Below are 54,104 nucleotides of genomic sequence, written 5' to 3' on the forward strand. Positions count from 1 at the left end.
GGCTTCATCACGCTGGCCGGCATCTCGGTGCGCAACGGCATCCTGAAGGTCAGCCACTACATCAACCTGATGCGCTTCGAGGGCGAGGCCTTCGACACGAAGATGATCCTGCGCGGCTCGCTCGAGCGGCTGAGCCCCGTGCTGATGACCGCGCTGGTGACGGCCTTCGCGCTGGCACCGCTGCTCTTCGAGGCCGAGCGCCCCGGCACCGAGGTGCTGCACCCGGTGGCCGTGGTGATCTTCTCCGGCCTGATCAGCTCGACCCTGCTCGATACCTTCCTCACGCCCGCGATGTTCTGGCTCTTCGGTCGGAGGAGCGCCGAAGCGCTGATGGACGACAAGGACGCCGAGGCGCTCTGACACCCGTTCCCCCACCCAACCCGCCACCCAACCCTTGAAGGGACTCCCATGAAGCTGCTCACCCTCATCGCCTCCATCGCCCTGGCTGCTGCCGGCACCGTCCATGCGGCCGGCGAGAAGCACGACCATGCCCACGAACACAAGCCGATGCACGGCGGCGTGGTCGTCGAGGTCAAGGACATGGACTACGAACTCGTCGCCAAGCCCACGGCGATCCAGCTGTACCTGCGCGACAACGGCAAGTCGGCCGACGTCTCCAAGGCCAGCGCCAAGGTGACGCTGCTGACCGGCGCCGAGAAGCAGGAGGTCGACCTGAAACCGGCCGGCGACAAGCTGGAGGCCACCGGCAGCTTCAAGGTCGGCCCGGGCACCAAGGCGGTCGCCGTGGTGACGGTGGGCGGCAAGCCGGCCACCGCGCGGTTCACCTTGAAGTGAAATCCATGAGAACCCACCGACTCCTGGTGGCTTCCGCGCTCGTCGCGGCTGGCCTGGTGGCCGGCTGCGCGACGCCACCGCCACCCAACCCGACGGCCGAAGTGCCGTACTGCCACCAGACCAACAAGGGACGGATCATCGCCTGCACCAAGGCGCCAGTTCCGAGCCTCGACGCTGACGCGGCAGCCAAGCGGTTCACGCCGGATCCCGACGCGCTGACCGTCTACGTGGTGCGGCGCAACTGGGCGGACGGTCGCAACTTCGTGACCGTTCAAGGCGACAGCGCCGCGGGTGTCGAGACGCTCCCGAACACGATGGTGCGGTTCCGGTTCAAGCCAGGGCGGCACACCGTCGCATTCGAGTTCGACAGCCAGCGCCAGACGACCACCGTCGACGGTCGGGCCGGCGAGGTGCGCTTCGTCAGGTTCGAAGGCGTGGTGTGGTCCTGGAAGAGCAGCTACAGCTGGGTGACCGAGCCCGAGAGCGCCACGCGCGAGCGGGCGCTGAAGTCGCGACTCGTGGCCGACCTGGCCGTGCGTTGACGGCGCGAGTCTGGTCGCGTGAACACACGCAACGCCGCGAAACTCCTTGCTGCGCGGCTGGTCTGGTTCGCGTTCAAGACCATGGTCGACTGGACCGTTGCTCTCGGCATGCGGCGGACGCAGCTGGTTCGGTGGTGACCAGCTGGCGCCGCGGGCGCCACACGCGGAGCGTCTGGCCCGTGCTCTCGGTTCTGGCGCGCGCACGGTCTGGTGCGTGGACCGCAGACTGAGGCGCGTACGATGCGATGGAGCATGAACCTGCGCGCCCGCGAGGCCTGGAACATGAACATCATGTGCCGGTCGCGTTGATGTCCCCGCACCCTACCTACCGCCACCGCCACCGCCGCGAGCCGATGACCCAGACACGCCCGCATCCCCTGCGAGCATCGCCTTCACTCGCATGGAGACAGGGCAGGACACCGATTCCATGAAGACGTTGGCGCTGTTCCTGGCCACCGCGCTGGCCGAGATCGTCGGCTGCTACCTGCCGTACCTGTGGCTCAAGCAGGGCCGCAGCATCTGGCTGCTGGTGCCGGCGGCCGCCAGCCTTGCGCTCTTCGCGTGGCTGCTGACGCTGCACGAGACTGCCGCCGGCCGCGTCTATGCCGCGTACGGCGGCGTCTACATCGCGGTGGCTCTTGGGTGGCTGTGGGCGGTGGACGGGATCCGGCCGACCGCGTGGGACGTCGCCGGTGTGGCGGTGGCACTGACGGGCATGGGCATCATCATGTTCCAGCCGCGCTGACGGCCTACCCTCGCCATGGAGTCGGGAACGGGGTCAGCAGGTCGTCGCGGTTGAGCCTCTGCGAGCTGGCTTGCGAATGGCCCATGTCCGCTGCCGTGATCGGCGATGAAGAACGGATCCGTGCCGTCAGGTCAGGAGGCCACTATGAAGTCGTCGATCAAGGCTTGCTGGGCGCCGGATCAGATCCTGGACTCCAGTCGCGCAGTGACCTCAGGCAGGTCTGGCATCGGAGCATCGGTTGACCACAGCCACAAACGACCCTCGGCCTGTGCGACAGCCCTGCTGCTTGCCCCGGATTCAGGCGTTGATCGGCAGCCGCCGCGTTGCCGTTCAAATCGATCCGAAAGTCTTCAATCGCTGCGGGATCACGAGGGATCCAACCTTCGTCCTGGTCATGGAAGGCACCGGGACTGCGGCTCTCCGACGCAGCTCGCGAAGGTCGCTGTAAATGTGACCTTGGACTATGCGGTGCAGCACCGAGATCGCGGCTCGCAGGGCCCAGCCTCGGTCAACTTGTCAGGACCGGCCCGATGATCAATGCGCGCCAAAAGTCGGCACCACATTGACTGCGGGCGTTCGGGCCGTGTGGGGCAGGACATGCACTCGGCTCCATGGCGACATACGTCTCGCCGGTCTCGACTCCCGGAATGAGTCGTTCGCTCTGGACTGTCAGCGCGACTGCGCATTGATCTGGTCATGCTTGGCCCGCACGTCCGATGGCCATCGCGACTTGATCCAAGACAACACGGCGACGATGTCCTCGTCGCTCATCAGACCACGGTAGACAGGCATCGCGGTACGGTAGTTGGGATCGCCGGCGACTGCCGCCACGCCGTCGCGGGTGATCCGGATCAGCACCGAATCTGGGTGGTGCCAAGTGTGGCCGCTGGCGTCGTGCGGCGGCGCGGGCAGCAGGCCGTCGGGCCCGCGCTCGCGCCAGTTCGGCTGGCCTTGAAGATTCGCACCGTGGCAGGACGCGCACTGCGCTGCGTAGATCGAAGCCCCGCGGGCGGTCAGTTGCGAATCCGCGGGTCTAAGCGTCATGCGCTCTTCGCTGCTCGCGGCCACGTTGTCGTTCTGCGCCCACCAGGCCGCGCTGCCCAGGGCCGCCAGTGCGACGGCCACCAAGACGAGCATCGTTGTCGTCTTCATCTCATGCCTCCAAGTCATGTGGGTCGGTCTTGTGCGCACCTCCGCGCGCAGCCTGTGCAGCCAACATGAACGACAACGGAGCCGGCCGCGCCACCGGCAACTGCAGCCAGAACCGGTTCATGCCGTCCGACGACGAAACTCCAACCGCGCCGCCATGCGCCTCTGCAATGGCCTTGACGATGGCCAGGCCGAGGCCGGCGCCTTCGCCCTCGCGGTGGCGGGCCGGATCGACGCGGTAGAAGCGGTCGAACAGATGCGGCAGGTGGGTTGAATCGATGGCCGCTCCCGGGTTCTCCACCTCGACCCGAACCGAACCGGCTTCGGCCAGCAGCCGGACGACCACGGTCTGGCCGCGTTCGGTGTGGCGAAGCGCGTTGCCGACCAGATTGCTGATCGCGCGCTGCAGCATGCCGCGGTCGCCGGCCGCGGCCGGCACGCCACCCTGCGTCGAGTCCAGCCGAAGGCCCACGCCGGCCTCCTCGCTCAAGGCCTCGAAATAGTCGAACACGGCCTGAACCTCGGCTTCGAGCCGGACTTCCGCCGTCTGCAGCCGCCGTCGCGGGTTCTCGGTCTGTGCCAGGAACAGCATGTCGCCGATCATCTTTCGCATGCGGTCCAGCTCGTCCAGCCCGGTGTAGAGCACCTCCCGATACGCCACCGGGGAACGTTCCTTCGACAGCGCGACCTGGGTCTGCGTCATCAGGTTGGTCACCGGTGTGCGCAACTCGTGGGCGATGTCGGCCGAGAAGTGCGACAGGCGCTCGAAGCTCGCCTGCAGCTGGTCCAGCATGGCGTTGAACGACGTCACCAGGGTAGTCAGTTCGGCGGGAACGGACTGGGGTTCCAGCCGCAGGTCGAGGTTGTCGGACGTCACGCCGCGCATGCTGGCCCCGATGCGCCGGATCGGCGCGTGGCCCCAGCGCACGGCGATGCACACGGCGAGCACCGCCAGCGCGGTGGCGGCCAGCGCCCCCCGCCACAGGCCCTGCCGCAGCCGGGCCAGGTAGTGCTCGTGTGCATCGGTCGACACCGCCACCAGCACCCGATGGCCGCTGACCGTGAGCACGCCGCCGCGATAGGTGTCGGCGCCTACCGACCAGGCGGCCAGGCGCTCAGGCGCAAGGCGCCGCACAGGCTCCGCACGCCGGGCAGCGTCCAGCAGCGCATCCGGCGCCCGCGCATAGATCGGCTGATCGCGGCCGTCGAGGACCGCGAAGTACACCCCGTGGTGACCGGCCACCGCCTGGGCCACCCGTTCGCGCAGCGCCAACGCGCTGCCATTCGGCTCCACAGCCAGCGCCTGACCGAGCGAGTCCGTCACGGCCTGCAGTTCCCCGAAATCGAGTTCCTCGAAGTGTCCCTCGATCGATCGGGACACCAGCCATGCGCTGGCGGCGAACACGACCGACATCGTCAGGCTGACCACCAGCGTGATGCGCAATGCCAGCGACCACGGCCGCAAGCGCGCCGACTCATTCGGCATCGGGCAGGTCCAGCATGTAGCCCATGCCGCGCACGGTCTGGATCAGCTTGGGCTCGAAGTCGTCGTCGACCTTGGCGCGCAGGCGCCGGATCGCGACGTCGATGGCGTTGGAGTCGCTGTCGAAGTTCATGTCCCAGACCTGCGACGCGATCAGCGAGCGTGGCAGCACCTCGCCGCGGCGGCGCATCAGCAGTTCCAGCAGCGCGAATTCCTTGGCCGTCAGCACCAGGCGCTTGCCCGCGCGGGTGGCTCGGCGCCGCGGCACGTCCAGCACCAGATCCGCCGCCTCCATGCGCTCGGCGACGGGGGCCGCGTTGCCGCGCCGCAGCAGCGTGCGCACGCGGGCCAGCAGTTCGGAGAAGGCGAAGGGCTTGACCAGGTAGTCGTCGGCCCCGGCCTCCAGACCCCGGACACGGTCCTCGACACCATCGCGCGCGGTCAGGAAGAGAACCGGCGTCTCGCGGCCGGCGTCGCGCAAGGATTTCAGGATCCGCCATCCGTCGACGTCCGGCAGCATCACGTCCAGGATCAGCAGGTCGTGGTCGCCGGTCATGGCCTGGTGGTGGCCGTCCAGACCGTTGCGGGCCAGGTCGACGACGAATCCTGCCTCGCCGAGCCCCTGGCGCAGGTAATCCGCGGTGATGGCTTCGTCCTCGATGACCAGCAGCTTCATGGTCGTTCGTCCTCCTCGTGCAGACCGAGGCTAGTCGGGCGCGGCTTTCCAGCACATGACAAACACATGACGTGATCGTAATGAAGGCGTCATGGCTTCGTTCGTTGCGGATTTGCAGACTCCGGCCCGTTGATGACCACCCGCAGAAGAACCGCATGACCACTCGATCGTCCCTCGCTGCACTGCCGCGCCGCCGTTTCGTCCAGGGTCTGGCCGCCGGCGGCGTGCTGGCCGGGCTGTCGCCGCTGCTGACGCCGGCCCGTGCCGCCGCCGACGCCGCCGCGCGCCGTGCCACCCCCGTGCTGTCCGGCACCGAATTCAATCTGGAAATCGCCGAACTGCCGGTGAATTTCACTGGCACTCCGCGCCTGGCCACCGCCATCAACGGCTCGATCCCGGCGCCGACCTTGCGCTGGCGCGAGGGCGACGAGGTCACGATCCGCGTCACCAACCGCCTGCGCGAGGCGACTTCGATCCACTGGCACGGGATCATCCTGCCCTACCAGATGGACGGCGTGCCCGGCATCAGCTTCGCCGGCATCCCGCCGGGGGCGACCTTCACCTACCGCTTCAAGGTCGAGCAGAGCGGCACCTACTGGTACCACTCGCACTCCGGCATGCAGGAGCAGACCGGCATGTACGGCGCGATCGTCATCGACCCGCGCGACGGTGGCGCGGCGCGGGCGCAGCGTGACCACGTCGTGCTGCTGTCGGACTGGACCGACGAGCCGCTGGGCGTGCTGCACAAGCTCAAGGCCCAGGGCGACTACTACAACCTCAACGAGCCGACGGCGATGGATTTCTTCCGCGACGTCTCGGCCAACGGCCTGGGTGCCGCGCTCGACAAGCGCCGCATGTGGAACCAGATGCGCATGAGCCCGACCGACCTGGGCGACCTGTCGGCACGCACGCTCACCTACCTGACCAACGGCACCACGCCGGCTGGCAACTGGACCGGCCTTTTCAAGCCCGGCGAGCGCGTGCGGCTGCGCTTCATCAACGGCGCGGCCAACACCTTCTACGACGTGCGCATCCCGGGCCTGAAGCTCAGCGTCGTGCAGGCCGACGGCGTCGACGTCGAGCCGGTGACGGTGGACGAGTTCCGCTTCGGTCCCGGCGAGACCTACGACGTGATCGTGCAGCCGAAGGACGAGGCGTACACGATCTTCGCGCAGTCGATGGAGCGCACCGGCTATGCGCGCGGCACGCTGGCCGTGCGCGACGGTCTGCAGGCCCCCGTGCCCCAGCCGGATCCGGTGACCTGGCTGACCATGGGCGACATGATGGGATCCATGGACCACGGTGCCATGGCTGGCATGGGCCACGGCGCGATGTCCGGGATGAACCATGGCGGCATGGCCGGCATGGATCACTCGAAGATGCCAGGCATGTCGGGCATGAACCACGGTGGCATGGCCGGGATGGACCACTCGAAGATGTCCGGCATGGACCATGCCGCCATGGGGCACGGCGCCGCACCGGCCAACCCGCTGGCGCGCCCGAGCACCACCGCGCGCCACGCGCGCACCGAGTACGGCCCCAGTGTCGACATGCGCGTGGACATGGCGCGTACCAACCTCGACGACCCGGGCATCGGCCTGCGCGACAACGGCCGGCGCGTGCTGACGCTGGCGGACCTGCACACCGTCGGCGGGCCGCTGGACCCGCGCGGCGCCGAGCGCGAGATCGAACTGCACCTCACCGGCAACATGGAGCGCTACACCTGGTCCATCGACGGGCTGGCCTTCGGTTCGTCGACGCCGGTGAGCATGAGCTACGGCGAGCGCGTGCGGATCATCCTGCACAACGACACGATGATGACCCACCCGATGCACCTGCACGGCGTGTGGAGCGAGCTGGAGACGCCGGATGGTGCCTTCCAGGCCCGCCGGCACACGATCCCGGTGCAACCGGCGCAGCGCGTGAGCTTCCTCGTCACCGCCGACGCGATGGGCCGCTGGGCCTGGCACTGCCACCTGATGCTGCACATGCACGAGGGTATGTTCCGCGAGGTGGTCATCTCGTGAACCAGGCCATGTACCGCCCCCTCACCGGCTCCCAACGAACACCAGGACGAACCTTGACCCTTCCCACGACACTGAAGATCGCCGCGCTGACCGCGGCGCTGACCGCCGGACCCGTGCTGGCGCAATCGGCGGGTCACGCCGGTCACGGCAGCAGCGCGCCGCCCGCCGCATCGGCGAGCGCGGACAACGCCGCCAAGCCCAAGCCGCCTGCGCCGATGGCGGCCATGGACCATGGGGACATGCAGATGCAGGGCGGCTCGGCGCCGCCCGATGCGCGCGACCCGCATGCCTACGCCGGCGGCCACACCCTCACCACCGGGCCCTACCTGATCTCGAAGGAACGGCTGCTGCGCCTGGGCGACGAGCAGAGCACGGGCTTCTTCCTGGCCGACAAGTTCGAGGCGCAGCGCAGCGATGGCCAGACGACCGGCGCCTACGACCTGATGGCCCGCTACGGGCGCGACTACAACCGCCTGGTCATCAAGGCCGAGGGCGAGATCGCCGGCGGGAAGCTCGAGGAGTCCCGCACCGAAGCGCTCTGGAGCCGCGCGATCGCCGGCTACTGGGACGGCCAGCTCGGCCTGCGCCACGACACCGGCCCCGGCCCGGCACGCAACTGGCTGGCGTTCGGCATCGAGGGCCTGGCGCCCTACTGGTTCGAGGTCGACGCCACCGCCTACGTCGGTGACGGTGGCCGGACCGCGCTGCGTCTGAGCGCCGAGTACGAGCTCCTGCTGACCCAGAAGCTGATCCTGCAGCCGAGCGTGGAACTGGCCGCCTACGGCAAGAGCGACCCGGCCAACGAGATCGGCAAGGGCCTGTCCAGCGTCAGCGCCGGCCTGCGCCTGCGCTACGAGTTCACGCGCCAGTTCGCGCCCTACGTGGGCGTCGAATGGGCCGGCCGCTTCGGCGAGACCGCCGACATCGCACGGGCCGACGGCCGCCCCACGCGCGACACCCGCGTCGTGGCCGGCGTTCGCTTTTGGTTCTGACACGTTTCGACCCCCCTCACCCCACCCAACCCCATCGACCAGGACACGAACATGAAGACACGCACGATCAAACGCCTGCTGACCGCCACCCTGGCCGCGCCGCTGGTGGCGCTGGCCGCCGGTGAACATGGCGGCGGCCATGGCAAGGACATGGCCGACATGCACAAGGGCATGCAGGGCATGCACGGCGGCGGCGCCATGGGCGGCCACGACTCGGCCGCCGGCAAGCCCGGCGACCCGGCCCAGGTGACCCGCACGGTGCCGGTGGAGATGGACGACAACATGCGCTTCACGCCGTCGGAGATCAGCGTCAAGGCCGGCGAGACGATCCGCTTCTTCGTCGTCAACAAGGGCAAGGTCCCGCACGAGATGGTCATCGGCAGCCAGGCCGAGCTCGACGAGCACGCCGAGATGATGAAGAAGATGCCCGGCATGAAGCACGCCGAGCCGAACCAGATCAACCTGGAACCCGGCAAGCGCGGCGGCATCGTCTGGACCTTCGACAAGGCCGGCACCTTCGCCTTCGCCTGCCTGGTGCCCGGCCACAAGGAAGCCGGCATGGTCGGCAAGATCGCCGTCAACTGACCGCCCATCGCCGTCGCCGGTCACGGGCCTGAGAACGCGCTGCCGTGCGCATCCTGGTCGTCGAGGACGAGCGCCGCCTGGGCGCCTACCTGCGGAAGGGCCTCACCGAGAGCGGGTACACCGTCGACGTCGCCGACAACGGCGTCGATGGCGCCCACCTGGCCAGCGAAGGCACGTACGACCTCGTCGTGCTGGACGTGATGCTCCCCGGCAAGGATGGCTTCGAGGTCCTGGCGGACCTGCGTGCGCAGCGGTCGGTGCCGGTCCTGATGTTGACCGCGCGCGACGCTGTCGAGGACCGGATCCGCGGCCTGACGGCGGGCGCCGACGACTACCTCGGCAAGCCCTTCTCCTTCGGGGAGTTGCTGGCCCGGGTCCAGGCCCTGCTGCGCCGCGGGACCAAGCGGCGCGACATCGAGCCGACCGTCCTGCGCATGGCCGACCTGGAGCTCGACCTGCCGCGCAGGCGCGCCACGCGCAGCGGTCGGACCCTGCCACTGACGGCCAAGGAGTTCAATCTGCTGGTCCTTTTCCTGCGCCGCCGCGGCGAGGTGCTGTCGCGCACGGAACTGGCCGAGCAGGTGTGGGACATCAACTTCGACAGCGACACCAATGTCGTAGACGTCGCCGTGAGGCGCCTGCGGATCAAGCTCGACGACCCGTTCCAGCGGCGGCTGCTGCACACCGTGCGCGGCATGGGCTACGTGCTGGAGGAGCGAACGGAGTGAGCGCCGCTGCACCCCGGCCAAGGGCCCCGCCGTCACCTTCGCTCGGGGGGACGCTCTCGCTTTGGCTGGGGCTGCAGGGGCTGGTGGGCGCCCTCGCAGTGGCGGCCGCTGTCGTGGCCGTCAACGCATGGACGCTGGAGGCGCGCCAGGCAGACCTGCTGCAGGTCAAGAGTGCGATCGTCCGCCAGGAGCTCGCGCGGCCCGCGCCGGCCGGCGCGGCCCACGACCTGCAACAGCACCTCGCCGCCTTCCTGGCCGGACACGAGGCGATGTCGCTTTCCGTGCGAACGGTGGCGGGTGATCTGTTGTTCGACTCCATCACCGCCGCGGCAGCATCGTCCAATGCACGTCCCGTGCGGACCATCGCGTGGCGCGACCGCTGGCCGGGCGCCGGCGGTCAGCCGGTCGACGTCGTGCTCGGGCTGGACATCGGAGCCGACATCGCCCTGCTGCAGCGGGTGGCCTGGATCGTCATCGCGGCCTCGGTCGCCGCGGCGATGCTGTCGAGCCTCACCGGCTATGCGCTCGTTCGCCGAGGGCTGCGGCCGATCCGCGCGCTGTCCGCGGCACTCGACGAGATGACGCCCTCCCAGCCCGGTGCGCGCCTGCCTGACAGGGGGCAACCGGCAGAACTGGTGCCGCTGATCCAGCACTTCAACGCGCTGCTGGCGCGCACCGAAGAGGCCTACCGCCAGCTGGAGAGCTTCAACGCCGACGTCGCGCACGAGTTGCGCACGCCGCTGACGACGCTGATCGGCAGCAGCGAAGTGGCGCTGCGCCGCAGCCGGAGCCTGGACGAGCTGCGCGACGTGATCGCGGGCAACCTCGAGGACCTGCGCCGGCTCGCCTTCGTCGTCAAGGACATGCTGTTCCTGTCGCGCGCAGACCGCGGCGCCCGTGCGCGACGAACGCCTGTGCCCAGCCTCGCGGCGGCGCTCTCCGACATCGTGCAGTTCCACGAACCTGGCCTGGACGAACGGCAGGTCGCGCTCGTGGTCGAGGGCGATGCACGCGGCGACTTCGACGTGGCCCTGCTGCAGCGCGCCGTCGCCAACCTGCTGGGCAACGCATCGCGTCATGCGCTGCCGGGGACGACGGTTCGCGTCTGCATCGAGCCGACGACGGACCGCGTGCGGCTGTCCGTCGTCAATCGGGGCGCGCCGATCGACGAAGCCTGCCTCCCCAGGCTGTTCACGCGCTTCTATCGCGATGACCCGGCGCGCGAGCGCGCCGATGCTGCGCATCACGGCCTGGGTCTGGCCATCGTCGCGGCCATCGCGCGCATGCATGGCGGCACCGCATTTGCCAGGTCACGCGACGGCCACAATGCGTTCGGCATCGAGTTGCCGACCAGCGAACACGTCGCAAGCGCCGCGGCGGTCGGCACGCGCCGGTGACCCGAGCGCACCGATACGCGCACCACCTTCAACCACCTGGGAGAGATCGTTGTTCGAGCGTCCACATCGTCTGATCCTGCTGGCCCTGGCCATGGGTGCCGGAACCGCGAGCGCCCACGACTTCCTCCTGCTGCCGTCGGCGTTCCGTGTCGATGGCACGCAGCCGATCACGCTGCAGGCCACGGTCGCGTCGAGCTTCCCCACACCGGAGATCGTCGTGCCCGCCGATCGGACCGAGCGCCTGGCGGCCTTCGGACCTGGCCAGCCGCAGCTGCGCATCACCGGGCCTGTCGACAAGGGGCTGCAGCTGGAGGTGCGCGGCGCCCAGGCCGGCATCCTGGTGGCCACCGCGGCCATCAAGCCGCGCGACGTCGACTATGCCGAGGACCGCATTCCGCTGATTCTGGGCGAGTACCGCGTCGCACCTGCGGCCGCTGCCGCGGTCGAGGCTCTGCCGAGGCCCCGCACATGGCAGGTGGTGTCGCGCCGCTTTGCCAAGGCCACGGTATGCGTGGCCGACTGCCGCGACCGGTCTGCAGCCGAGCGCCCGACGGGTGTTGCACTGGAATTCGTCGCGGCCGCCGGTGTCAGCGCGACCTACATCCTGCTGGCCGATGGCCTGCCGCTGGTGAACCACCCCGTGGACCTGGTGGACCGGCAAGGCCATCGCGCGCATCTCGCCACCGACGAGAAGGGCAAGGTGGATCTGGGTGAGGCCCCGCGCGGCCCGTCGATGCTGTTTGCGGCCCGTCTGCAGCCGCCGGCCGGGTCCGGGCGGTTTCTGCTAGACCTCTCCACCTTCGTGCTGGATCGTTGACGAGCGCCTGAGGCCCGCAGCAATGGACCGGACCGGTCCTGCGCGTTCGCAGGACACTCGGTCCCCGACCGAGTTTCCGTGCGTCGCATCAAGCAGGTATCCGGCACCTCGCAGCGTTCTCACGAGCTTTCTGGTGTAGGGCCGGTCGACCTTGGCCCTGAGACGGCAGATTGCGACTTCGACCACGCGAGGATCCACGTCGTCCACGTCGCCCCAGACGGCGTCGACGAGGTCCGCGCGCGACAGGACGTATCCCGGATTGCGCATCAGGGCGGCCAGCAGCTTGAACTCGAGCGCACTCAGATGCAGACGTACACCGCCTCGCGAAGCCGTTCGCCTTGTCGTGTCGACGACCAGATCATCCAACACGACACGATCGCCTGTCACCGTTCCGGCGGCAAGCCCACGGCGAAGGACGACTCGCATGCGCGCGACCAGTTCTTCACAGGCGACCGACCCGGCCACGCAATCGTCGGCACCAGCTCGAAGGGCTGCCAGCCGTTCGTCGAGCGCGCACGTGCCCGTCATCGCCAACACCGGCACCGTGAACCGGCGCTTCAGTCGTTCAAGGGCTCGAACGCCGTCACGACCGATTGGGGTCAGGTTGAGCAGCACAAGGGCAGCCCCCCGCCCAGCCAGCCGTTGTTCGGCACGATGAACGTCGCCTTCGATGTCCACTTGAAATCCCCTCGCCTCCAGACGTCGAGCAAGTCCCGAGGCCGAACGCGTGTCGGCGTCGACGATCAAGATGCGCTGCGCCTCGTCGTCCACGATGCCATCGACAGGAGAACGGGGGAGCGTCATGCCGCCAGCGCTTGTCGTAGCGTGTCGCGTTCGTGAAAAGCCCACTTCGCGCCGCCCCGCAGGCGATCCAGCGTGCTCGCGCTGCCCTGTGCAAAGAAGAGGTCGTCGGCGCCCGCATGGTGTGCGAGCCTTCGCCGCAGTCGCACCGACCGTTGTCGCAGATCGCCCTCGAACGCGCCACCGATCGGTCGCGTCTGGCGCAACACGTGCGCAGCCTCATGAAGTCGCGACAACGCACGGACCGTCAACGCCGGGATCGCCCGCGGCGCAGCCAGCTTCGGCTGAACTACAAACGGATTCGGTCCGACCAGCAGTCCCCATCCGCGCACGCCCGAAGCAATGTCGGCGCTCAGCGCCTCCAGACGCGTCAGGCCGAATTCGCGCGCGACTCGAAGCCTCCACGCCAGCCACGGATCGTCCCGATGGATGGCGTCGATCACCTCCTCGGCCAACGATTCGGGTCCTGACACTGGCAGAACCAGCGAGCACAGGATGCTGCGTGCATGCCCGTCACCCTCGCCCGCGGCCTCGTGCAGCCAGTGAATGGCCCTTTCGGTGTCTTCAATCGTCGAAGCCGAGCGCAGCAGGAGGGCCCCCAGAAGGCGTTGGGCCGTCGGATCGCCGATGGCCGCCGATTTCTCCAGGCAGAACCGAGCCATCTGAGGATTCGCGACTGAAGCGCTGGAGTCGGAGTGCACTCGATACAACAGCATCCAGGCCTCCCCGTAGCCTGCATCGGCCGCGCGCAGCAAGAGCGCAGCCCCCTTGCGCATGTTGGCGTGTTCGGTCAGCGACGAAGGCCGATCGGCAACGACCTCCAGGCCGCATAGTGCGCGTCCCAGAAGTAATGCAGCGCGGGGATTGCCGCGGTGGGCGCAGGTGTCGAGAACGCGCTCGATGTCGGTTGGACCGCTGGTCAGGTCGAATCCAGCGAGCGCTTGCGCCCGCCACAGTGCATCGCACATAGTTGCCAACAGCGGTGAGGTGGCCGGCAGCGGCAGTTGCGCTGCAGCGCCCAGCAGCTGCCCGACCAGCGGACCCTGCCCGTTCTCCAGCGCCAAACCGATGGCCTGCTGCAGCAAGGCCTCGAGATCGAAGGCGGTGTTTCCCCGGAGACATGCCAAGAAGACGCCGAAACCGGCCCGGGGTCCGCGATCTGCAGCCCGGAGAAGGAGCCGCGCCAGTGGATCGCCCAACTCGTCGGCTTTCGTGAGCCAAGATATCGCCGGCGCGGAGCAGGTATCGGTCAGCCAGCTCCAGACCCCGAGCTTGATCCAAGCTGGCACGCTGCCGACGGCCGCCGCCCGCTTCAGAGTTGTCACGTGTCCCAAGCGCACGATCTCGTGCAATGGCAAGTGCTCGGCGACGATCGATGCAGCCAGCGGCGAATCCGCCAAGGCCGGGCGCTCGAGATGTTCGAGTCCTTGTGCCAGATGCAAGGGGAATCCGTCGGTGCCCGTCAGGTATCTGCGGCCGACTTCGCAACGGGCCGCGATGTCCCCCTGCCTTGCTGCAGCAAGCAGCTGGATGTCTTTCTTGCGCATGCGGTCAGTCCTTTGGTGATGCGCGACCGCAACGAACCGTCCAAACTCTCAGCGGTCGAAGTTCGCGATGGCCTCACGTTCTTGTCCCCCGGCAAGGTATTGACCTGATACCAACGGAACCCTTGCTCGCAAATGACGAGTTCGTCATCTCGATCGAGATCGCCGTCAAGGCGCATCTGAGGGCTGTCGACCCATTCGTGGTGCTGCCTTGTCGAAGCCGCCCGGTCGCGCACCTGCCGCACGTCAGCACCGACGTCGTGTCGGTCGCGGACCACGCGATGCGCACAGGTTTGGGAGGCCACCGCTAGCACTGGCGCCCTGATCTGGCGCCTTGTTCTCGCCTCTGCGGGCTCGGTCGTCCAATCTGATTCCAGCGCATTCCAGGTAACGTCTCGAACCACAGCGGCTGCATCGTGGACACTCGGCTCGAGAGGTCGTCGCTGAGGTGTCGGCACGAAAATCACCCGGCACTACCAGGGCCGGGAACTGCTGCCTGTACCCGCCTCGACGGAGGGAAGTAGACACTTCGCCGCAGGTCGAGTCGATCGCATTGGGTTCATCAAGCGGGCACCGGGATTGGGCTACGCCCCGAATCAGATTGCGACGCTGGTGGACACCGCCGACGGTCGCATTCGTCGTGCCGAGTGCGCGGTGTCGCCCGCGCGGTTCGAACTGACTCGCGCCAAGCTGAGCGATCTACCGCGCATGCAGTGAACGCTGGACGAACTGCTGGCCCACAGCATCGCCAGCGGAGGAGTTCATCGTTGCCCGATCACCGAGGTGCTGATGGGCGATGGCGGCAAGGCCCGACGGGGCGCAGCCTGGCTGATGATGCCGCTTATGGCCCACCCACCCGACGTTTCGGGCGTGGCTGGTCGCGCGAGATGGCGGGTTGCGGCCCCTGACCACTCCCGCAGACTACTGGCCGTGCAACTCGACCGCACCAACCTCGCTGCCGCCATTGAGCCAGCCGCTCGCTGAGACCGTATCGCGCCGGCCCTGCATCATCTCTTCGAAGCCCGCTGCGCGCGTCTTGTCGGCGCTGTCAGTGCCGACGAACACACTGCCGGCTGCACCGCCGACTTCGCGCCAACCGTCCGCAGTGACCGGATTGCGCCGCTACGCTGCATTCTCCTGGAGTGCGCCGAAACGCGCCTTCGCTGCCGGCATGGCATGGGTGCTGAACCCGGAAGCGCCGCGAAGCTGCGTGAAACCGGATGTGGCTGCGGCAGGCAGCGCGACGGCACCGGCGAGCGCGAGCAGCCGTACGAGATGGATACGGGTCTTCGTGGTGGACGCCTTGGTGCTAGGGAGTCCACTGAGTAGTCCGCCCGTTTCGGTGCCAATGTGCACCGTGCACGCACTGAAGAAGTCGCCGCCCGACAACAACGTTGCCGCTCGACGAAAGGGTTGTCATCGGCGCAATGTCGACGGACCTGAAGGCGTGGAGGACGAGAGCAGGCGCGGGCACTCGCGGGCCCGCGCCTGCAATGCGATCGACGTCGGGGGGTCGGGGCGGGCCAGCTGGAAGCACTGGATCTGCGCCCGACCCGATCAGGGTCTGTCAGAACACATGACGGACGCCGAGCTCCAGGCCCGACGATGTTTCGCCGCCGAGCATGCCGGCGGGTGCGGAATACAGCACCGAACTGCGAGCAGCCCCCTTGTTGGTGACCCGGCCGTAGGTCGTGTACATCGAAGTCCGCTTCGACAGGTTGTGCACGTAGCCGATACCCAGTCGCGTGCTGTCGTCCGCGTCGCCGAAGCCGGAACCGACGGCGCCACCGGAACGGTCAGCACGCGTGTAGCCCAGTTTCACGGCGCCGGCCCCCATCGGGATCGTCGCACCGATCGACAGATCCTTTGTCTCGCGCGGGCTCCACTGTTTCACGTCGTAGAGCGTGTGCAGCGTCACGTCGCCCAGCATGTAGTTGAACTGGATGTTGTAGTTCTTGAAGTCGGGCGTGGCAGCGCCCGTCTCCGTCTTGCCATAAGCCACGGCAATGTCGACCGGCCCGCCCTTGTAGCCCAGCCGCCCGCCGATGTACTTGTTGCCAACGACGCCTTCGCCGGCGGCGACCTGGAAGTGCCCGTAGACGCCCCCCATGGCAGGCAGGAAATAGCCCACCGTATTGTCGGCGCGCAGAACTGTCGTGGCCGTGCTCCCGAGGTTGGAGCCGCCGCCGTAGCTGAAGATGCCGCGCGAGCCCACGCCGACGACGCCGAACTCGTCGGCGAAGGTGTTGTAGGCGGTTGGCGTGTAGTCCCGTCCGAGGCGCACCTCGCCAAAACCTCCCAACAGGCTGACGGTGGAGCGGCGCTGCCAGAACTTGGCATCGGCGGTGCCGGTGTCCACGCCAATCCCGGCCTCCAGATGGAAGCCAGCCTTAAGGCCGCCCCCGAGATCTTCGACGCCGCGCAGGCCCCAACGGCTCGTGGATGCGGATCCAGAAGCCACGCGCTTCACGGAGCCGGCGCTCCCGTTCTTCACCTGGCCCACGGCGACGTCCATGATGCCGAACATCGTGACCGATGATTGCGCCAGGGCGCCCGTGGATAGTGTGGCCAGCGCCGTCGATGCGGCCAGTGCGAGCAGTGTCTTCTTCATGTGTTGAATCTCCGATAAGTGACAAGGGAACACCTTTCTGCTTCGATGGGCCTCCGACTCCGCCCTCCGTCGGCGGCATCCGGCAACCTCTGTCAGGAGAAGGCGCTGGATGCAGACTAGGTGGCGCAAGCGCTACTGGCGAGAAGCTCGTTCAGGAGTGCTGGGGTTGCGCCAAGGCTCCCCCCTGCGTTCGAACGCAACCTGTCGCAGCAGCCCGACATGGGTGGCCAGTTCTGTTCGCCGACCTCTTGTGCTGGGCGCGGTCCTGCGACTGCTTGCGGCCCATCGAGGTGACCAGATGAGATTGCGTCTGTCAGAGAAGCACGATCAAGCCTCTTTGGCGCCTTGATCGTGAGATGACGCAGATGTCATGAACGGGCCATCTTTCTGTGGGTGAGCGGTTTCTACATTGGCCGCACGGTGCACCGAGACACCGCGACACATGGGGGACGAGATGTCGCCCCGCCACTCAGCAAGGAGTTCGTCATGAAGACCCGTTTCAACCTGATCGCCATCGCGCTGCTTGCCGCCGCGACCACCACGTCCGCCTTCGCCACCACCGGCACCACGTTCGTCGGTGGCGAGGCAGGCTTCAAGTCCCACCCCATGCCAACGGTCAAGACCCGCGCCCAGGTGCAGCAGGAACTGGCCGCTTGGCGCGCGAACCCGGTCGCCGCCGACGGCTGGCGCGATGTGGGCGGCGAGGCTGGCGCGGTCTACGTCGGAACCGGCGCCAGCGGCAGGTCACGTGCCGAGGTGGTGAGTGAAATGCTGCAGGCCAAGCGCAATCCAGTCGGCAGCGACGGGTGGATGAATGTCGGCGGCGAGGCCGGCGCGGTGTTCGTCGGCACCCGCGCGCCAGAATCGAGCACGCTGCGCATGGCGCACCCGAGTGGCCAAGCCTGCCACCGCATCGTCGGTGGATTGAGCCGCAGCGGTCACATGGCCGCGGCTGCAGGCCGCAACTGCTGATCCCTGGTGGGCCTCACGGCCGCGGCGCCTCGTCCGCATCCGTGAGCGCGTCGATGATCGGGCAAGGGTGGACCTCGCCCGTGGTCAGGCACTGGTGAAGGAGGTGGGCCAGTGCCGCCTGCATCCGCGCCAGATCGGCCAGTTTGCCGTTGATCTGCGCCAGCCTTGCGGCGGTCACCGCCTGTACCCGGCGCCGGTTGCGGCCGTCGGCGAGGTCGAGCAGCGTGCCGATCTCCTCCAGCGTGAACCCAACCGACTGCGCCTTCTTGATGAAACGGATGCGCTGTACCAGCGCGGTCGGATAGAGGCGCACCGCCCCACTCGACGGCGGCACGGGCAAGAAACCACGGCGCTGGTAGTAGCGGATGGTCTCGACCCCGACGTCCGACATCCGGGCCAGTTGCCCGATCGTGAGCGGGGGCGCACCCGTGTCGGTTCGACGTGGCTGGCGTCCCCTTCGAGGCGGCACGGCGTCATGGTTCATGGCGTCATGGTCCGTAGTCGGATACGCCGTAGTGTTGACTTGCGTCAAATGCCCTGCGGAACCCGCGCCTACGATCGGAGTCACTCCCTGTGCCCACCATGACACCGATCCGCCGACCCAGAACCCTGCGCCGCATCGCCACCGCGATGCTGCTGTTCTGGCTGTTTGCCATCGGCGCGTCATGGGCCAACGCCTGTGTCCTGCAGAACCAGCAGACCCATGCTCACGCCGATGCGGTCGAGGGTGATCACGCCTTCAGCACCGTGACGGCCGGGCATGGTGGCGCCGTGCCATCGCACGCTGACGATGGGGATGCCGGCGACCTGGTCTGCCTGGACCTCTGCGACGCAGCGTCGCAGTCCTGTGTGCAGCCTGACGGCGCACCAGGGGCGGTCGATCTCACCGACGGGCCTCCGCTGCTGCTGGCAGCGGCCTGGGCCCCAGTCGCCGCGCGCGTGGCCGACGTCCCCGTCGTCGCCACGGCGCCGCTTCCTGACGCGGTTCCGCCGCGCACCCGGCTTTCCCGCCTGGCGCTCTAGCGCCTCATCCTCGCGCCCGGCCCGGACTAAGGGCGGCGTGCGCACGCGTTCGCACGTCCCGTCGCCATGAGCACCCGGCCGGCGCCATCCGTCGTTCGGCCGCTTGACTCCGTACCCAGGTACGGCCATCAGACTGAGGCCGGTCAGCGGTCCTCGCCCTTCACGATCCACTCGCAATTCGCAGGAGCTTGATATGACATCCGTTCGCACGATCTCGATCCTCACCACGACCACGCTGGCCTTGCTGGCCGCCCCGGCCTTCGCCGCCGGCAACGACGAGCACGACGCCCATCACCCGGCCGCAGCGGCCGAACAGCGCGTGGCCCAGGCGCCGCAGGCCGCTCAAGGCATGGGCATGGGCAACACCATCGCAGCGCCCTCCGGTTCGGCCGCGGCGCCGGCTGGCTACGCCGAGCAGATGAAGGCCATGCAGGCGATGCACGACAAGATGCTCGCGGCCAAGACGCCGGAGGAGCGCAACGCGCTGATGGCCGAGCAGATGAAGCTCATGCAGGACGGCATGACCATGATGGGCCGCATGGGCGGCGGCATGGGCATGGGTGGCGGCGCGATGATGGGTGGCAACCGCCCCGGTGCCGCGCCCGCCCAGCCCGGCGACATGGCGTCGCGCCAGCAGATGATGGAGCAGCGCATGGACATGATGCAGTCCATGATGCAGATGATGATGGACCGCATGGCGCCAGCCCCGGCCAGGAAGTGAGGGGCGGCGCATGAGCTACGGATTCCACTGCGATCTGCCCGGCCGCGACTTCGGCGCTGCCGTGGCGCACGTCACCGACGCGCTCAAGGCCGAGGGCTTCGGCGTGCTGACCGAGATCGACGTCCAGGCGACGATGAAGGCCAAGCTCGGCGTCGATGGCCGGCCCTACCGCATCCTCGGCGCCTGCAACCCGCCGCTGGCGCACCGCGTGCTGAGCGCCGAGCCCGACATCGGCCTGCTGCTGCCCTGCAACGTGGTCGTGCGCGAGGAGGCCGACGGTCGCCTCGTCGCCGCCTTCATGGACCCGGTGGCGGTGCTGCAGCTCACCGACGACGGCGAGGTGGCCACGGTGGCCCAAGAGGTGCGCACGCGGCTGCAGCGCGTGCGTGACGCGATCGCGGCGCCGGCGCGGGGCTGAAGGAGATGCACATGTTCTACGACGGTGGATGGTTCATGGGCGGCATGCACTTCCTGTGGTGGATCTTCTGGGTCGCGATCGTCGTTGGCTTCGCCTGGGCGCTCTGGGGCCGACCCGGCGATGCACGCGGCGGAACGGCAGCGCGAGAGACGCCGCTCGAACTGCTCCGGCGACGCCTGGCCAGCGGCGAGTGCACGCCCGAGGAGTACGAGAAGCGCAAGGCACTGCTGGAACGCGACCGCACGGCAGGCCCTTGACCTTGACACGGGGTCAGGGTCGAAGCTGACCTCGTGCGCTCGACGTCGACGCCGCATCACGAAAGGAGGACACCATGAGCACCCACGACCACACGCACGATCACCTGCAGGGCCCGGCTTCAAGGCCGCAGGACACGACCAGGCCCTCTGCGCTGCTGGGCAGGCCGCTGAAGACCGCGCTGCTGATGGTGGCGCTGGTGGGCGGCTTCTACCTGCTGCGCGAGCACTGGAATCACGTTGCCGGCAACTGGATCTACCTGCTGCTGCTGGCCTGCCCGCTGATGCACCTGTTCCACGGCCATGGGGGCCATGGCGGGCACGGCGGGCACGGGGGCCAGGGCTCCGGACCTCGCAACGACAACGACAAGGTTTGAAACCATGGACATGCCCCAACAACGCCACCGTGACCACGACAAGCGCTCCACCGGAAATGGCGCGACCGATGCCGTGACGATCTACACCTGCCCGATGCACCCGGAGGTCGAGCAGGATGCCCCTGGCAAGTGTCCGAAGTGCGGCATGTTCCTCGTGCCGAAGGATCAGGCCTCGGCCGACGCCCACGCCGGTCATGGACATGCCGGCCATGCGCACCATGACCACGCAGGTCATGCGCACCATGACCACGCAGCTCATGGGCACCCTGGCCACGCGGGACACGAGCACCACGCACCGGCGGCGTCCATGCCTGCGAAGGCTGCCAAGGCCGGCGCCTACGACCAGGTGCCGGCCGACTGGCGCGGCGGCGTCTACACCTGCCCGATGCACCCCGAGGTGCGCCAGACCGGGCCCGGGGCCTGCCCGCTGTGCGGCATGGGGCTGCAGCTCGAAGCGGGCTCGGTCGCGGGCGACGAAGGCCCGAACCCGGAGCTGGTCGACTTCACGCGCCGCCTGTGGGCGGCCACCGCGCTGACGGTGCCGCTGCTGGTACTGACGATGGCGCCGTTCCTGGGCATCACCGCCGTGCGCGACTTCTTCGGCGAGCACGCCTCGATGTGGATCGAGCTCGCGCTCGCCACGCCGGTCATCCTGTGGTCCGGCTGGCCGTTCTTCGATCGCGGCTGGACCTCGTTCCGCACCTGGAACCTGAACATGTTCAGCCTGATCGGCATGGGGGTGGCGGCGGCCTTCGTCTACTCGGTGGTGGCGCTGGTCGCGCCGGGCATCTTCCCGGCCGGCTTCCGTGATCCGACCACCGGCGTCGTCGGCGTCTATTTCGAGGCGGCAGCCGTCATCGTGACGCTGGTGTTGCTGGGCCAAGTGATGGAACTGCGCGCCCGCGAAGGCACCGGCAAGGCGATCCGCGCCCTGCTCGACCTCGCGGCCAAGACCGCGCGCGTGATCCGGCCCGACGGCACGGAAGAAGAGATCCCGCTCGAGCAGGTGCAGGTCGGTGACCGGTTGCGCGTGCGCCCGGGCGACAAGGTGCCGGTGGACGGCACGGTCGTCGACGGCCGCTCCTCGATCGACGAGAGCATGATCACCGGCGAGCCGGTGCCGGTCGAGAAGGTGGCCGGCGACAAGCTCACCGGCGCCACGATCAACGGCACGGGCAGCCTGGTGATGGAAGCCACGCGCGTCGGTGCCGATACCCTGCTGGCGCAGATCGTCGACATGGTGGCCAGCGCGCAGAAGAGCCGCGCGCCGATCCAGAAGTGGGCCGACATGGTGGCCGGGCGCTTCGTGCCGGCCGTGATCGGCATCGCGGTGGCCTCGTTCATCGCCTGGGCGATCTGGGGCCCGGCGCCGGCGCTGGCCTACGCGCTGGTGTCGGCGGTGGCGGTGCTGATCATCGCCTGCCCCTGCGCGCTGGGCCTGGCGACGCCGATGTCGATCATGACCGCCACCGGCCGTGGCGCGCAGATGGGCGTGCTGATCAAGAACGCCGAGGCCCTTGAACGCTTCGAGAAGGTCGACACGCTGATCGTCGACAAGACCGGCACGCTCACCGAGGGCAAGCCGAAGCTGGTGGCCGTGATGCCCGAGCCCGGGCACGACGAGGCCGAGGTGCTGCGCCTGGCCGCAACGCTGGAGAAGGGTTCGGAGCACCCGCTGGCGGAAGCCATCGTGCGTGGCGCCGAGGAACGTGGCGTCAAGCTGGCCGAGGCGCAGGACTTCGAGGCCGTCACCGGCAAGGGCGTCAAGGGCCGTGTCGACGGCAAGGCCGTCGCGCTGGGCAACCTCAAGCTCGTCAAGGATCTCGGCCTGGACGGCGCCGGGCTGTCTGCGAAGGCCGACGCCGCACGCGACGAAGGCCAGACGGTCATGTTCGTGATGCTCGACGGCACGGTGGCCGGCCTGGTGGCGGTGGCCGACCCGGTCAAGGCCAGCACGCCCGAGGCCATCAAGTCGCTGCACGAACTGGGCTTCCGCGTCGTGATGGCCACCGGCGACAACGAGCGCACGGCCAAGGCCGTCGCCGCGCGCCTGGGCATCGACGAGATCCGCGCCGACGTGCTGCCGGCCGACAAGGCGCGCATCATCCAGGAGCTGCAGTCCCAGGGCCGCAAGGTGGCGATGGCCGGCGACGGCGTCAACGACGCACCGGCGCTGGCGCAGGCCGATGTCGGCATCGCGATGGGCACCGGCGCCGACGTCGCGATCGAGAGCGCCGGCTTCACGCTCGTCAAGGGTGACCTGACCGGCATCGTGCGTGCGCGGCGCCTGGCCACCGCGACGATGCGCAACATCCGCCAGAACCTGTTCTTCGCGCTGATCTACAACGCGGCCGGCGTGCCGGTGGCCGCCGGCGTGCTCTACCCTTTCATCGGCCTGCTGATCGGACCGATCTTCGCCGCCTTCGCGATGAGTGCGTCATCGCTGTCGGTGGTGCTGAACGCGCTGCGGCTGCGCACGGCGCGGGTCTGAGGCGGGGCGCGCCGATGGACATCCTCGCGCACACGCTCTGGGCCGGGCTCGGCACCGCCTGGCTGGCGCGCCGGCGACGGGACGTCACACGCAGGACCGTGGCGGCCACGATGGCCCTCGCAGCGCTGCCCGACGTGATCCAGATGCTGCCGGTGCTCGCGTGGTGGGCGGTCGGCGGCGGCACCTGGGCCGCAGTGCAGGCCTTCGCCATCGCGATGCCGGGCCAGGAACCGGTCATGCCCGTTTGGGTGACAGCCTGGTCGCACACCATCCATTGCATCGCCCACAGCGCCGTGATCGCGGCGGGCGTGACGCTGCTGCGCTGGGCCTGGCGGCGCGCGCTGTGGCTGCCGCTGCTGGGCTGGTGGTCGCACATCGTGATCGACGTCTTCACGCATTCGGCGGACTACTACGCCTCGCCGGTGCTCTACCCCTTCACGCAGCGCGGCTTCGACGGCATTGCCTGGATCACGCCGTGGTTCATGGCGCTGAACTACCTGGCGCTGGCGACGGCAGGCATCGCGCTGCTCGTGAGCGCGCGCAGACGGTCCCGATCCGGCGCTTTGCGTCCACCCATCGATCCGACGGGGAACTCGACATGAGCCCGACCGCGTTGAACTGGACGATCTTCGCGCTGTCGTTCGCCGTCTTCGGCATCTGGCTTGCCGCGTGGCTGCGCAGACGCAACGGTGGTGGCCATGACGATGATCGTGCGCGCCCACGCCGTGCAGGCTCGCCCGGCGGGCATCCGCGATCGACACCTCCCGCCCCCACGCCGGGCGTCGAGCCGGTGTCGGGCGTGCCGCTGGACATGACCACCGCGCTGCCCTGGTTCCATCGCGGAACGGTGTACTTCTTCGCGACCGAGGCATCGCGCGCGCGCTTCACGGCGCGGACGTCGGCCTCTCCTTCTTCGAGTCAACTCGAAGACTGTCCATGACGCACACCGCTGCCACGAGCCACCGCTCGTCCACCGCAAGACTCGCTCTGGCCTTGCTGGCGATGGCCGCTGCGTGGCCCAGCTGGGGCCAGCGCATCCGCGACCTGCCGCCCTCGGCGCTGGGCATTTCGGTACCCGGCCTGTCGGCGCAGGCGGCCGCGGGCGAGAAGGCCTTCGACGCCAATTGCGCGTCGTGCCATGGGCGTTTTGGCACCGGTTCCGACAAGGGGCCGCCGCTGATGCACGACATCTACAACCCGGGCCATCACGCCGACGAGGCCTTCCTGCGCGCCGCGCGCAACGGGGTGCAGCAGCACCACTGGCGCTTCGGCGACATGCCGCCGCAGCCCCAGGTCAGCGACGAGCAGCTGGTGCAGATCGTGCGCTACGTGCGCGAGCTGCAGCAGGCCAACGGCATCCGGTTCAAGCCGCACCGGATGTAGCCTTGTCGACGGGCTTCGTCGCCTTCTCAAGCGGCTTCCAGGCCTGTGGGTCGACGCTGGTATCCCTCGGCGGCCTGACATTGCCGGTGGCTGACGGCTCGCCCGCCGCTTGCCCGGATCTTCAGGCCACCATAGGACAGGGTAGTCACACCGCGGAGCAATCCTCCTTCGGCGCATGCGCTCGCGTCACTCCGGCGTCAAACTACATCTGGCGGTGCAGGGCTATCGTCAGCTCGCTTGCCATCCAGATCTATTGACCCCATACCATTGGCACGGACTTTGGACTGCCCGACATCGAAGAGGTCTATCGAGCAGATGGCTGTGTTCAGAGGCAGGGGGTCATTGGTCGTCGGCGCGCTGGCGGCCATCGGTGCGTCGGTGTGCTGCGTCGGGCCACTGGTGCTGCTGATGATGGGCATCAGCGGCGCCTGGATCGCCAACCTGACCGCGCCGGAGCCGCTCAGGCCGTGGTTCATCGCCGTGACGCTGCTGTTCCTCGGCCTGGCGTTCTGGCGCCTGTACCTGCAGCCGCAGGTCTGCGAGCCTGGCGCTGCGTGTGCCGAGCCGAACGTCCTCAAGCGGCAGCGGCTGATCTTCTGGGTCGTCGCGCTGGCGATCCTCGCGCTCCTGTCGGTGCCCTGGCTGGCGCCCTACGTCCTGTGAAGGATTTCTCCATGCGCAAGCTCGTTGCCACCGCGCTCGTCGCACTGATGCCGTGGGCCGCATGGGCTGCCCCACCACAGACCGCGGTGCTCGACGTCCAGAACATGACTTGCGCGCTCTGCCCGATCACGGTCAAGAAGTCCCTGGAGAAAGTGCCGGGCGTCAGCCGGGTCCACGTCGACTACGACAAGAAGACGGCCACCGTGATCTTCGATGCCGACAAGACCACGGCCATGGCGCTCGTCAAGGCCACGACGGACGCCGGTTTCCCCTCGACGGTTCACCAGTGAGCGGGACCGCTGTTCCCGAGTTGGAGTCGGTGCTGACCTGCCCCTCGTGTGGCCACGCCAAGCGCGAGCCCATGCCGACCGACGCCTGCCAGTTCTTCTACGAGTGCGGGCGATGCCACGCCGTGCTGAGGCCCAAGCCCGGCGACTGCTGCGTGTTCTGCTCGTACGGCTCGGTCAAGTGTCCTCCGGTCCAGCAAGGCCAACGGTGTGGCGACTGCGGGCGATGACAGCGGGTCTCGCCCGTAGACGTAGCACCTGCGTGTGGCCAGGCGCGCCACGACCCTGCCTTCGACGGGGCGGGGCCTTCAGCGACACGCGTCAGGTCACCGCGAAGACGCCGCCCATGCCGCCCGCATGGTGCTCCAGCACATGGCAGTGGATCAGCCAGCGACCGGGGTTGTCTGCCACGAACGCCAGCTCGACGCGGTCCCGCGGCGCCAGCAGCACGGAGTCGCGCCAGGGCTGGACCGGTAGCGGCTCGCCGTTGCGCGACACGATGCGCACATGGTGGCCGTGCAGGTGGATGGGATGCCACCACGCGGTGCGGTTGTCCAGCGTCAGCCGCACGCCGCGACCCGTGGGCACCGAGAACAGCGGCGCATGGCCGTCGTGGCGACCCATGTGGGCCCGGCCGTTGACGGACCACACCGGGTCGGCCTCCCTGCTGCCTCCCATCCGGCGCAGCCGGCGTGCCACGCGCTCGGTCCACGGGTCGTCGGGCCATCCGCCCATGCTCATCATGCCGCCGCCAAACACCAGCGTGTGCGACTCGGCCGCCGCCAGGTCCGGCATCGGCAACGGGGCCGCCTCGGCGGGACGCGGCGGGGGGCGGCGTATCGTGCCGACGCCGTCGCGACCGCTGACGGCCACCGTGCCGATCAGGCGTTCCCCTCGACCGAACCGGTCGACGATTGCGTGCTGCCCGGCCACGTCGGCGTCGATCACCACGTCGGCGCGCATCCCGGGGCCAAGCAGAAGGGGGCCGTCCCATTCAACCGACGCGTCAGCCGGCACGCCGTCGCGGGCAATCAGCCAGCCGCGCAGGCCGCGCAGTTCCAGCGCGAAGATGCGCGCGTTCGCGGCGTTGATCAGCCGAAGCCGCAGACGCTGGCCGGCCTGCAGCGGCAGCACCGGCTCCAGCTGCCCATTGACGGTGAGCCGCTGGCCCATCCGGCCGGCATGCGACACGTCCATGTAGTCGTAGAAGTCACCGGCGATGCGGCCGCCGGCATCGAGCCGCCAGTCGTCGAGCAGCCAGACGTGGTCGACATCGACCGGTGGCGGCGCATCGTCCTCGACCACCAGCGCGCCGGCCAGTCCGCGCTCGACCTGCTCAGGCGTGCCCAGGTGCGGGTGATACCAGAAGGTCCCCGCATCGGGCAGCGCGAAGCGGTAGCGGAAGCGCTCGCCGGGTGCGACCGGCGGCTGCGTCAGGTGCGGCACGCCGTCCATCGCGTTGGGCAGGCGGATACCGTGCCAGTGGATGGTGGTGGGGTCCGGCAGGTCGTTGACCAGTTCGACGTCGAGCACGTCACCGCGCCGGTATCGCAGCGTGGGTCCCGGCACCTGCCCGTCGTAGGCCCACACCGGGAGCGCCGGCTGCCCGGCCGCCGAGACGGCGCCCTCGGCCGCGCGGATCGGCCGAGGAGCGGACTCGGCGCGGGCGCCGCCCCAGGCGGCCAGCGGGGCGAGCGCGGCAGCTCGCATCAGGTCACGTCGTTGCATGAGCAGGGTCTCCCGAAGAAAGGGCAACGGCGGGTGCACGCCGGCGCCGCATCAGCACATAGGCCGCAGGAATCACGAACATCGACAGCAGCGGCGCGCTGACCATGCCGCCGACCATCGGCGCGGCGATGCGCTGCATCACCTCGCTGCCGGTGCCCGAACCCCAGAACAGCGGCAGCAGCCCCGCGACGATGGTGGCCACGGTCATCGCCTTCGGGCGCACCCGCAGCACGGCACCCTCACGCACGGCCTCCAGCAGGTCCGCTTCGCCAGTGCGACCCGTGGCTACCCGTTCGGCCCAGGCCTGCTTCAGGTACAGCAGCATGATGACGCCGAACTCCGCGGCCACCCCGGCCAGCGCGATGAACCCCACGGCTCCGGCCACCGAGAGGTTGTGCCCCAGCGCCCACAGCAGCCACACGCCGCCCACCAGGGCCAGCGGCAGGGTGGCCATGATCAGCAGGGCTTCACCGACGCTGCGGAAAGTCATGGCCAGCAGCACGAAGATGATCAGCAGCGTGAACGGCAACACCAGCTTGAGCTTGGCAACCGCACGCTGCAGGTGCTCGAACTGGCCCGACCAGCTGACCGAGTACCCCGGCGGCAGCGCCACCTTCTCGGCCACGGCGCTCTGCATGTCTCGCACCGTGCCGCGCAGGTCGCGGCCGCGGATGTCGACGTAGACGTAGCCCGCCAGCCGCGCGTTCTCACTGCGCAGCATCGGCGGGCCGTCGGTGATGCGGATCTCGGCGACGTCGGCCAGCACCAGACGCTGCCCGCTCGGCGTGACGATCGGCAGCGTGCGCAGCGCCGCCAGCGAGTCGCGCCACTCGCGCGGGTAGCGCAGGTTGATCGGGAAGCGCTGCAGCCCCTCGACCGTCTCGCCGATGTTCATGCCGCCCACCGCCCCGGCCACGATCTCCTGCACGTCGACGATGTTCAGCCCGAAGCGCGCCGCGGCGTCGCGTCGGATGTCGACGTCGATGTAGCGCCCGCCGGTCAGCCGCTCGGCCAGCGCACTGCTGATGCCGGGCACCGGCTTCACCGCGCCCTCGATCTGTGCCGTCAGGCGGTCGATCGTCGCGAGATCGGGGCCGGCCACCTTGACGCCCACCGGACTCTTGATGCCGGTGGCCAGCATGTCGATTCGGTTGCGTATCGGCGGCACCCAGATGTTGGCCAGGCCCGGCACGCGCACGATGCGGTCCAACTCCTCGACGAGGGCGTCCGGCGTCATGCCGGGCCGCCATTGGTCGCGGGGCTTGAACTGGATCGTGGTTTCGAACATTTCCAGTGGCGCCGGATCAGTGGCGGTCTCGGCACGGCCGGCCTTGCCGTAGACGCTCTGCACCTCGGGCACGGTCTTGATCAGGCGGTCGGTCTGCTGCAGCAGCTCGGCCGCCTTGGCCACCGACAGGCCGGGCAGCGCGGTCGGCATGTACAGCAGGTCGCCCTCGTCGAGCGGCGGCATGAATTCGCTGCCGATGTGCTGCAGCGGCCACAGGCTGGCCACCAGCACTGCCGCGGCCGCCGCCAGCGTGAGCTTCGGGAAGCGGATCACGCCCTCGAGCAGCGGCCGGTAAACGGCGATCAGGCCGCGGTTGAGCGGGTTGGCCGTCTCCGGCGGGATGCGGCCACGGATCAGGTAGCCCATCAGTACCGGAACCAGAGTCACCGCCAGGCCAGCGGCAGCGGCCATCGCGTAGGTCTTGGTGTAGGCCAGCGGCGCGAACAGCCGGCCTTCCTGCGCCTCGAGCGCGAACACCGGCACGAAGCTGAGCGTGATGACGAGCAACGAGAAGAACAGCGCCGGGCCGACCTCCTCGGCGGCGCGGCCGATGACGCGCCAGCGCTCGTCGTCGGCCAGCGTCTGCCCTGGGTGCCGGTGCTGCCAGCGTTCAAGGTGCTTGTGCGCGTTCTCGATCATCACGATCGCAGCGTCGACCATCGCGCCGATCGCGATCGCGATGCCGCCGAGCGACATCACGTTGGCGTTGATGCCCTGTTGCTGCATCACGACGAAGGCGGCCAGGACCCCCAGCGGCAGCGAGACCACGGCAACGAAGGCGCTGCGCAGGTGGAACAGGAAGGCCAGGCACACCAGCGCGACGACGACGAACTCCTCGACCAGCTTGCCGGCCAGGTTGTCCACCGCCCGCTCGATCAGGCCGGAGCGGTCGTAGACCGGCACGATCTCGACGCCTTCGGGCAGTCCGCGCTGCAACTCGGCCAGCCTCGCCTTGACGGCGGAGATCGTCGACAGCGCGTTCTTGCCAGAGCGCATGACGATGACGCCGCCGACGGCCTCGCCCTCGCCGTCGAGTTCGCCGATGCCGCGCCGCATCTCGGGCCCGAGCCGGATGCGCGCCACGTCGCCCAGGCGCACGGAGATGCCGGCGTCGGAGGTGCGCAGCGGGATGGCCCGGAAGTCGTCGAGCGACCTCAGGTAGCCGCGGGCGCGCACCGCGTACTCGGCCTCGCCGATCTCGATCACCGAGCCGCCGGCCTCCTGGTTGGCGCGCGCCACCGCGTCGGCGACCATGGCCTGCGTGATGCGGTGAGCGGCGAGCCGGCCGGGGTCGAGCACGATCTGGTACTGGCGCACCATGCCGCCCACGGTGGCGACCTCCGCCACGTCCGGCACGGTCTTCAACTCGAAGCGCAGAAACCAGTCCTGCAACGCGCGCAGGTCGGCCAGGTCGTGCCGGCCGCTGCGGTCCACCAGGGCGTACTGGTAGACCCAGCCGACGCCGGTGGCGTCCGGCCCGATCGACGAGCGCGCCGTCGCCGGCAGCCGTGACTGCGCCTGGTTCAGGTACTCCAGCACCCGCGAGCGGGCCCAGTACAGGTCGACGCCGTCGTCGAAGATCACGTAGACGAAGCTGTCGCCGAACATCGAGAAGCCGCGCACCGCCTTGGCACCCGGCACCGACAGCATGGTCGTCGTCAGCGGGTAGGTGACCTGGTTCTCGACCAGCTGCGGCGCCTGGCCGGGCCAGGTCGTGCGGATGATGACCTGGGTGTCCGACAGGTCGGGCAGCGCGTCCAGCGGCGTGCGCGACAGCGCGACCAGGCCCCAGGCGGTGAGCAGCACGCTGGCGACCAGCACCAGGAAGCGGTTGGCCAGGCTCCAGCGGATCAGCGCGGCGATCATCGCGTGCCCCCGGTTCTGCCGGACGGCGTGTTCAACCGCTCGATCGCCGTGATCTGCGGCACGTCGCCTTCCTGCATGCGGAACTCGACCCGCACGCGGTCGCCGGGCGACAGCCCGGCGGGCGGCTGTGGCGGAAGCCGGAAGTCCATCACCATCTGCGGCCACTTCAGCGACGCGATCGGCGGGTGGTCCAGCGTCACGGTGTCGCCGTCGACGGCCTGGACGCGGGCATCGGTGTAGTGGGTCGGCATGGACCCGGACGCTGACTCAGCCGCAGGCGACGGCGCCGCACCCGGCTCTGCCGCGTTCAGGCGAACCTCCAGCCCTCTCAGGCTGGCCTCCGAGTCGACCAGGAACTGCCCCGACAGCACCACCTGCTGACCGGCCTGCAGGCCCGCGAGGATCTCGACCTGGTCGGCGGTCTCGCGGCCGGTGCGCACCTCCACCGGCCGGAACCGCCCGCCGTCCTCGGCCAGCATCACCACGCTGCGGCGCCCGGTGTGGATCACGGCATCGACGGGAACGACCAGGGCCTTCGAGCGGGCGTGCGCGGCAAAGCGCATCTCGACGAACATGCCGGGCACCAGTTGTCCGCCGGCGTTGGCGATTTCGAGCCTTGTGCGGCGGGTGCGCGTGGCCGGGTCGACCTGGGGCAGCAGTGACTGCACGCGGCCTTCGAAGGTCCGCCCCGGAAGCGCCGGGCTCGTCGCCGTCACCGCCATGCCCGGCGCCAGCGCCGCCGCCTGGCTCTCCGGCACCTCGCCCTCGGCCCACACGGTGGCGGTGCCCTGCAGCCTCAGCAGCGGCATGCCCGCCATCACCGTCGTGCCCTCACGCACCGGCAGCTCCGTCACGACGCCGTCGATCGGCGCCTGTATCGTCACCTGCGCCAACACCCGGCGCTCGAGCGCCACGCGCCCGATCAGTGCTTCGCTCATGCCCGCCTGCCGCATGCGGGCCAGCGCTGCATCGCGCAAGGGATCGAGGCCATCGCCGCGCATGGCGGTCAAGGCCAGGTACTCCTCCTGCGCCGCGACCCAGTCGGGCACGTACAGCTCGACCAGCGGCGCGCCGGCGCGGACCTTGTCGAAGAGCGCCCGGACATGCAGCTTCTCGACGAAGCCCATCGCGCGTGCGGCCACGACCTGCTGCAGGCGTTCGTTCCAAGCCACGTTGCCGACCGCGGCCACCTCGGGTGCGAGCGTGCCCTCGACCACCGGCGCGGCGCGCAGCCCGAGGTTGCGCTGCATGCGCGGGCTGACGCTGACGGTCGACGCATCGGCCTGGTCGCCACCGGCGTAGCGCGGCACCAGCATCATGTCCATGAACGGCGACTTGCCCGGCGCCCCGAAGTTGCGGCCAGGCACCATCGGGTCGTGATAGTTCAGGATCCGCAACCCGGTGACCGGGTCTGTGTCGCCGGCCTTCAGTCCGTCGCGGACGTGGCGCCGCGTGGCCTCCTCGCCTTGTGGGATGGTCCACTGCGAAGGGTCGGCCGGCGCCGCAGCGATCGCCGCCGGCGACGCCATCATCGCCATGCCCTGGTGCATGCCCAGCCACCAGGCGGCCACGGCGAGACCGGCCGCGGCGGCCAGCGCCGCGGCGGCAACGACGAGGGTTCTGTGCTTCATCGTGCGTCTCCGGCCGCGGGGATCAAGGTGTCCAGACCGGCCCAGAGTCGGGCCGCGTCGAGCTCGACGTCGATGCGCTCCATGCGCAGCGCCAGCGCGGCGCGGCGCGCGTCGAGCACGGCGCCGAGCGGGGCCGCGCCACCGCGGTAGGCGGCCAGCGCTGCCTCCACGCGCTGCTGCGCCAACGGCTCGCGCTCGCGGTCGATCAGGGCCCGTCGCGCCAGCGCGGCACGCCAGCCGTCGATCCAGCCTTCGACCATCGCCAGGACCTCGCGCTCGAGTTCCACGCGCTCCTCGCGCAGGGCGTCGGCCTGCGCCAGGCGGGCGCCGAGCTCGCGATCCTGGCGCTGCGGCCGGTCCCACGGCAGCGGCACTGACACACCGATCGACACCATGTTCGAGTAGCGGCTGCCGCGCTGGCTGAACATCAGCTCGGCGCTCCAGTCGGGCTCGCGCTCGGCTCGGGCAACCGCGACGGCGGAAACCGCCACGGCCTCGCGGGCCGCCAGTTGCGCCAGGCCGGGATGTTGCGCCAGCTGCTCCGCCAAGGGTCGATCGACGAGCCCGTGCCGGTCCATGGTGGGCGGGTCGCCCAGCGGCCGTTCGACCGGTTCATCCGTCCACCGGGCCAGGTCTCTCCGTGCCGTGGCAACTGCCGCCTCGGCCGCGAGCAACGCCTGATCGATCTGCGCGACCGCGTCGCGCGCCATCAGCACGTCGGTGCTGCCACCTCGGCCCGCGCGCTGCGCCGCCACCGCGGCATCGACCTGGAGCCGCGCTTCGGTGCGTTGGGCCTGCAGCAGCGCCAGGCGCTGCTCGGCCGCCCGCCGCTGGAACCAGGCCAGCGACACCTCGCGCCGCACGTCTGTCGACCGCAAGGTGTACTCGGCCTGCTCGGCCTCGGCCTCGCGCAGGTAGCGGTCGGCCCGGGCCTGACGCTTGTCATCGCGCGTGAAGGTCTGCATCAGCGACACCGAGCGCATGGTCATGAAGTCGCGTGTCGTGCTGAAGCGGTCGGGGCCGTCTGCGGGCAGGTTGACGAGCGAAAGGCCCAGCACAGGGTCGGGACGCTGAGCGGCAGCCACGGCCATCTCGCGGGCTGCGCGTGCACGCAGGTCCGCGGCGGTCGGCGCCGCCGCCCGGGCGACGGCGCGCTGCTGGGCTTCGGCCAGCGAGAGCGGAGACAAGGAAGCGCTCGACGCGGGCCAGGCGACGAGAAGCAGGACCAGCGCCGAGAGAGGCGCGCGGGCATCGCCTGACAAGCGAAACAACCAGGACATGAAAGAACTCCAGGGCGCGTGGCCGCAGGCAGGTGCGGGCCGGGGCGCATGGGCAGACCGACCCGCTGCCGTGGGCAGCGGGTCACCATTGCACGGCAAGGCGTGCGAACGGGGGTCAGCGTTGGGCTGGAGGTCGCCAGGGCCCGCCAACGGGCGCAGGGCGGAGCGAAGGCCCCGACGCAAGCAGTGGAGCCGACGCGCCGGGCGTTCCGGCGCCGACCGGCTCGGCACCGAGGATCGCTACCGTGAACCCGCAGTCCAGTTGTGCCTTGCAGGCCTTGCCGGTCGTTGCGTAGCTCTGGAGATCCTGACAGCAGTCAGGCAGTTCGCCGGTCAGGGCATCGCCCGCCGCCAGCGCCGCCTGCATCTGCTCTTCCATCGGGCACGGCGCCGGCTGAAAGGTCGGCGCCGCCACGGCCTGCAGCCCGAGGCCGAGGCACAGGAGGATGGCGAGCAGCCTTGTCAGCATGAACCGAAGTCTATGCGGTACGGCATTTCGTTGCTCGAGCTCTGCGGCGTGTCTGCCAAAGGTTGAACGATCGTCGAGGTCTGACAGAGCATCAACCACGCTGAATTCCTGCAAGGTCTGGTCCTCGCAGATTGGAGTGCAGTATCGGATGCCTGACGCGTAGCTGTCGCTTGAACCGACACCGGCTACGAAGCCGGACGACTTCTGGCTGACGACGAGCGGGAATACGTCTGGCGAGAGCCAGCGGCAGCTCACGTTGCAAAGCCGATGTGGGATTCCATCGATCCAACGGCCGAGATGGGTCGGGATCGACCTGACGCCAGCGGCGTGACGAGTCGCTCAAGCCCCTCAAGCGTTCAGCCAGGCTCGAAAGGCTGGTGACAATGGTGCAGTGGTCATCCGACACACGGGCCCGCCAAGGGCCGGTTCCGTTCGCGCCTGCCGCTCGACTTCGAAGCCTGGCAGGCGGCAACCAGTCTCGAACGGTCGCTGGCTTGCCCGCACTCGCCCCAAGGAGGGATCCCCACCCACCACTACCGGGTGATCCCGCGCATGACGAATGGACTTCACACTTCAAACGAGGGCCACGACAGTGGGAGCCAGCGGGCGAGCCGGACGCACGCAGTGCACATGCGGAGCGATCGTCGCGGCCCCTCATCGACGGGTCGAGCACGGCTTCGAACACCGCTGCGGTCAATCGAGTTCCAGAAGGTCACTGGCGAGTCCTCAGCGGCATCTCGGGCATGGCCCCATCCGTCACCCACCCTCCTCCACCGGCTACTCGAACCGCTTTCAGTTTGGTCTCCCTGTCGGCCGGCGTCATGAACGGGCTCAGGACATGCATCGGAGCCGGGTCAGCCCCCACGTCCAGCAGGATCGCGTTCGCGAACCCCGCCGCCGTTCTTGCGTCATAGCGCAGCGGCTTCACGAATCTCCGCCCCTGCGCCACCAGCGCCCGGATCAGCGGCGCCTCGTGCACCCCCTCCAGCGGAATCCACTCCTCGCTGGTCAGCATCAGGCTGGCGAGGTCGATCTCGTAGGTGTCCTCCCGGCGGGCCCGGATCAGCGCCGCCAGCATGAGGCGCAGCCCTCGCCCTCCATCCGAGTCGAGCGCCTCGAAGAGCTGCGCGAAGCCGCGCTGCACGCGCGCCCAGGTCCGCGCGTCGGCCAGCAAAGGGGCGTCCGGCATGTGGCGGATCCAGATGCGCGCGCCCGCGGGTGCCGACTCCCAGCCCTTGAACTCGCCCAGAACCACCGCGAGCGGCTGCCGCCCGTCATGCGGCTGCAGCACCGACAACCGGGCACGGCGCCGTTCGGCCTGCTCGGCCTTCGCGGTCTCGCTGAAGGCTTCCGGCACGTACAGCCGGTTCGACAGCGGCTCGCCCTTCACCTGGATCGCCTCGGCGGCCTGCATCAGGTACTTGTGAAGTACCGCCTGGTTGCGCTTCCCGGCCATGGCCGGCGACCAGAGGTTGAAGCCGGCCCGCTCGAACAGGAAGTGCATCAGCGCCCTCAGGCTCATCCGGCGACGGGTGCGGCCGACCTCCGCCGGCTCGGCAGGCTCGCGGCTCACCGCCGCCCGCCCGGGCACCCGCGCCCACGGGAAGTCCACGTGCAGTTCCACCCGTGCCGGATCCAGCTGGACGACGGCCTCTCCGACCAGTTCGCCCAGGCCCGACATCGCAGGCCCCGGCTCGTAGCTCGGGCAGGCGGGGTGGTGCCGGTCCCCGGTCTCGGGCATGCGCTTGATCTGGAAGTGGCGATGAAAGGCGACGTACATCTCGACGCCGCCGGCCACGCACAGGCAGCGCGGCCGGCCCGGCGCCTCGTAGGCCCGAGCCAGCAGGTCCTGCAGCTGCGGGTCGTCGGCGTCGACCACGCGCCCACCGATCGCAAAGCGCTGCCCGTCCACCCCCAACTCCATCCCCGACTCCATCGCCGTCGCAGCCGTTCAGCGGGCGCGCCGTGTCATGCCAGCTCCTCGAGCACCTTGGCCAGCTCGGGTCGCGGCCTCGGCAACTGCTCGCGCACGGCGCTTCGATCGGCGATGCCCAGCACCAGCCCGACCTGATCCTCGTCGGCGCCACGCTCGTACATCCGCGACATCAGGGTCAGCCGCGCCGACTGCGTGCTCAGTCCCGGGATGTCCGCCAGCCGGAAGATCCGCCGGTAGCTGTCGAGGATCGGACGGCACACATGCCGCTGCCCCACGCCTGGGCTGGCCGTGATCGGGTAGGGCAGTCCCCGGGCATCCAGCATCAGCCTGCTGCGCGGGTCCAGGCCTCTCCACGCGCCAGATCGGCCGACACCGTGACCGCCGTGCAGTCGCTCATCGAGATAGGCCGCCAGCGCACGATCCAGCGCCCGGTGTCTGAAGTGCAGCGGCCGGCTTCGGCCGTTGATGGCCACATCGTCCCGTACGATGGATGCCTGCCTGACATCGCCCGCCTCGTCCAGGTAGTCGCGCACCTCGAGCCGCGCCACCTCCAGGGGCCGCAGCCCGGTCGCGAACGAGAGGTGGTACAGGGCCAGGTCGTGCCGAGGCCTGGGCGCGCGTGCCTGTACGCGCATGGCGCCGAGCGTCACCTCCTCCCGGGTCAGCACGCGCGCTGCGCGCGTCGATGGCCGAGGCGCCGGTTCGAAGCGCTCGAGCGCCTCGAGTACCGCCACGCGGCGCTGGCGAAGCCGCTCCACGAACGCGGTGCCTTCCTGCATCAGCCCGTCGACGCCGACCGAACGGGTCAGTTGCAGGGCCAGATGCTTGACGCGCCTGTCCACGGTGGACCGCGAGACGCCCAGCTTCGCGGACACGACGCCCAGGGGCTCGCCTTCCAGCACCCGTTCGAGCATGTGGACCGACTGGCGGAACCGGTCGTCGCGCGCTGTTTCATCGCTCATGGGTTCTCCTTGTCCAGCTTGCCGCGACGTCCAGGCACGCCACCCGAGCGGCGGGCCGCGGTCCCGACACCGGGAGCATCCAGGCCCGACGTCAGCAGGCGCTCCAGCGGCATCTCCAGGATCGCCCGGTCCTCGGCCCGGGAACGGCAGGCCGCCATCTGTTCGCACAGCGTCGCCTTGGCCTTGCCGTAGTGCCGGGCCACCGCGGCTGCCGCACACACGCCATGTCGAACCGCGAGGCAGGCGACGAGCGCCCTCGCGCGCGAACGCAGGGCGTCCGAACCCTCGTAGCTGGACAGCAGCGTCGGCTTCCCGAGACAGAGCGCCACCCACTTCTCCAGCAGCCCCAGCACAGCGTCGAGTCCGCCAGCGCCTGCGGCGGCAAACAGATCCGCTGCCGCATGATCCACCGCACCCCGTCCCGGCAGGCCTCCAGTGCGGGTGCGGCCGTGCGGAACGCCATGGACCAGGGCCCAGCGCATCAGATCCCGGTCACCTGGCCGGCGGGCGATCCACGATCGCAACGACGCCCGCGCGCCGATGACAGACTCGCCGAAGTGATTCAGCAGCGGCCGCGCGTTGAAGCCGGACGCGGGTGACAGCCCGAGGGTGATGCGCAATGCACCCTGCGCATGGTGCGTCGGCGTGACACAAGCGCCCTGAGCCACGGGACGCCATGCCAGGATGCGCACGAGCACTCGCAGGTCGGCATCGGATTCGACAGGGAACGCCCGATAAGGCTCGGCGAACACCGGGCCCCGCACCCTCTGGACCTGGCGGACCCAGCGCGCGACCACGTGGCCGAAGGCTCTCGCCACCCGCTCTGGCGCATCGCCGGCCTCCAGGCGACACACCACATGAATCTCGCCCGGCAGAACGAGGTAGTCGAGCAGCTGCCGGCCCCTGCTCCGGTGTGCGTCGATCAGTCGGTCGCGGATGCGTGCGAACAGCGCGGGGTGCGTGAAGCAGTCGCGGCCGAACGCCGCCTGCCAGAGCAGGTGCCATGTGGCCGCCTCATCTTCGCCGGAGTCGTCGTCAGCGTCTTGCTCTCCCATGAGGACTATGACGATCTGGCGGCGCAGATCCTCACCAGAACTCAGGCAACAACACCCGCAGTGTTCGGTCCTGGACCGGCGCACCAGGCGGGCCGAACCGGTGTTGCGGCCATCGCGGATCGGTCGACGGTTGGCTCGGGCCGTCACGCGGCTGAATTCCCAGTATGAAACCCTGATCCGCTGGTGGAGAGTTGGACCGAACGGTTCAGGCCATCCCGCCACGACGCTGGTTCTCGGGCCAAGCCATCCCTATGGTGCAGATGCCCGCGGCGATTGCCCACGGCGATTCGCCACCGGGCCAACGTGTCAGCAACCCAACCGCAAAGGAGTTCGTCATGAACGAGACGCTGGAACTGGAGTTCACCGACCTGGGTGACGCGAAGGAGGTGACCAAGGGCACCATCGATCCGCAGAACTCGGAAGAGCACCCGGTGCTCAGCCGCCGCCTGGAGAACTGAAGGCGCGGCGTGGCTAGGTCGGACGCCATCGCCCGTCCTGAGCCACCGGATCCGTCGCTGATGCCGCCGTTGCGGTGACGGATCCAGGACCGGGTGCGGCACCCGGTCCATTCCCGCCGGGCTTTGCCCGCATGGCCAGGCTTTCGCGGCCAGGCACTGCCTGATTTCAGACAAGCACCCCACCTCGCTGGACCCCACATGCCAGGGCCTGCCGTTCACGCGCTTGCCGACCAACGCATCTGGCTGGCCCCGCACATGCGTGTGTGCAGACTGGATGCCTTGTCGGTCCTGCTCGACCTTAGCCGCGGTCGGTACCTCGGCCTGGGGGCCGAGCAGTCCCGCCACCTGTCCGATTGGGTCCAGGACTGGCCGTCCGACGAACAAGCCAGCCCTTCAGAGCCGCCGTGCGACGTGCCTCCCGCCTTCGTGACCCGGCTGCTGGATCGCGGCATGCTGACGACGGAAGCCCCATCGCAGACGTACCGCGTCAGGCTTCCCGCCGCTTGCCGATCACTGGATACGCGCGACCTGTCGATGGAACTCCAGGTCGGCCCCAGCCGCGTTGCCCGCTTCGTCCGAGCCACGGCATCGGCCACGCTGTGGCTGCGCTGCAGATCGCTGCAGGCCATCGCGACACATCTCGAGCGGGTACGCGGCAGCAGGTCCAGGACCCGTGCCGAGGGTGCCTCTCCGTCGCTGAACGGGCAGACCGCCATGGCCGTCTCGGTCGCCACCTTCGACATGCTGCGGCCACTGGCCTTCACCTCGCGGGATCGCTGCCTGTTCGACTCGCTGGCGCTGGTGAACCTGCTGCATCTGGACGGCCTCGATGCGCGGTGGGTGATCGGCGTGAAGGATCGCCCGTTTGCCGCGCATGCCTGGGTGCAGCAGGATGACCTCGTGCTCAACGACCTGCATGAGCACGTGCGGCGCTTCACGCCCATCCTGATCGTCTGACTCGCCATACGTACCCGCCGTGTTCCGCTATCTCGTCCTGGCCTGGGACCCCCTGCGGCCCGACTGCAGCGAAAGGGTTGTCCGGCTGCGGCAGCGCCTGCTGCGGAACGGCGCGTGGTCACCATCGATCGACGCCCCCGGCCTGTTCGTCGCCACAACCGGCAGCGACCGCCGCAACAACGGCGCATGGCCGTTGACAAGCGGTCGAGGCGTGATCCTGGGCCGTCTGTTCGATGCCCGCGGCGCTGCCCACCCGTCCGGCTCACGCGCGACGCCGAACGGCACATCGCTGGAAGCCGTCGCGAGGACCTCGGGTGCCTCGCTCATCGAATCGCACTGGGGACGATACGTCGCGGTGCTGCAGGACGACGCCGGCATCACCGTCGTGCGCGATCCTGGTGGTGCGCTGCCCTGCTTCGTCCGCCACCTCCGCGGGATCTGGCTGGTGTTCTCGTGGCTGGAGGACAGCATCGACCTGCTCGGCCCGGAGGGCGTCCCGCCTCTCGACTGGCAGGCGATCCGCGCCCTGCTCCTCCTGGGTGCGCTCGGCGGCCACGCAACGGCACTGGACGGCGTGACCGCCGTGCTCCCCGGTCAGCGCGTGCGACTCGGCGCACATGCCGCACACGGGGAGATGCTCTGGGCGCCGGCGGCCATCGCACGGGATCCCCTGGACCTGCCGGCGTCCCAGGCGGCGGACCTGCTCGTGCAGACGACGGAACGCTGCGTCGGTGCGTGGGCGGGTGATGTTGGCCGCATCCTGATGCGGCTGTCAGGCGGAGTCGACTCCGCCATCGTGCTGGCGTGCCTGACGAAGACGCGCGACCCCGAGTCGATCATCTGTCTGAACTACCACTCCCCGGGGGCCGACGGCGACGAGCGCGTGTACGCGCGGGAGGCGGCGTCGATGGCCGGATGCCGGCTGATCGAGGCCCCACGCGACACCGGGTATCGACTCGAGCGCGTGCTGGCAATGGCACTCACCCCATGTCCGACCAGCATCGCGGGCCGGCTGACGGCCGACACGGATGCGGCACATGCGAGGTCGGTCGAGGCGCCGGCCATGTTCACCGGCGGCGGTGGCGACCAGTTGTACTTCGAATTCCGCCGTTGGTGGCCGGCAGCCGACTACCTCCGACTCCGGGGCTTCGGCCCAGGTTTCCTGCGCGCGGCCATGTCGGCAGCGCGTCTTGGCGGCCAGTCGGTCTGGCAGACGGTGCGCCTCGCCTTGTCCGATCGACTCCGACGCGGCGCGCCGAGCATCGCCGCGGGCGGATCGCTGTCACTGGCAGGCCCAGGCCTCATGGACGGAGCACCGGACCTGGCCCGATTCGTCCATCCGCTCGGCGGCAGCGCACACGACCTGCCCATCGGCAAGTCCGTCCAGCTGAGCCAGCTGCTGTTCCCCATGGAGTACTACGACCCGCTCGCGCGCCAGGCAGCACCGGAGCTGGTCAATCCCTTGCTGTCCCGGCCCCTGGTCGAGCTCTGCCTGCGGTTGCCGACCTACCTGCTCACCGAAGGTGGCCAGCCGCGTGGCCTGGCACGGCTGGCGTTTGCCCATCGCATTCCTCGCGCGATCGCCCTGCGCCGCTCCAAGGGCGGCATGGAGGAGCACCTCTCGACGGTCGTGGCGCAGAACCGGGATGTCGTCCGCGCGCTGCTGCTGGACGGACAGCTCGTGCGACGCGGCCTCATCGACCGGAGGCGCATCGAGGACGCGCTCTCCGATGCGCGCCAAGCACCCACAGCTTCGACCGCTGAGATCCTGACCTGCGTCGGCATCGAGGCGTGGTTGGCACGACATGAGGCACTTCGGAGCTCCGCAGCCTCACGACCCGAAAGCTGATCCGACACATGACGCGCCAGGTGACCCGATCCCTGCGCCAGCACGACATGCCGGGCGACCTGCGCCGCATGGCCACGTTGCTGATGTCGGCGACGACCGCATCGATCCGCTGGCGCGTTGCGCTGGCGTTGGCTCTGGTGATCGCCGGTGCCACCCTCAGCGCGCTGGCGCCACTGGCGCTCCAACTGACCATCGATACGCTGACACAGCCGACCCTCGGTGCCGCCGGGTCGATGCCGGAGTCCGACCCGGCCCTGGCGATTGGGCTTGCCCTGGCCTACGTGCTGTCCATCGGCGCCGCTCGATGGATCCATGACATCCGTCCCTGGATCGCAGGGGCCGCCGAGCACCAGCTCCTGGCCCGGGTGCAGCAGCGCATCTACGCCCACCTGATGGCCCTCCCGCTACGCGACCATCTCGACCGGTCATCCGGCGGGCTGAGCCAGAGTCTGCAGCAGGCTGTCACCGGTCTGCAGCTCCTGCTGATGAACACCGTGCATGGCGTCGTACCCGTCGCGGTCGAACTCTCCGTGGTCCTGGCCGTCCTGACCACCCAGGCCCCCACGGCGCTCGGCTTGACCTTCATCGTCACGGCCGCGTGCTACCTGGTGATCTTCACGTCAGGCACGTCGCACACCGGCCGGCGCGCTGCCGACGTGACCTCGGCCAGCCAGGACCTGCAGGCCGCTGTGACCGACGGTCTGCTGAACATCGAGGCCATCAAGCTGTTCGGCGCCGAGTCCCAGATGGGGCAGCGACACGGCGACCGGGTCTGGCGGCTCGGCGCCGCATGGACCGCCTTGCACCGCCAGCGGGCAGTGGTCGGTTCGGCCATCACGGCGGTCTTTGCGGTGTCGCTGGCCATCACCCTGGTCCTCGCTGCCAACGCCGTCGTCCGGGGCGACATGAGCATCGGCGCCTTTGTGCTGACCCAGGTCTACATGCTGCAGATGGTGCGGCCGCTGGACATGCTCGGTGCCGCAGCCCGTGACATCGCGCAGGCACAGGCCTTCGTGCGGCCGGTGCTGGCGCTGCTGGCACGCCCGCGCGAGCCGGTCTCGCACGGGTCGACGGCGGGCCCGCTCGGTGTCGTGCCCGATTCAACATCGACGCAGCGACGTGCGCCGACACACATGCCTGCCGTCGGGACGCCGGCAGCGCCGTCAGCGCCGTCAGCGCCGTCAGCGCCGTCAACGGAGCACGTCCGAGGCAAACGATGCCATGGGCCACACGAAGGACTGCGCCTGGAACTGCGCCAGGTCCATGTGCGCCACGGACCACACCGGTCGGTCTTTCAAGATCTTGATCTCGCGCTCGATGCGGGCCAGACCCTCGCGGTCGTCGGCGCCAGTGGCACGGGAAAAACGACGCTGATCCGCCTGCTCACCGGCCTCATCCCACCGGACAGTGGCGAGGTGCTCATCGACGGGCAACCGCTGCACCCAGGTCAGCCCGCAGCGTGGCGAGACTGCATCGGCGTAGTGCCGCAGGACCCGCTGCTGATGGACGACACGCTGGCGGCGAACATCGCGCTGGGCCGTCCCGACGCCTTGCGGCAAGACATCATCCGTGCAGCCGTCGCCGCACAACTGCACGCCGCCATTGAGCGCATGCCCGATGGCTACGACACGCAGGTGGGTCAACGAGGCCAGCGCCTGTCGGGCGGTGAACGCCAGCGTGTCGCCATTGCCCGTGCGCTGCTGCGGCAGCCCAGGTTGCTGGTGCTCGACGAAGCCACGTCGATGCTCGACACGGAAACCGAGCGCCGCGTCCTTGAGCAGATCACGAAGGCCGGCCAGGGCCGGTCGACGCTCATCATCGCCCACAGACTGTCGACGGTGCGGCACGCCGACGAGATCGCCGTGCTCGCGGGAAGCCGGGTGGCAGAGCGCGGCACGCATGAGCAGTTGCTCATGCGCAGCGGTCGTTACGCCGGCATGTGGGGCGCGGACACCGCGCGCCCGACGCGGCAATGAGCACGGGCGGACGTCAACCGCCCGACTTCTTGACCTTGTTGCGGAACGCCTCGGACAAGGCCGCTGCAGTCGTGGAGAGGCGTGCAAGTGCAGACGTGTAGACGGCGCCATGCTCCCGCCTGTCCACCGCGATCACCGTGACCAGCAGATGGTCATCTTCGACGGCGTAGATGAGCCGGACACCCTGCTTGCGCAGCTTGATCTTGTAGCAGCCGGCCAGCGGACCTCCCAGTTCGCCGCCAGGAACATGAGGTGTATCCAGACGCTTCTCGAGGAGCTTCTTGAGAACGGTCTTGACCGAGCCATCGAGCGCTCGCCACTCCTCCAGCGCCTCAGGCATGAAGCGCAGCTTGTACCTGTGCTTCGACCTGACGCCCTCAGAGCTCGTCAATGTCGACCTCGATGGCCCGGGCCTTGTCTGCCAGGCGACTCGCCGCCTTGCGGTACAGCTCCTGGTCGGCCAACTCTTCCATCATCGCCTCGAACAGACGCGGCTCGACCATGTAGAAGGCAGCGCGGTTGTGGTTGAGGACCGCGACGGGGCGGTGATTTGCTTCCCTGAGCACCGCGGCCGGGTTCTTCTTGAACTCGGACATGCTCACCGCGACATCGGCAAGAATTGCTTCCATGTTGGCTCCAACTTTGGAGCCAAATATAGCTACAAACGTCCAAGCTGACAATTCACTTGATGTCGGACAACCTGTGGCGTGGTCGGCGCCTCCCTTGGGCGCCAACGGCGCGCCATGACCGCACGCGCCGCAATGCCCAGGCTCTGCAGCCACCTGCGACCCGACACCGGCGCTGACCGTCCGACGTGACTGTTGGTCGGGGTCGAGGCGGCCGACCCATGGCAGCCTTGCTCTCCGAAGAACCGGCTCACCGCGACCACAACCCACTCGCCATGAGGCGAGCGCGTCAACTTCCAGCATCGCGCCTGGCCGCGCACGGCGGCTTCGCATCGTCGGCACGTTTCAGGTCCACCATCTGCCGCCACCGCAGGTACTGCTGACGGAGGTCCTCCGCCGTCTCGCCCGGCACCACCACCTCCGAACGCTCCTCGCCCTTGAGCCAGAAGCGATGCCAGTCCACGTTCCCCTGCAGCGACACCATGCGTTCCGCCGGGCGCGACAGGGCATGTGATCCCCCGGGGATGACCACCATCTCCACCGGCTTGTACTGCCGACGCATCAGGGCGTAGATGTCCCAGTTGTTCAGCACCCAGGGACCGTAGGTCTCGATGCGCAGGGCGGTGCGGATGCAGTCGGTGTGCAGGGACGGGTCGTTGCTCACCCACTTCGCCAACGTCGCCCCGAAAGGGGAACCTTCATTGGTGCGTTCCTTGCGCGCCAGGACGTTGTCGCTGGCCGCATAGGTGATAGCCGCGGAGAACAGCGTGTTCGCATCCCCGTCCAGGATGGAGGCCGCCTTCATCGGCACATCCCCGAAGGTCACCAGGTTCAGGACACGCTCCCCGGTCGCGCTCCAGCCCAGGATGCCGACCCGATCCCGGTCGACGAGGCCGTCCGCCACCAGGGTATCGACTGCGCCACGCACGGCGTCGATGAAAGCCAGGATGGCCTCCCGCTCGCCCTTCGGCGCGCCCGTCGCGGCCCGGATCGGCAGCGCCAGCACCAGAATGCCCTCGCGCAGGAAGGCCCGGCCTGCAAACCCGCTGCTGTGACCGTCGCCCCGGTTCGAGCCATCGAGGTAGAAGCGATCCGGCGCGAAACCGTAGGTCTGGATCACCAGCGCATGGCGCGCTGTCCGGTCCACCCGATGCGGCGTCATGAGACCACCGTCCCAACGCCTGCCCCTGTCGTCGGACCAGGTGAACGGCTGCATGCGACCCCACCGATCCGGGTCGAACTGAGGGTTCAGCGTCGTGAGCTTCACTGACCGTCCCTCCGGGCCGTCGGCGACGACGTCCGGCGGCACGTCCAGCCCTTCCGCCACCCTCAGGCGCCATTCAGGACCGATGGCCGACGGTCCGGTGGATGTCGCCGCGGTCCCCTGGGTTGCGCGAACCTGCACCCAGCCTCCGTTCGGCAGACGCTCGAACAGGCGACGCCCGGCGGCATCGGTCACGGCGAACCGGTCGGGCCGTCCTCGGACGGGCAGCAATTCGCCCAGGCGACCGGACAGTGCCGTGACAACCTGGCTGCGGTTCTCGTCCGGCCAGTACTCGACGACATGGCTTCGCCTGACGCCCTCCGGTCCGTCGGACGTGTCCGACACCGGCAGATGCGTTCCGCCGATGAGCACCGACTGCCCGCCACCCATCCAGAGGCGATCTCCTCGCCGCTGCAGGTCGCCGGGCAGCGCGTCGTCCGCGGCGTCGATGACGTCCTGCGGACTGGCGTCGTCCAGCCGCCAGGCCACCAGGCGGCGCGGCACGTAGTGCGACGGGCGCGAGAAGTAGCCGAGCGGGTCCACGCTCACGGAAGGACCGTAGCGGTGCGTGGCCACGGCCACCAGTGGATAGTCCCTGCCCCAGGCCAGCTGCCGTTCCGGCTCCCAACGATGCAGCAGCGCCCAGCGGCCGTCCGGCGAGATGTCCACGCCAGGCAGGGCGTTGCCGGCCTCAGGGAACACCTCGCCCAACGACCGCGCCGGCCGGTCGGCGCCCGCCTCGGCCACGAAGTACTGGTAGTACCGGCGCTGGGCGCGCCAGTCGTCCTGGCCGTGCTTGACGCTCCAGAAAGACTGGTTGCCGACGACCACCGCGTGCCGGCCCGGCAGCATCGGCGGCTGCGGCACCTGCGCCGCATAGACGACACGGTCGAGCGACTGCGACACCGCAAACGAGACCAGCCGTCGGCTCTCGAAGGTCAGCTGCCTGAGACGACGCGTCGCCACGTCCAGGCTGTAGACCTGAAAGCCGGCATCGTCCATCCGGGCGCGCATCAGCAGCGTCCGGTCACCGGCCCAGCGCACGTCCTGCACGGACGGGTCCATGTAGTTCTCGTCGGTCCGGGCCTCGACGGTGATCAGCGTCTGCACCGGCTCGGGGTTTCCGTCCGCCAGACGCTCGGGACGCACGTCCAGCAGCAGGATCTCGTACCGGTTGGTGTCGGTGGCGACATCGGCGCGACGGGTCACGATGAACGCGCGCCTGCCGTCCGGCGACACCTGCGCCGCCAGCTGGTCCGGATCCCCATTGCGCGGCTGGACGATGCGGGTGAACTCGACGACGTCACGCACGGTCGGGCCCTCGCCGTTGGCCGCCGCATGTCCCAACGAGGTGATCGCCGCCAGGCACAGGGCAGGCGCTACGCGCCCGGACACAGTGAAGAATCTGAACCGCAGGCGGACATGGCCAGGTTCACGCGCTTGCGACATGGACAGGAACCTCGTGGGCAACGCCTGTCCGCCAGCAGATGGCTGCCGGTCGGACCAGGCCAGGGGACAGGGGGAACGGCTCAGGGCGCAGCCAGGTCAGGCCGGCGGCGCGGGCGCGCCGACTACCAGTCGACGGAGAACCTGACGCTGGCGTAGCGGCCGCGCCAGTCGGCCTGCGTCACGTCGTAGTACGGCGAGGAGTTGGCGAACTCGGGCAGCCGGTCCGTGAGGTTCACGATGGCCAGCGACACCGTGGCCGACTTCGCCGCGCCGATGTCGAACCCGAGCTTGCGCAGGTCGAAGCCGCCGGCAAGGTCGTGCAGCCAGAACCCGCCCAGGCGACGTGTGCTGGTGCCGGCATCCTCGTAGGCGCCGACATACCGGCCCGTCCAGCCCAGCCGCCAGGCCCCGGCATCGAAACCTGCCGACAGTCGCCCCTTCCACTCCGGCGCCCAGTAGTCGGCGAAGCGCTTGCCCAGGCGGGACACCATCGGCGCGCCCGGGGCGATGACCACGTCGTAGCGACTGGTACGCGTGGCGCTGGCGCCCACGTTCCAGCGACCGCCGTGGGCCTGCCAGCCATAGGCAGCCTCGAGATCAAGGCCGGCCGTCTCGACCCGCCCGAAGTTCACTTCCGTGTAGAGCACCCGAGACACCGAGCCATCCGCGGCCCGCGTCACTAGGCCGGGGAACTGGGCCTCGTTGTCGAGCGTCACCTGAGGCCACAGCAGCGCGATCAGGCCGTCTATGCGGACCCGCCATGCCGTGGCCCCGAATCTCATCCCGGGCTGCGACACCGGCTCCCAGATGGCACCGAGCGACACGGCGCGGCCCTCTTCCGGCTCCAGGGCCGCATTGGTGGTGCGCAGCACCTCCCCGCCCACGATCGGTGCGCCGCCCAGCGCCGGATCGACCAAGCCGAAGTCGTCCGTGGTCAGCCGGATCTCGTCGACGCTCGTCTGCAGCAGCGTGGGCGGCTTGAACGACGTGGCCGCCGACGCACGCAGCAGCGTGGAACGCGAAGGGCGCCACTCCAGGCCCGACTGGTAGGTGCTGGCGGATCCGAAGTCGCTGTAGCGGTCACCACGCGCAGCCACCGTCAGCGCAGCCAGCTCACGTCCACGATCGGTCCCCTCGCCCGCGCGCATCAGCGGAAGCCGGAGCTCACCGAAGATGGCACGCGCTCGCCGGCTGTCGACGACGCTCACGTCGCCCGGGATGGACGTCTCGTAGCGGTCGCGTGCCAGTTCCGCACCGGCCACGGCCTCCACCTCGCCGGCAGGCAGCGCGCCCAGCGACCCGCGTGCCAGTACCGTCACGAGGTCCTTGCGCCCGCGGTTGGCCCGCACGGAGTCCGTCCAGATCGCATCCAGGACGTCCTGCGAGGCCGCCGGACCCACGGTGAAGGGGTTGAGCGCCGTCGCCAGACTTGCGGACGCCAGCGCGGCGTTCCGCGCGGCCACGCTGGTGTTGCCGTTGCCGAGCACGCGCTCGCCCGCATCGCGAGAAGTCGAGGCCGTCAGCTCGAGATCCCAGCCCGCGGGCAGTTCACCGCGCAGTCCGGCCAGCACGCGGGTGAAGCGCGTCGTACGGGCGAAGAACTGCGTGCCGTTGGCATCGCCCAGGCGGGCGCTTACGCGCACCGGCACGCCGAAGGGGTTGTACGGATTGGTCTCCGGGACCAGCACGTTGCTCAGCACCAGGCCACCCTGCTCCGCCCGCAGCCGGTCGTCGGCCAGGGTGAGCTCGGAGAACAGCGACCAGCGGTCCGACAAGCGCAGGTCGCCGACCGCATGCAGGCCGAGCGCCTCGCTGCCATGCACGAGTGCAGAGCCGCGGCCACTGGCCAGGCTGTTGCACAGGTTCGGCTGCCCGGCCGTGGCCGCGAAGTCGGCAGGCACGAGCGTGGTCCCTGGGGACCGCAGCGGGATGCCCGCCACAGGCGCCGTCAGACCGGGCAGGTTGCTGCCATCGGCGGTGGTGACGGTCCCCGGGACACAGTTGCGCGACCGTGCGTCGGGCCCGCCCAGCGGCCGGTAGTCGGCGTCGTCGAAGAACGAACGTTCGGCCATGGTCAGCGGCGTCGACCTGCTGTAGGTCCCGACCACCGTGAACCCACCCGTCGGGGAGCGCGTGCCTGCCGCCAGGGACACGCTGCCGTCGCCGGTGCCGCTGGCCGATGCCAGACGCATGTCGAGCGCCACGCCGTCCATCGACTGGCGCAGGATCACGTTCACGACGCCGGCCAGCGCATCGCCGCCGTACACGGCGGACGAACCCACGGGGACGATCTCCACGCGCTCCACGGCCGCCATCGGGATCAGGTTCAGGTTGAAGAAGTTGGCCGACGAGGAGCCCACCGCCTGCACGCGCCGTCCGTTGACGAGGATCAGCGTGGAGCCCAGAGGCAGACCACGCAGCTGCACGGAGCCCTGTCCCGCGGTGGCACCAAAGGCGCCTTCGCCCGGCGACACCGAGGCTTCGTTGAGGCTGCCCAGAAAGCGCTCGAGCGTGGCCTGTCCGCTGCGTTCGATGTCCTCGCGACGGAAGACGCGCACCGGCACGGCGCCCTCGCTCTCCACGAGCCGCAAGCGGGTGCCTGTGACCTCCACCTTCTGCGACGCCGAACCCGCGCTCGGTTGGCCAGACCCCGATGCGCCGGGACGATCCTGGTCAGGCGTGACCGTCCGCGCAACGAGCTGAACCTGGCGCAGCGAGGTCTTGGTTCCTGCCGCCGGCGCAGCCGGAGCGACCGCGGGCTTGACCACCACGGCGCCATCGCCCATCACCTCGACCATCAGGCCCGAGCCTTCAAGCGCCTGCGAGATTGCCTCCGCCGCCGACAGCCGGCCCGAGACCCGCGGCGCGACGAGCCCCCGGACCGCTACGGCGTCGAAGAGCACGGAAGCACCGGTCTGGCGGGCGATCGCACGCAGGGTCTCGGCCATCGCCTGAGACGGCTGCTCGACGACATGGCGGGCGGCCTCGCGGACGTCGGCTGCCAGCGCCGGCAGGGCACACGCCATGCAGGCGGCCAGCGCCGGAATCGTCAGGACATGGTGGGAGGATCGGCGGCGGACCCTGGTCGATCGATGCATCTCGTGGCCTTCTGGTGTTGTCGTTGGGGTGACAACGAGATGACGAGTCTGTCGAGCCGGGACCCGACAGTGTTTTCACGGGTGTGGACGGGTCAGCTCCAAACGTCCATCGTGATGGCGGACCTGCAGCCCATGCAAGTTCGCGACCGCATTGGCGAATCCTTCGGCGTCACCGGTGCCATACAGCCCGCTGACCCGCAGACCCTCGAGCCCGGAACCGTCCAACAGCACGATGGGCGTTCGGCTGTACCGGTTCATCTCGGCCACCGCCTGCGGCAGCAGGTCGTCGTCGAACACCACCTGCCGCCGCCGCCAGGCCGTGACCTGCTCGACATCCGGCCTGTCGACGCGGATCGCAGCTGGTGCGTCACGCACGACCTCTGCACCACCGACCCGAACCCGGTCGCCCGCCTCCATCGTCACCACCCCGACCGGCTTCGCGTCGCCGCCCGGCTCGGCCGGGCGCACCGCGACCCTGCCCTCGATCAGCGTCACCGCCAGGCGGTCCGCGGTCGGCTCGGGCATGGCGGCGTATCGCACGGTGAACACCGTACCCAGTGCCTCCACCTCGCTCTCGCCGGCGCGCACGACGAAGGGTCGATCCGGATCCTTCGCCACCTCGAACAGGGCCTCACCCCGCTCGACCGTCACCGAGCGCCGGGCGGCGTCGAGGTCGACACTCAGCGCAGTACCCGTGTTCAGCGTCAGCCTGGAGCCATCGTCCAGCACCACCAGACGCTGTTCGCCGACACCGGTGACGTAGAGGTCACGATCGCGCCATTCCAGATAGCCGAGACCGCCGGACAGCACGACGAGCACGGCGGCGATGCCGGGCGCCCATCGGGCGGCCTGTCGTCGCCAAGCGCCGACCGCACCTAGGGGAGCCCCGCCTGACTGCGCGGCCGCGAAGGCATTGGCCAGGGTCAGCCGCGGCACGCTCTCCCAGGTTTCGGTGCAGCGCTCGAAGGCTTCACGGTGCGCCGCCGAGCGCTGCTGCCAGGCCAGGCACTCCAGCTCCATCTGGCGCGTGCGGCCAGGCCCGTGCAGCCGCGTCACCCACACGGCCGCCTCGGCCGCAATCTCCCGCGTGACCTTTGGCGGGTCATCCGGTGCGGGACGGCCCGAACCCGCCGCCTGCGGCTGACCCATGGCTACCAGCCCTGCATCCAGCCGGTGACGAGCAGCATGGCCTTGGCGATGTGCTTCTCCACCGCGCTGACGCTGAGGCCGTGCCGGCGCGCGATCTCCTCCCGGCTCAGGCCCTCGACCCGGTGCGCCAGGAAGATGTCGCGCGTCTTGCCGTTCAGCCGCGAGAAGCACACGCTCAGCCGCTCCAGACGCTCGCGCGCCAGCAGCGTGGTCTCCGCGCTGGGTGTCGTGTCGATGAGCACCACGTCTTCGAGCATGACTTCCTCGCCGCGTGTCAGGCGCGCCCGATGGGCGTCGATCGAGAGGTTGAGCGCGGTCCGCATCAGGAACGCCTCCGGTTCGTCGACCGGATGTTCGCGCCGGTAGCACTCGAGCCGGATCCAGGCCTCCTGCACCAGGTCGTCGGCATCCTGCTCCGACCGGCCGCGGCGCACCAGGGCGGCTTTGACCCGAGAGAATACGCCTTGCCAGTACTTGACCATCGCAATACCCGCGCGCGAAGAAGACTGATGGTTCAGAGGCTGGCCGACATCGTAGTGGCAAGCGCGGTGCGCGTGCGGCTACGAGCGGTAACGGCCCCCTTGTCCGAACCCCCGATCGCACGGAGCCGCCGTTCCAGCGCCGCGCGGACGAATTCGACCGCATCGTCGGCACTTGTGAACGGCCGCCGCCGCGCAATCGCCCGGCCCAAGCTTCGGTTCATGTCCACCGACAGACCATCGCCCGAATGGACCACCCTCCGAAGGGAGGGCGCCGCATCGAACAGCGGCCTCCCCTGTTCGAGGGTGAGGCGCCAGGCAGCCACAACGTCCGGGTAGCGTTGACCCAGTCGACTCGACTCCAGATGGTCAAGCGCCTGACCAGCCTCGTGCGGTGACCCGGCGTCGATGATGTCCTGCAGCAGAAGAGCCATCGATGCCCGATGGTCCTGTGCGGCACGCGAAACGCTCACCTCGAACTGCAGTGCGAACGAGGGCAGTGCCGTGGCGCCCGGGAAACAATCGCGCAGCTCGCTGGCAAAGCTCGGCGAATCGGGACAAACCACAAGGCGAACACGCGCGAGTCCGCGAGCACGCATGTCGGCGAAATGGGCATGCCACGCAGGCGGCGGTGCAACAGGCCGCGCCGGGTTGCCCGCCTCAGCCAGCGCGCCTGTGGCGGGCCGTAGGCCCACAACGCGGGGCCCCCAAACCCCGAGCAACTCGCTATCACCGTTCGCGGCGATGCCCACCGCCCAGCGAACCTCGCTGCAACCCACCGTCGAGATCTCGGACATCCTGACCGGCGACGAAAGAAGGGTTGCCAAGATGTATCGATGACAGAGCAGAGAGCCGCTGGAACCGTCATCGCTGCAGTAGCCGTCGTTCAAAGCTGACACTCGAGTCGTCTCCTCTTCACGCACTCCACGCTGCGCACATCACGGCTAAGCGGCAGGCGAGTGCTACTTTAAGTCTGTAGACCTAAAGTCATCAACCCGAGACGCTCGATGCATGGCGTTGGAGACGGCAGGGGACGAAAGCGCGCGAGCACGATTGGCGCGCAATCTGCGGGCCATGCGCGCGGAACGGGGACTCTCCCAGGAGACACTGGGAGAACTGTCCGAACTGCATCGCACGTATGTCGGTTCGGTAGAGCGTCAAGAACGGAACGTCTCCCTGGACAACGTCGAACGACTGGCGGAGGCGCTGCAGGTGGACATCTGCGATTTGCTTGCTCGAGAGCCACGCTGACGCTTTCGGCGGCCTGGGTGCGGTGCCCCATCGTCGAGGCTCCGCCCCCCCTGGACGTGCCACCGCCGATGTCAGTGCCAATCACCGAGAACGCCTGATGCTACTTTAAGTCTGTAGACCCAAAGTCATCTGAACGCGAACCTCCGGCGCGATGCGAAGCCAAGGAGGAGCCGTTCAATCTGCGCGTGAGCGTCTTGCTCGCAGACTGCGTGCGCTCAGGGCGGAGCGTGGCCTGTCGCAGGAGGCACTTGCGGATCTGGCCGACCTGCATCGCACCTACGTTGGCTCCATCGAACGCAGAGAGCGAAACGTCTCGCTCGACAATGTCGAGCGGTTGGCTGCGGCCCTCGACGTCGACATTGTCGAACTGCTGGCGCCGACCTGAGACTTGGGTGTCGTTGGCCGCACCTTCGGTCGCCAACGAGTTCCTGGATTGCTCACGAGTTCAACACCAGGGTTCGAGTTGCCTCGCCCATCTCCGCGCTACGCCCAAGCACCGGCGCTGGTGGCATTCGGCTCCGCTGTTCGCGAGCGACGCCTTGCTCTCGGGCTCTCGCGGGAGGCGCTCGCACATGAGGCGGGCATCTATCGCTCCTACATGAGCAGCGTCAAACGGGGCTGTCAGAGCGTTGGCCTGGTGCTCGCAGCGCAGATTGCACAGGCGCTCGATGTGACACCGGCCGAACTGGTCGCCAAGGCACGCCTGTAGCGTAGCCCGCAAGGCACCCAGATCCCAGCAGCGCCGGGCAACGGCACGGCAGTCTCAGGAGTGATCGGCGCGGCCGGCGGTGCGCCTGCGACGTTCATCCGGTGCCGCCGCGACATCTCTTGCCTTGAGCGACATCCGCCGAGTGCGTAGTATGCGAATGGGCGGTTCGCCCCCTGCTTTTCCTCCCTGAGCAGGCGCCGCGCCGCAGGAACGCGGTAAGGCTTCCAGCTCCGACCGGATGAAACCGGTCGGGGCTGCCTTTTGGGGCATGGAGCATGGCAACCACGGCGTCCAGCACGGCCTGCGCCACGGCGTGGAGCGAACCCGTCGGCGACTACCGCGATGAGGCCCCCTGCTGCGCCATCCACTGCCGGACGTCCTCCACGCGCCAGACGGTCACCCGCTCGGAAAGCTTCAGCGGCGCGGGAAACGTGCGCGCATGCACGCGCCGCCAGAGGGTGGACTTGGAGATGGGGACGAAGGACAGCACCTGCGGCTGGCGCAGGAAGCCGGTGTCCGGCAAGGCAGGGCAAGGCGGTGCAGCCGGGGAATCCGCCGACGGGGCGGCAGGGACAGTAACGCGGGACATGATCGGCCTCTCATCGGCACTCAGCCGGCAAAGGTCATGACCTGCTCTGCGACGACGGCGCTCGGTCAGGAAACGCGCCAGCCGCTCGGGAACGCTCAACCCCTGGACCACCGCGGGCGTTCCGTTCGCGCGGTGGATGCAGATGCCAGCCGAAGAGACCCGGCCGAGGGCCCTCTTCCGGGTCATCGAGTCGCCCCCCCCCCCAACGGGCGCCCCCAGCCCTCCGCAATGCTGGGCCTGGCGCCTGAAGCGATGGTCAGGGGACTGGCCTGTATGCCATCGGTCGAGATGGGGTTCCCGTCGACACTGGTCGACCGCGCCAAGAGGCTCGGGCCATGAAGACATTGCCCAGCCAGCGGATGAGGCAGGTATCGACTGCGACGCCACCCGGGACGGGTGGAAGCACGACACGGCCAGATCAACAGACTGCGTATTTCACGTCATCGCGGACACCCATTTCACGGGATCGCGGACAGCATTTCACGGGAAGGCGGACACCGTTTCACGCTGATCGCGGACAGCGTTTCAGCGTGATGGCGGACAGCAGCAGCGCG

55 protein-coding genes (1 of these 55 running past the window's edge) are annotated in these 54,104 nt (G+C 69.1%); 31 read left to right on the forward strand and 24 right to left on the reverse strand.

Annotated features, from left to right (window positions below; all coding sequences use genetic code 11):
• The 4 genes from ENE75_RS16410 to ENE75_RS16425 all read left to right on the forward strand — a co-directional run.
• Window positions 1-360: the end of an efflux RND transporter permease subunit gene (locus tag ENE75_RS16410; RefSeq protein WP_128199393.1), read on the forward strand. The gene continues 2,760 nt to the left of window position 1, outside the view; only the last 360 of its 3,120 coding nucleotides appear in the window; the start codon falls outside the window, past its left edge; the stop codon is at window positions 358-360.
• A gap of 48 nt (window positions 361-408) precedes the next feature.
• Complete coding sequence (locus tag ENE75_RS16415; protein ID WP_128199394.1) at window positions 409-795, forward strand: hypothetical protein; 387 nt, start codon at window positions 409-411, stop codon at window positions 793-795.
• A 5-nt stretch (window positions 796-800) separates the two neighbouring features.
• Complete coding sequence (locus ENE75_RS16420) at window positions 801-1,337, forward strand: hypothetical protein (protein ID WP_128199395.1); 537 nt, start codon at window positions 801-803, stop codon at window positions 1,335-1,337.
• Window positions 1,338-1,764: 427 nt separating this feature from the next.
• Entirely contained in the window at window positions 1,765-2,082 is a 318-nt protein-coding gene (locus ENE75_RS16425) for a YnfA family protein (protein ID WP_128199396.1), read from the forward strand.
• 669 nt (window positions 2,083-2,751) lie between these two features.
• On the opposite strand, the gene ENE75_RS16435 is transcribed toward ENE75_RS16425, so the two are convergent.
• From ENE75_RS16435 to ENE75_RS16445, 3 genes are read right to left on the reverse strand one after another with little or no spacing between them, the layout of a single operon-like run.
• Window positions 2,752-3,234 (reverse strand): c-type cytochrome, encoded by a 483-nt coding sequence (locus ENE75_RS16435; protein ID WP_128199397.1) that lies wholly within the window; start codon window positions 3,232-3,234, stop codon window positions 2,752-2,754.
• Window position 3,235: 1 nt separating this feature from the next.
• A complete protein-coding gene (locus ENE75_RS16440) occupies window positions 3,236-4,717 on the reverse strand; it encodes a heavy metal sensor histidine kinase (RefSeq protein WP_128199398.1) in 1,482 nt (493 codons plus the stop codon).
• Window positions 4,707-5,390 carry a heavy metal response regulator transcription factor gene (locus tag ENE75_RS16445; RefSeq protein WP_128199399.1) on the reverse strand — a complete coding sequence of 228 codons (684 nt, stop codon included), beginning with the start codon at window positions 5,388-5,390 and terminating at the stop codon, window positions 4,707-4,709. Before ENE75_RS16445 ends, ENE75_RS16440 begins: the two co-directional genes overlap by 11 nt.
• Window positions 5,391-5,545: 155 nt before the next feature.
• On the opposite strand from ENE75_RS16445, the gene ENE75_RS16450 reads away from it, so the two are divergent.
• Genes ENE75_RS16450 through ENE75_RS16475 form a run of 6 tightly spaced genes read left to right on the forward strand, consistent with a single transcriptional unit; the run spans window position 5,546 to window position 11,936 of the window.
• Window positions 5,546-7,417: a copper resistance system multicopper oxidase gene (locus tag ENE75_RS16450; RefSeq protein WP_128199400.1), complete on the forward strand. Its 1,872-nt coding sequence runs from the start codon at window positions 5,546-5,548 to the stop codon at window positions 7,415-7,417.
• Window positions 7,418-7,425: 8 nt separating this feature from the next.
• On the forward strand, window positions 7,426-8,409 hold the full coding sequence (locus tag ENE75_RS16455) for a copper resistance protein B (RefSeq protein WP_128199401.1): 984 nt from the start codon (window positions 7,426-7,428) through the stop codon (window positions 8,407-8,409).
• 51 nt (window positions 8,410-8,460) lie between these two features.
• Window positions 8,461-8,994 carry a cupredoxin domain-containing protein gene (locus ENE75_RS16460; protein ID WP_128199402.1) on the forward strand — a complete coding sequence of 178 codons (534 nt, stop codon included), beginning with the start codon at window positions 8,461-8,463 and terminating at the stop codon, window positions 8,992-8,994.
• A 44-nt stretch (window positions 8,995-9,038) separates the two neighbouring features.
• Window positions 9,039-9,722, forward strand: a complete 684-nt coding sequence (locus ENE75_RS16465; protein WP_128199403.1) for a heavy metal response regulator transcription factor — start codon at window positions 9,039-9,041, stop codon at window positions 9,720-9,722.
• On the forward strand, window positions 9,719-11,119 hold the full coding sequence (locus ENE75_RS16470; RefSeq protein WP_128199404.1) for a heavy metal sensor histidine kinase: 1,401 nt from the start codon (window positions 9,719-9,721) through the stop codon (window positions 11,117-11,119). Before ENE75_RS16465 ends, ENE75_RS16470 begins: the two co-directional genes overlap by 4 nt.
• A 49-nt stretch (window positions 11,120-11,168) precedes the next feature.
• Window positions 11,169-11,936 carry a DUF4198 domain-containing protein gene (locus ENE75_RS16475; RefSeq protein ID WP_158288977.1) on the forward strand — a complete coding sequence of 256 codons (768 nt, stop codon included), beginning with the start codon at window positions 11,169-11,171 and terminating at the stop codon, window positions 11,934-11,936.
• Here the strand turns inward: ENE75_RS16475 and ENE75_RS16480 are convergent.
• Together ENE75_RS16480 and ENE75_RS16485 are read right to left on the reverse strand one after the other, a co-directional pair.
• Complete coding sequence (locus ENE75_RS16480; RefSeq protein ID WP_128199406.1) at window positions 11,904-12,740, reverse strand: response regulator transcription factor; 837 nt, start codon at window positions 12,738-12,740, stop codon at window positions 11,904-11,906. The genes ENE75_RS16475 and ENE75_RS16480 overlap by 33 nt on opposite strands.
• Window positions 12,737-14,284 carry an SEL1-like repeat protein gene (locus ENE75_RS16485; protein WP_128199407.1) on the reverse strand — a complete coding sequence of 516 codons (1,548 nt, stop codon included), beginning with the start codon at window positions 14,282-14,284 and terminating at the stop codon, window positions 12,737-12,739. Before ENE75_RS16485 ends, ENE75_RS16480 begins: the two co-directional genes overlap by 4 nt.
• Window positions 14,285-14,406: 122 nt before the next feature.
• Between ENE75_RS16485 and ENE75_RS16490 the strand changes: the two genes are divergently transcribed.
• Complete coding sequence (locus ENE75_RS16490; protein WP_128199408.1) at window positions 14,407-14,592, forward strand: hypothetical protein; 186 nt, start codon at window positions 14,407-14,409, stop codon at window positions 14,590-14,592.
• 610 nt (window positions 14,593-15,202) lie between these two features.
• Here the strand turns inward: ENE75_RS16490 and ENE75_RS24890 are convergent.
• Window positions 15,203-15,346, reverse strand: coding sequence for a hypothetical protein (locus ENE75_RS24890; RefSeq protein ID WP_158288978.1), 144 nt, complete (start codon window positions 15,344-15,346; stop codon window positions 15,203-15,205).
• Window positions 15,347-15,848: 502 nt separating this feature from the next.
• The gene (locus ENE75_RS16495; protein ID WP_128199409.1) at window positions 15,849-16,892 is read right to left on the reverse strand and encodes a porin; all 1,044 of its coding nucleotides are present in this window, start codon (window positions 16,890-16,892) and stop codon (window positions 15,849-15,851) included.
• Between the two features lie 393 nt (window positions 16,893-17,285).
• Between ENE75_RS16495 and ENE75_RS16500 the strand changes: the two genes are divergently transcribed.
• Window positions 17,286-17,864 carry a DUF4148 domain-containing protein gene (locus tag ENE75_RS16500; RefSeq protein ID WP_128199410.1) on the forward strand — a complete coding sequence of 193 codons (579 nt, stop codon included), beginning with the start codon at window positions 17,286-17,288 and terminating at the stop codon, window positions 17,862-17,864.
• Window positions 17,865-17,877: 13 nt separating this feature from the next.
• Here ENE75_RS16500 and ENE75_RS16505 read toward each other — a convergent pair whose 3' ends face one another.
• Window positions 17,878-18,348 carry a MerR family transcriptional regulator gene (locus ENE75_RS16505; RefSeq protein ID WP_128199411.1) on the reverse strand — a complete coding sequence of 157 codons (471 nt, stop codon included), beginning with the start codon at window positions 18,346-18,348 and terminating at the stop codon, window positions 17,878-17,880.
• Window positions 18,349-18,494: 146 nt separating this feature from the next.
• On the opposite strand from ENE75_RS16505, the gene ENE75_RS16510 reads away from it, so the two are divergent.
• The 12 genes from ENE75_RS16510 (at window position 18,495) to ENE75_RS25405 (ending at window position 25,711) form a co-directional block, all read left to right on the forward strand.
• Entirely contained in the window at window positions 18,495-18,887 is a 393-nt protein-coding gene (locus ENE75_RS16510; protein ID WP_128199412.1) for a hypothetical protein, read from the forward strand.
• A gap of 193 nt (window positions 18,888-19,080) precedes the next feature.
• Window positions 19,081-19,608, forward strand: a complete 528-nt coding sequence (locus ENE75_RS16515) for a hypothetical protein (RefSeq protein ID WP_233259129.1) — start codon at window positions 19,081-19,083, stop codon at window positions 19,606-19,608.
• A gap of 10 nt (window positions 19,609-19,618) precedes the next feature.
• The gene (locus ENE75_RS16520) at window positions 19,619-20,026 is read left to right on the forward strand and encodes a DUF302 domain-containing protein (protein WP_128199413.1); all 408 of its coding nucleotides are present in this window, start codon (window positions 19,619-19,621) and stop codon (window positions 20,024-20,026) included.
• 11 nt (window positions 20,027-20,037) lie between these two features.
• On the forward strand, window positions 20,038-20,283 hold the full coding sequence (locus ENE75_RS16525; RefSeq protein WP_233259130.1) for an SHOCT domain-containing protein: 246 nt from the start codon (window positions 20,038-20,040) through the stop codon (window positions 20,281-20,283).
• 74 nt (window positions 20,284-20,357) lie between these two features.
• Entirely contained in the window at window positions 20,358-20,657 is a 300-nt protein-coding gene (locus ENE75_RS25110; protein ID WP_199232327.1) for a DUF2933 domain-containing protein, read from the forward strand.
• 10 nt (window positions 20,658-20,667) lie between these two features.
• Window positions 20,668-23,148: a copper-transporting P-type ATPase gene (locus ENE75_RS16535; RefSeq protein WP_375138496.1), complete on the forward strand. Its 2,481-nt coding sequence runs from the start codon at window positions 20,668-20,670 to the stop codon at window positions 23,146-23,148.
• A gap of 14 nt (window positions 23,149-23,162) precedes the next feature.
• On the forward strand, window positions 23,163-23,750 hold the full coding sequence (locus ENE75_RS16540) for a zinc dependent phospholipase C family protein (RefSeq protein ID WP_128199414.1): 588 nt from the start codon (window positions 23,163-23,165) through the stop codon (window positions 23,748-23,750).
• Window positions 23,747-24,088, forward strand: coding sequence for a hypothetical protein (locus tag ENE75_RS16545; RefSeq protein WP_128199415.1), 342 nt, complete (start codon window positions 23,747-23,749; stop codon window positions 24,086-24,088). Before ENE75_RS16540 ends, ENE75_RS16545 begins: the two co-directional genes overlap by 4 nt.
• Window positions 24,085-24,531: a c-type cytochrome gene (locus ENE75_RS16550; protein WP_199232328.1), complete on the forward strand. Its 447-nt coding sequence runs from the start codon at window positions 24,085-24,087 to the stop codon at window positions 24,529-24,531. The genes ENE75_RS16545 and ENE75_RS16550 overlap by 4 nt, the downstream gene beginning before the upstream one ends.
• A gap of 315 nt (window positions 24,532-24,846) precedes the next feature.
• Window positions 24,847-25,194, forward strand: a complete 348-nt coding sequence (locus ENE75_RS16555; protein WP_128199416.1) for a mercuric transporter MerT family protein — start codon at window positions 24,847-24,849, stop codon at window positions 25,192-25,194.
• Between the two features lie 11 nt (window positions 25,195-25,205).
• A complete protein-coding gene (gene merP / locus ENE75_RS16560; RefSeq protein ID WP_128199417.1) occupies window positions 25,206-25,484 on the forward strand; it encodes a mercury resistance system periplasmic binding protein MerP in 279 nt (92 codons plus the stop codon).
• Entirely contained in the window at window positions 25,481-25,711 is a 231-nt protein-coding gene (locus ENE75_RS25405) for a GDCCVxC domain-containing (seleno)protein (protein ID WP_128199418.1), read from the forward strand. Before merP ends, ENE75_RS25405 begins: the two co-directional genes overlap by 4 nt.
• 91 nt (window positions 25,712-25,802) lie before the next feature.
• On the opposite strand, the gene ENE75_RS16570 is transcribed toward ENE75_RS25405, so the two are convergent.
• From ENE75_RS16570 to ENE75_RS16605, 8 genes are all read right to left on the reverse strand, one after another.
• Window positions 25,803-27,209, reverse strand: a complete 1,407-nt coding sequence (locus ENE75_RS16570; protein ID WP_128199419.1) for a multicopper oxidase family protein — start codon at window positions 27,207-27,209, stop codon at window positions 25,803-25,805.
• Window positions 27,196-30,363 carry an efflux RND transporter permease subunit gene (locus ENE75_RS16575; RefSeq protein WP_128199420.1) on the reverse strand — a complete coding sequence of 1,056 codons (3,168 nt, stop codon included), beginning with the start codon at window positions 30,361-30,363 and terminating at the stop codon, window positions 27,196-27,198. The genes ENE75_RS16570 and ENE75_RS16575 overlap by 14 nt, the downstream gene beginning before the upstream one ends.
• On the reverse strand, window positions 30,360-31,994 hold the full coding sequence (locus tag ENE75_RS16580; RefSeq protein WP_128199421.1) for an efflux RND transporter periplasmic adaptor subunit: 1,635 nt from the start codon (window positions 31,992-31,994) through the stop codon (window positions 30,360-30,362). Before ENE75_RS16580 ends, ENE75_RS16575 begins: the two co-directional genes overlap by 4 nt.
• Window positions 31,991-33,181, reverse strand: coding sequence for a TolC family protein (locus ENE75_RS16585; RefSeq protein WP_158288979.1), 1,191 nt, complete (start codon window positions 33,179-33,181; stop codon window positions 31,991-31,993). Before ENE75_RS16585 ends, ENE75_RS16580 begins: the two co-directional genes overlap by 4 nt.
• 208 nt (window positions 33,182-33,389) lie before the next feature.
• A complete protein-coding gene (locus ENE75_RS16590) occupies window positions 33,390-33,998 on the reverse strand; it encodes a hypothetical protein (RefSeq protein WP_128199423.1) in 609 nt (202 codons plus the stop codon).
• Between the two features lie 457 nt (window positions 33,999-34,455).
• Window positions 34,456-35,655 (reverse strand): DUF1173 family protein, encoded by a 1,200-nt coding sequence (locus ENE75_RS16595; protein WP_128199424.1) that lies wholly within the window; start codon window positions 35,653-35,655, stop codon window positions 34,456-34,458.
• Between the two features lie 56 nt (window positions 35,656-35,711).
• Entirely contained in the window at window positions 35,712-36,641 is a 930-nt protein-coding gene (locus tag ENE75_RS25410) for a site-specific integrase (RefSeq protein ID WP_128199425.1), read from the reverse strand.
• Window positions 36,638-37,843: a hypothetical protein gene (locus tag ENE75_RS16605; protein WP_233259132.1), complete on the reverse strand. Its 1,206-nt coding sequence runs from the start codon at window positions 37,841-37,843 to the stop codon at window positions 36,638-36,640. The genes ENE75_RS25410 and ENE75_RS16605 overlap by 4 nt, the downstream gene beginning before the upstream one ends.
• A 188-nt stretch (window positions 37,844-38,031) precedes the next feature.
• On the opposite strand from ENE75_RS16605, the gene ENE75_RS25415 reads away from it, so the two are divergent.
• The 4 genes from ENE75_RS25415 (at window position 38,032) to ENE75_RS16620 (ending at window position 42,936) form a co-directional block, all read left to right on the forward strand.
• Window positions 38,032-38,154, forward strand: a complete 123-nt coding sequence (locus ENE75_RS25415; RefSeq protein ID WP_233259133.1) for a rubrivinodin family lasso peptide — start codon at window positions 38,032-38,034, stop codon at window positions 38,152-38,154.
• A gap of 279 nt (window positions 38,155-38,433) precedes the next feature.
• Entirely contained in the window at window positions 38,434-39,111 is a 678-nt protein-coding gene (locus ENE75_RS16610; RefSeq protein WP_158288980.1) for a lasso peptide biosynthesis B2 protein, read from the forward strand.
• 19 nt (window positions 39,112-39,130) lie between these two features.
• Window positions 39,131-40,960: an asparagine synthase-related protein gene (locus tag ENE75_RS16615; protein WP_128199428.1), complete on the forward strand. Its 1,830-nt coding sequence runs from the start codon at window positions 39,131-39,133 to the stop codon at window positions 40,958-40,960.
• A gap of 8 nt (window positions 40,961-40,968) precedes the next feature.
• Entirely contained in the window at window positions 40,969-42,936 is a 1,968-nt protein-coding gene (locus ENE75_RS16620) for an ABC transporter ATP-binding protein (RefSeq protein WP_128199429.1), read from the forward strand.
• Between the two features lie 13 nt (window positions 42,937-42,949).
• On the opposite strand, the gene ENE75_RS16625 is transcribed toward ENE75_RS16620, so the two are convergent.
• The 7 genes from ENE75_RS16625 to ENE75_RS16655 all read right to left on the reverse strand — a co-directional run bounded on the left by ENE75_RS16625 (window position 42,950) and on the right by ENE75_RS16655 (window position 51,891).
• Window positions 42,950-43,276: a type II toxin-antitoxin system RelE family toxin gene (locus tag ENE75_RS16625; RefSeq protein WP_128199430.1), complete on the reverse strand. Its 327-nt coding sequence runs from the start codon at window positions 43,274-43,276 to the stop codon at window positions 42,950-42,952.
• A 37-nt stretch (window positions 43,277-43,313) separates the two neighbouring features.
• Entirely contained in the window at window positions 43,314-43,565 is a 252-nt protein-coding gene (locus ENE75_RS16630) for a type II toxin-antitoxin system Phd/YefM family antitoxin (protein ID WP_128199431.1), read from the reverse strand.
• Between the two features lie 286 nt (window positions 43,566-43,851).
• Window positions 43,852-46,137, reverse strand: a complete 2,286-nt coding sequence (locus ENE75_RS16635; protein WP_233259134.1) for an alpha/beta hydrolase family protein — start codon at window positions 46,135-46,137, stop codon at window positions 43,852-43,854.
• Window positions 46,138-46,397: 260 nt separating this feature from the next.
• A complete protein-coding gene (locus ENE75_RS16640) occupies window positions 46,398-49,373 on the reverse strand; it encodes a TonB-dependent receptor (RefSeq protein WP_233259135.1) in 2,976 nt (991 codons plus the stop codon).
• Window positions 49,374-49,448: 75 nt separating this feature from the next.
• Window positions 49,449-50,522 carry a FecR family protein gene (locus ENE75_RS16645; protein ID WP_128199433.1) on the reverse strand — a complete coding sequence of 358 codons (1,074 nt, stop codon included), beginning with the start codon at window positions 50,520-50,522 and terminating at the stop codon, window positions 49,449-49,451.
• Between the two features lie 2 nt (window positions 50,523-50,524).
• Window positions 50,525-51,004, reverse strand: a complete 480-nt coding sequence (locus ENE75_RS16650) for an RNA polymerase sigma factor (RefSeq protein WP_128199434.1) — start codon at window positions 51,002-51,004, stop codon at window positions 50,525-50,527.
• A 32-nt stretch (window positions 51,005-51,036) separates the two neighbouring features.
• Window positions 51,037-51,891, reverse strand: a complete 855-nt coding sequence (locus ENE75_RS16655) for a transposase (protein ID WP_128199435.1) — start codon at window positions 51,889-51,891, stop codon at window positions 51,037-51,039.
• A gap of 121 nt (window positions 51,892-52,012) precedes the next feature.
• On the opposite strand from ENE75_RS16655, the gene ENE75_RS16660 reads away from it, so the two are divergent.
• The 3 genes from ENE75_RS16660 to ENE75_RS16670 all read left to right on the forward strand — a co-directional run bounded on the left by ENE75_RS16660 (window position 52,013) and on the right by ENE75_RS16670 (window position 52,961).
• On the forward strand, window positions 52,013-52,252 hold the full coding sequence (locus ENE75_RS16660; protein WP_128199436.1) for a helix-turn-helix domain-containing protein: 240 nt from the start codon (window positions 52,013-52,015) through the stop codon (window positions 52,250-52,252).
• A gap of 151 nt (window positions 52,253-52,403) precedes the next feature.
• Window positions 52,404-52,637, forward strand: coding sequence for a helix-turn-helix domain-containing protein (locus ENE75_RS16665; RefSeq protein ID WP_128199437.1), 234 nt, complete (start codon window positions 52,404-52,406; stop codon window positions 52,635-52,637).
• A 120-nt stretch (window positions 52,638-52,757) separates the two neighbouring features.
• Window positions 52,758-52,961 (forward strand): helix-turn-helix domain-containing protein, encoded by a 204-nt coding sequence (locus ENE75_RS16670; protein WP_310733638.1) that lies wholly within the window; start codon window positions 52,758-52,760, stop codon window positions 52,959-52,961.
• Between the two features lie 334 nt (window positions 52,962-53,295).
• On the opposite strand, the gene ENE75_RS16675 is transcribed toward ENE75_RS16670, so the two are convergent.
• Window positions 53,296-53,484: a helix-turn-helix transcriptional regulator gene (locus ENE75_RS16675; RefSeq protein WP_233259136.1), complete on the reverse strand. Its 189-nt coding sequence runs from the start codon at window positions 53,482-53,484 to the stop codon at window positions 53,296-53,298.
• Window positions 53,485-54,104 lie beyond the last annotated feature (620 nt).

The sequence above is a fragment of the Rubrivivax albus genome (assembly GCF_004016515.1).
Lineage (GTDB): Bacteria > Pseudomonadota > Gammaproteobacteria > Burkholderiales > Burkholderiaceae_C > Rubrivivax > Rubrivivax albus.

Coding starts and splice junctions, on each gene's coding strand:
- ENE75_RS16415 (WP_128199394.1), top strand. CDS start 409: ATGAAGCTGCTCACCCTCATCGCCTCCATCGCCCTGGCTGCTGCCGGC.
- ENE75_RS16420 (WP_128199395.1), top strand. CDS start 801: ATGAGAACCCACCGACTCCTGGTGGCTTCCGCGCTCGTCGCGGCTGGC.
- ENE75_RS16425 (WP_128199396.1), top strand. CDS start 1,765: ATGAAGACGTTGGCGCTGTTCCTGGCCACCGCGCTGGCCGAGATCGTC.
- ENE75_RS16435 (WP_128199397.1), bottom strand. CDS start 3,234: ATGAAGACGACAACGATGCTCGTCTTGGTGGCCGTCGCACTGGCGGCC.
- ENE75_RS16440 (WP_128199398.1), bottom strand. CDS start 4,717: ATGCCGAATGAGTCGGCGCGCTTGCGGCCGTGGTCGCTGGCATTGCGC.
- ENE75_RS16445 (WP_128199399.1), bottom strand. CDS start 5,390: ATGAAGCTGCTGGTCATCGAGGACGAAGCCATCACCGCGGATTACCTG.
- ENE75_RS16450 (WP_128199400.1), top strand. CDS start 5,546: ATGACCACTCGATCGTCCCTCGCTGCACTGCCGCGCCGCCGTTTCGTC.
- ENE75_RS16455 (WP_128199401.1), top strand. CDS start 7,426: ATGTACCGCCCCCTCACCGGCTCCCAACGAACACCAGGACGAACCTTG.
- ENE75_RS16460 (WP_128199402.1), top strand. CDS start 8,461: ATGAAGACACGCACGATCAAACGCCTGCTGACCGCCACCCTGGCCGCG.
- ENE75_RS16480 (WP_128199406.1), bottom strand. CDS start 12,740: ATGACGCTCCCCCGTTCTCCTGTCGATGGCATCGTGGACGACGAGGCG.
- ENE75_RS16485 (WP_128199407.1), bottom strand. CDS start 14,284: ATGCGCAAGAAAGACATCCAGCTGCTTGCTGCAGCAAGGCAGGGGGAC.
- ENE75_RS16495 (WP_128199409.1), bottom strand. CDS start 16,892: ATGAAGAAGACACTGCTCGCACTGGCCGCATCGACGGCGCTGGCCACA.
- ENE75_RS16505 (WP_128199411.1), bottom strand. CDS start 18,348: ATGAACCATGACGCCGTGCCGCCTCGAAGGGGACGCCAGCCACGTCGA.
- ENE75_RS16510 (WP_128199412.1), top strand. CDS start 18,495: ATGCTGCTGTTCTGGCTGTTTGCCATCGGCGCGTCATGGGCCAACGCC.
- ENE75_RS16515 (WP_233259129.1), top strand. CDS start 19,081: ATGACATCCGTTCGCACGATCTCGATCCTCACCACGACCACGCTGGCC.
- ENE75_RS16520 (WP_128199413.1), top strand. CDS start 19,619: ATGAGCTACGGATTCCACTGCGATCTGCCCGGCCGCGACTTCGGCGCT.
- ENE75_RS16525 (WP_233259130.1), top strand. CDS start 20,038: ATGTTCTACGACGGTGGATGGTTCATGGGCGGCATGCACTTCCTGTGG.
- ENE75_RS25110 (WP_199232327.1), top strand. CDS start 20,358: ATGAGCACCCACGACCACACGCACGATCACCTGCAGGGCCCGGCTTCA.
- ENE75_RS16535 (WP_375138496.1), top strand. CDS start 20,668: ATGCCCCAACAACGCCACCGTGACCACGACAAGCGCTCCACCGGAAAT.
- ENE75_RS16540 (WP_128199414.1), top strand. CDS start 23,163: ATGGACATCCTCGCGCACACGCTCTGGGCCGGGCTCGGCACCGCCTGG.
- ENE75_RS16545 (WP_128199415.1), top strand. CDS start 23,747: ATGAGCCCGACCGCGTTGAACTGGACGATCTTCGCGCTGTCGTTCGCC.
- ENE75_RS16550 (WP_199232328.1), top strand. CDS start 24,085: ATGACGCACACCGCTGCCACGAGCCACCGCTCGTCCACCGCAAGACTC.
- ENE75_RS16555 (WP_128199416.1), top strand. CDS start 24,847: ATGGCTGTGTTCAGAGGCAGGGGGTCATTGGTCGTCGGCGCGCTGGCG.
- merP (WP_128199417.1), top strand. CDS start 25,206: ATGCGCAAGCTCGTTGCCACCGCGCTCGTCGCACTGATGCCGTGGGCC.
- ENE75_RS16570 (WP_128199419.1), bottom strand. CDS start 27,209: ATGCAACGACGTGACCTGATGCGAGCTGCCGCGCTCGCCCCGCTGGCC.
- ENE75_RS16575 (WP_128199420.1), bottom strand. CDS start 30,363: ATGATCGCCGCGCTGATCCGCTGGAGCCTGGCCAACCGCTTCCTGGTG.
- ENE75_RS16580 (WP_128199421.1), bottom strand. CDS start 31,994: ATGAAGCACAGAACCCTCGTCGTTGCCGCCGCGGCGCTGGCCGCCGCG.
- ENE75_RS25410 (WP_128199425.1), bottom strand. CDS start 36,641: ATGAGCGATGAAACAGCGCGCGACGACCGGTTCCGCCAGTCGGTCCAC.
- ENE75_RS25415 (WP_233259133.1), top strand. CDS start 38,032: ATGAACGAGACGCTGGAACTGGAGTTCACCGACCTGGGTGACGCGAAG.
- ENE75_RS16620 (WP_128199429.1), top strand. CDS start 40,969: ATGACGCGCCAGGTGACCCGATCCCTGCGCCAGCACGACATGCCGGGC.
- ENE75_RS16625 (WP_128199430.1), bottom strand. CDS start 43,276: ATGCCTGAGGCGCTGGAGGAGTGGCGAGCGCTCGATGGCTCGGTCAAG.
- ENE75_RS16630 (WP_128199431.1), bottom strand. CDS start 43,565: ATGGAAGCAATTCTTGCCGATGTCGCGGTGAGCATGTCCGAGTTCAAG.
- ENE75_RS16640 (WP_233259135.1), bottom strand. CDS start 49,373: ATGCATCGATCGACCAGGGTCCGCCGCCGATCCTCCCACCATGTCCTG.
- ENE75_RS16645 (WP_128199433.1), bottom strand. CDS start 50,522: ATGGGTCAGCCGCAGGCGGCGGGTTCGGGCCGTCCCGCACCGGATGAC.
- ENE75_RS16650 (WP_128199434.1), bottom strand. CDS start 51,004: ATGGTCAAGTACTGGCAAGGCGTATTCTCTCGGGTCAAAGCCGCCCTG.
- ENE75_RS16660 (WP_128199436.1), top strand. CDS start 52,013: ATGGCGTTGGAGACGGCAGGGGACGAAAGCGCGCGAGCACGATTGGCG.
- ENE75_RS16665 (WP_128199437.1), top strand. CDS start 52,404: ATGCGAAGCCAAGGAGGAGCCGTTCAATCTGCGCGTGAGCGTCTTGCT.